The 55,507-nt window shown below is 69.3% G+C and carries 61 protein-coding genes and 1 pseudogene (1 of these 62 cut by a window edge); 26 read left to right on the forward strand and 36 right to left on the reverse strand.

Features of this window, described 5'->3' with window-relative positions; all coding sequences use genetic code 11:
* The 6 genes from ACSLTV_RS21795 to ACSLTV_RS21820 all read right to left on the reverse strand — a co-directional run.
* On the reverse strand, positions 1-426 hold a 426-nt coding region (locus ACSLTV_RS21795; RefSeq protein ID WP_435612689.1), incomplete at its 3' end, for an amidase family protein.
* Positions 423-1,631, reverse strand: coding sequence for an MAB_1171c family putative transporter (locus ACSLTV_RS21800; protein ID WP_435612690.1), 1,209 nt, complete (start codon positions 1,629-1,631; stop codon positions 423-425). The genes ACSLTV_RS21795 and ACSLTV_RS21800, both read right to left, overlap by 4 nt.
* Positions 1,628-2,140, reverse strand: coding sequence for a hypothetical protein (locus tag ACSLTV_RS21805; protein ID WP_435612691.1), 513 nt, complete (start codon positions 2,138-2,140; stop codon positions 1,628-1,630). The genes ACSLTV_RS21800 and ACSLTV_RS21805 overlap by 4 nt, the downstream gene beginning before the upstream one ends.
* Positions 2,141-2,174: 34 nt before the next feature.
* A complete protein-coding gene (locus ACSLTV_RS21810; RefSeq protein ID WP_229840011.1) occupies positions 2,175-2,645 on the reverse strand; it encodes an XRE family transcriptional regulator in 471 nt (156 codons plus the stop codon).
* Positions 2,646-2,768: 123 nt separating this feature from the next.
* On the reverse strand, positions 2,769-3,152 hold the full coding sequence (locus ACSLTV_RS21815; protein WP_435612692.1) for a DUF6879 family protein: 384 nt from the start codon (positions 3,150-3,152) through the stop codon (positions 2,769-2,771).
* Complete coding sequence (locus tag ACSLTV_RS21820; RefSeq protein WP_055493664.1) at positions 3,136-3,345, reverse strand: hypothetical protein; 210 nt, start codon at positions 3,343-3,345, stop codon at positions 3,136-3,138. The genes ACSLTV_RS21815 and ACSLTV_RS21820 overlap by 17 nt, the downstream gene beginning before the upstream one ends.
* Positions 3,346-3,598: 253 nt before the next feature.
* Here ACSLTV_RS21820 and ACSLTV_RS21825 point away from each other — a divergent pair, with 253 nt between their 5' ends.
* A complete protein-coding gene (locus tag ACSLTV_RS21825; protein WP_435612693.1) occupies positions 3,599-3,730 on the forward strand; it encodes a hypothetical protein in 132 nt (43 codons plus the stop codon).
* Here the strand turns inward: ACSLTV_RS21825 and ACSLTV_RS21830 are convergent.
* Positions 3,721-4,575, reverse strand: a complete 855-nt coding sequence (locus tag ACSLTV_RS21830; protein ID WP_435612694.1) for a hypothetical protein — start codon at positions 4,573-4,575, stop codon at positions 3,721-3,723. The genes ACSLTV_RS21825 and ACSLTV_RS21830 overlap by 10 nt on opposite strands.
* Before the next feature lie 737 nt (positions 4,576-5,312).
* Here ACSLTV_RS21830 and ACSLTV_RS21835 point away from each other — a divergent pair.
* Together ACSLTV_RS21835 and ACSLTV_RS21840 are read left to right on the forward strand one after the other, a co-directional pair.
* The gene (locus tag ACSLTV_RS21835) at positions 5,313-6,563 is read left to right on the forward strand and encodes a hypothetical protein (protein ID WP_234377037.1); all 1,251 of its coding nucleotides are present in this window, start codon (positions 5,313-5,315) and stop codon (positions 6,561-6,563) included.
* A gap of 155 nt (positions 6,564-6,718) precedes the next feature.
* On the forward strand, positions 6,719-7,132 hold the full coding sequence (locus tag ACSLTV_RS21840; RefSeq protein ID WP_435612695.1) for an NUDIX hydrolase: 414 nt from the start codon (positions 6,719-6,721) through the stop codon (positions 7,130-7,132).
* Positions 7,133-7,372: 240 nt separating this feature from the next.
* On the opposite strand, the gene ACSLTV_RS21845 is transcribed toward ACSLTV_RS21840, so the two are convergent.
* Both ACSLTV_RS21845 and aspS read right to left on the reverse strand, forming a co-directional pair.
* Positions 7,373-7,942 carry a nucleotidyltransferase domain-containing protein gene (locus tag ACSLTV_RS21845; RefSeq protein ID WP_435612696.1) on the reverse strand — a complete coding sequence of 190 codons (570 nt, stop codon included), beginning with the start codon at positions 7,940-7,942 and terminating at the stop codon, positions 7,373-7,375.
* Positions 7,943-8,071: 129 nt separating this feature from the next.
* Entirely contained in the window at positions 8,072-9,394 is a 1,323-nt protein-coding gene (gene aspS / locus ACSLTV_RS21850; RefSeq protein ID WP_435612697.1) for an aspartate--tRNA(Asn) ligase, read from the reverse strand.
* A gap of 520 nt (positions 9,395-9,914) precedes the next feature.
* Here aspS and ACSLTV_RS21855 point away from each other — a divergent pair.
* A complete protein-coding gene (locus tag ACSLTV_RS21855; protein WP_435612698.1) occupies positions 9,915-10,898 on the forward strand; it encodes a hypothetical protein in 984 nt (327 codons plus the stop codon).
* Positions 10,899-10,942: 44 nt separating this feature from the next.
* On the opposite strand, the gene serS is transcribed toward ACSLTV_RS21855, so the two are convergent.
* Positions 10,943-12,229, reverse strand: coding sequence for a serine--tRNA ligase (gene serS, locus ACSLTV_RS21860; RefSeq protein ID WP_435612699.1), 1,287 nt, complete (start codon positions 12,227-12,229; stop codon positions 10,943-10,945).
* A 419-nt stretch (positions 12,230-12,648) separates the two neighbouring features.
* Here serS and ACSLTV_RS21865 point away from each other — a divergent pair, with 419 nt between their 5' ends.
* On the forward strand, positions 12,649-13,218 hold the full coding sequence (locus ACSLTV_RS21865; RefSeq protein ID WP_435612700.1) for an HD domain-containing protein: 570 nt from the start codon (positions 12,649-12,651) through the stop codon (positions 13,216-13,218).
* 10 nt (positions 13,219-13,228) lie between these two features.
* On the opposite strand, the gene ACSLTV_RS21870 is transcribed toward ACSLTV_RS21865, so the two are convergent.
* The 5 genes from ACSLTV_RS21870 to ACSLTV_RS21890 form a co-directional block, all read right to left on the reverse strand.
* A complete protein-coding gene (locus tag ACSLTV_RS21870) occupies positions 13,229-13,696 on the reverse strand; it encodes an NUDIX hydrolase (RefSeq protein ID WP_435612701.1) in 468 nt (155 codons plus the stop codon).
* A gap of 7 nt (positions 13,697-13,703) precedes the next feature.
* Entirely contained in the window at positions 13,704-13,859 is a 156-nt protein-coding gene (locus ACSLTV_RS21875; RefSeq protein WP_435612702.1) for a hypothetical protein, read from the reverse strand.
* Between the two features lie 262 nt (positions 13,860-14,121).
* Positions 14,122-14,943, reverse strand: a complete 822-nt coding sequence (locus ACSLTV_RS21880; protein WP_006143135.1) for a DUF317 domain-containing protein — start codon at positions 14,941-14,943, stop codon at positions 14,122-14,124.
* Between the two features lie 16 nt (positions 14,944-14,959).
* Positions 14,960-15,250, reverse strand: coding sequence for a hypothetical protein (locus tag ACSLTV_RS21885; protein ID WP_435612703.1), 291 nt, complete (start codon positions 15,248-15,250; stop codon positions 14,960-14,962).
* A gap of 102 nt (positions 15,251-15,352) precedes the next feature.
* Positions 15,353-15,706: a DUF317 domain-containing protein gene (locus tag ACSLTV_RS21890; protein ID WP_435612704.1), complete on the reverse strand. Its 354-nt coding sequence runs from the start codon at positions 15,704-15,706 to the stop codon at positions 15,353-15,355.
* Positions 15,707-16,196: 490 nt separating this feature from the next.
* Here ACSLTV_RS21890 and ACSLTV_RS21895 point away from each other — a divergent pair, with 490 nt between their 5' ends.
* The gene (locus ACSLTV_RS21895; protein WP_435612705.1) at positions 16,197-18,767 is read left to right on the forward strand and encodes a GIY-YIG nuclease family protein; all 2,571 of its coding nucleotides are present in this window, start codon (positions 16,197-16,199) and stop codon (positions 18,765-18,767) included.
* Between the two features lie 145 nt (positions 18,768-18,912).
* Positions 18,913-20,436, forward strand: a complete 1,524-nt coding sequence (locus tag ACSLTV_RS21900; protein ID WP_365154796.1) for a gamma-glutamyltransferase — start codon at positions 18,913-18,915, stop codon at positions 20,434-20,436.
* Positions 20,437-21,071: 635 nt separating this feature from the next.
* Here the strand turns inward: ACSLTV_RS21900 and ACSLTV_RS21905 are convergent.
* From ACSLTV_RS21905 to ACSLTV_RS21995, 19 genes are all read right to left on the reverse strand, one after another.
* Complete coding sequence (locus ACSLTV_RS21905; protein WP_435612706.1) at positions 21,072-22,112, reverse strand: SpaA isopeptide-forming pilin-related protein; 1,041 nt, start codon at positions 22,110-22,112, stop codon at positions 21,072-21,074.
* Between the two features lie 53 nt (positions 22,113-22,165).
* Positions 22,166-22,654 (reverse strand): hypothetical protein, encoded by a 489-nt coding sequence (locus ACSLTV_RS21910; protein ID WP_435612707.1) that lies wholly within the window; start codon positions 22,652-22,654, stop codon positions 22,166-22,168.
* 30 nt (positions 22,655-22,684) lie between these two features.
* A complete protein-coding gene (locus ACSLTV_RS21915) occupies positions 22,685-23,551 on the reverse strand; it encodes a DUF317 domain-containing protein (protein WP_435612708.1) in 867 nt (288 codons plus the stop codon).
* Positions 23,552-23,582: 31 nt separating this feature from the next.
* A complete protein-coding gene (locus ACSLTV_RS21920; RefSeq protein ID WP_435612709.1) occupies positions 23,583-24,203 on the reverse strand; it encodes an HAD family hydrolase in 621 nt (206 codons plus the stop codon).
* Positions 24,200-25,345 (reverse strand): MFS transporter, encoded by a 1,146-nt coding sequence (locus ACSLTV_RS21925; RefSeq protein ID WP_435612710.1) that lies wholly within the window; start codon positions 25,343-25,345, stop codon positions 24,200-24,202. The genes ACSLTV_RS21920 and ACSLTV_RS21925 overlap by 4 nt, the downstream gene beginning before the upstream one ends.
* Positions 25,342-26,568 (reverse strand): ATP-grasp domain-containing protein, encoded by a 1,227-nt coding sequence (locus ACSLTV_RS21930; protein ID WP_435612759.1) that lies wholly within the window; start codon positions 26,566-26,568, stop codon positions 25,342-25,344. The genes ACSLTV_RS21925 and ACSLTV_RS21930 overlap by 4 nt, the downstream gene beginning before the upstream one ends.
* Positions 26,569-26,782: 214 nt before the next feature.
* Positions 26,783-27,085, reverse strand: coding sequence for a hypothetical protein (locus ACSLTV_RS21935; RefSeq protein WP_040896681.1), 303 nt, complete (start codon positions 27,083-27,085; stop codon positions 26,783-26,785).
* 32 nt (positions 27,086-27,117) lie between these two features.
* Positions 27,118-28,353, reverse strand: coding sequence for an MFS transporter (locus tag ACSLTV_RS21940; RefSeq protein WP_435612711.1), 1,236 nt, complete (start codon positions 28,351-28,353; stop codon positions 27,118-27,120).
* Positions 28,350-28,853, reverse strand: coding sequence for a regulator (locus ACSLTV_RS21945; RefSeq protein ID WP_435612712.1), 504 nt, complete (start codon positions 28,851-28,853; stop codon positions 28,350-28,352). The genes ACSLTV_RS21940 and ACSLTV_RS21945 overlap by 4 nt, the downstream gene beginning before the upstream one ends.
* On the reverse strand, positions 28,850-29,692 hold the full coding sequence (locus ACSLTV_RS21950; RefSeq protein ID WP_435612713.1) for a winged helix-turn-helix transcriptional regulator: 843 nt from the start codon (positions 29,690-29,692) through the stop codon (positions 28,850-28,852). Before ACSLTV_RS21950 ends, ACSLTV_RS21945 begins: the two co-directional genes overlap by 4 nt.
* Before the next feature lie 42 nt (positions 29,693-29,734).
* Entirely contained in the window at positions 29,735-30,148 is a 414-nt protein-coding gene (locus tag ACSLTV_RS21955; RefSeq protein WP_006143149.1) for a hypothetical protein, read from the reverse strand.
* Between the two features lie 10 nt (positions 30,149-30,158).
* Positions 30,159-30,602, reverse strand: coding sequence for a hypothetical protein (locus tag ACSLTV_RS21960; protein WP_435612714.1), 444 nt, complete (start codon positions 30,600-30,602; stop codon positions 30,159-30,161).
* On the reverse strand, positions 30,599-31,081 hold the full coding sequence (locus ACSLTV_RS21965) for a hypothetical protein (protein ID WP_435612715.1): 483 nt from the start codon (positions 31,079-31,081) through the stop codon (positions 30,599-30,601). Before ACSLTV_RS21965 ends, ACSLTV_RS21960 begins: the two co-directional genes overlap by 4 nt.
* Before the next feature lie 95 nt (positions 31,082-31,176).
* A complete protein-coding gene (locus ACSLTV_RS21970) occupies positions 31,177-31,503 on the reverse strand; it encodes an SH3 domain-containing protein (RefSeq protein ID WP_435612716.1) in 327 nt (108 codons plus the stop codon).
* 147 nt (positions 31,504-31,650) lie between these two features.
* Entirely contained in the window at positions 31,651-32,391 is a 741-nt protein-coding gene (locus ACSLTV_RS21975) for a hypothetical protein (RefSeq protein ID WP_145870817.1), read from the reverse strand.
* Between the two features lie 16 nt (positions 32,392-32,407).
* Positions 32,408-33,106, reverse strand: coding sequence for a hypothetical protein (locus ACSLTV_RS21980; protein WP_435612717.1), 699 nt, complete (start codon positions 33,104-33,106; stop codon positions 32,408-32,410).
* A gap of 18 nt (positions 33,107-33,124) precedes the next feature.
* Complete coding sequence (locus ACSLTV_RS21985) at positions 33,125-33,610, reverse strand: hypothetical protein (RefSeq protein WP_061915839.1); 486 nt, start codon at positions 33,608-33,610, stop codon at positions 33,125-33,127.
* Positions 33,607-34,149, reverse strand: coding sequence for a DUF4913 domain-containing protein (locus tag ACSLTV_RS21990; protein ID WP_061915836.1), 543 nt, complete (start codon positions 34,147-34,149; stop codon positions 33,607-33,609). Before ACSLTV_RS21990 ends, ACSLTV_RS21985 begins: the two co-directional genes overlap by 4 nt.
* A 253-nt stretch (positions 34,150-34,402) precedes the next feature.
* Entirely contained in the window at positions 34,403-35,158 is a 756-nt protein-coding gene (locus ACSLTV_RS21995) for a DNA-methyltransferase (protein WP_435612718.1), read from the reverse strand.
* A 515-nt stretch (positions 35,159-35,673) separates the two neighbouring features.
* On the opposite strand from ACSLTV_RS21995, the gene ACSLTV_RS22000 reads away from it, so the two are divergent.
* The 13 genes from ACSLTV_RS22000 (at position 35,674) to ACSLTV_RS22060 (ending at position 48,198) form a co-directional block, all read left to right on the forward strand.
* Positions 35,674-36,807 (forward strand): C40 family peptidase, encoded by a 1,134-nt coding sequence (locus ACSLTV_RS22000; RefSeq protein ID WP_435612719.1) that lies wholly within the window; start codon positions 35,674-35,676, stop codon positions 36,805-36,807.
* Between the two features lie 148 nt (positions 36,808-36,955).
* Entirely contained in the window at positions 36,956-37,270 is a 315-nt protein-coding gene (locus tag ACSLTV_RS22005) for a DUF6112 family protein (protein WP_006143162.1), read from the forward strand.
* Positions 37,270-37,965 carry a hypothetical protein gene (locus tag ACSLTV_RS22010; protein ID WP_435612720.1) on the forward strand — a complete coding sequence of 232 codons (696 nt, stop codon included), beginning with the start codon at positions 37,270-37,272 and terminating at the stop codon, positions 37,963-37,965. Before ACSLTV_RS22005 ends, ACSLTV_RS22010 begins: the two co-directional genes overlap by 1 nt.
* A 37-nt stretch (positions 37,966-38,002) precedes the next feature.
* On the forward strand, positions 38,003-39,385 hold the full coding sequence (locus tag ACSLTV_RS22015; RefSeq protein ID WP_435612721.1) for an SCO6881 family protein: 1,383 nt from the start codon (positions 38,003-38,005) through the stop codon (positions 39,383-39,385).
* Between the two features lie 81 nt (positions 39,386-39,466).
* On the forward strand, positions 39,467-40,939 hold the full coding sequence (locus ACSLTV_RS22020; protein ID WP_404733350.1) for an SCO6880 family protein: 1,473 nt from the start codon (positions 39,467-39,469) through the stop codon (positions 40,937-40,939).
* Positions 40,940-40,994: 55 nt separating this feature from the next.
* Positions 40,995-41,447, forward strand: a complete 453-nt coding sequence (locus ACSLTV_RS22025) for a DUF6238 family protein (protein WP_435612722.1) — start codon at positions 40,995-40,997, stop codon at positions 41,445-41,447.
* A gap of 28 nt (positions 41,448-41,475) precedes the next feature.
* Complete coding sequence (locus ACSLTV_RS22030; RefSeq protein WP_435612723.1) at positions 41,476-42,990, forward strand: ATP-binding protein; 1,515 nt, start codon at positions 41,476-41,478, stop codon at positions 42,988-42,990.
* 333 nt (positions 42,991-43,323) lie between these two features.
* Positions 43,324-43,584 (forward strand): hypothetical protein, encoded by a 261-nt coding sequence (locus tag ACSLTV_RS22035; protein WP_006143170.1) that lies wholly within the window; start codon positions 43,324-43,326, stop codon positions 43,582-43,584.
* A gap of 106 nt (positions 43,585-43,690) precedes the next feature.
* On the forward strand, positions 43,691-43,939 hold the full coding sequence (locus ACSLTV_RS22040; protein WP_435612724.1) for a hypothetical protein: 249 nt from the start codon (positions 43,691-43,693) through the stop codon (positions 43,937-43,939).
* Positions 43,929-44,855 (forward strand): hypothetical protein, encoded by a 927-nt coding sequence (locus tag ACSLTV_RS22045; protein WP_435612725.1) that lies wholly within the window; start codon positions 43,929-43,931, stop codon positions 44,853-44,855. Before ACSLTV_RS22040 ends, ACSLTV_RS22045 begins: the two co-directional genes overlap by 11 nt.
* Positions 44,856-44,885: 30 nt before the next feature.
* The gene (locus ACSLTV_RS22050) at positions 44,886-45,659 is read left to right on the forward strand and encodes a hypothetical protein (RefSeq protein ID WP_435612726.1); all 774 of its coding nucleotides are present in this window, start codon (positions 44,886-44,888) and stop codon (positions 45,657-45,659) included.
* A gap of 288 nt (positions 45,660-45,947) precedes the next feature.
* Positions 45,948-46,742 (forward strand): hypothetical protein, encoded by a 795-nt coding sequence (locus ACSLTV_RS22055; RefSeq protein WP_435612727.1) that lies wholly within the window; start codon positions 45,948-45,950, stop codon positions 46,740-46,742.
* A 706-nt stretch (positions 46,743-47,448) separates the two neighbouring features.
* A complete protein-coding gene (locus ACSLTV_RS22060; RefSeq protein WP_079088142.1) occupies positions 47,449-48,198 on the forward strand; it encodes a glycosyltransferase family 2 protein in 750 nt (249 codons plus the stop codon).
* Positions 48,199-48,249: 51 nt separating this feature from the next.
* Here the strand turns inward: ACSLTV_RS22060 and ACSLTV_RS22065 are convergent, their stop codons facing one another.
* Positions 48,250-48,609 (reverse strand): hypothetical protein, encoded by a 360-nt coding sequence (locus tag ACSLTV_RS22065; protein WP_058082628.1) that lies wholly within the window; start codon positions 48,607-48,609, stop codon positions 48,250-48,252.
* A gap of 278 nt (positions 48,610-48,887) precedes the next feature.
* Here ACSLTV_RS22065 and ACSLTV_RS22070 point away from each other — a divergent pair, with 278 nt between their 5' ends.
* The 3 genes and pseudogenes from ACSLTV_RS22070 (at position 48,888) to ACSLTV_RS22080 (ending at position 51,676) form a co-directional block, all read left to right on the forward strand.
* Entirely contained in the window at positions 48,888-49,994 is a 1,107-nt protein-coding gene (locus tag ACSLTV_RS22070; RefSeq protein WP_435612728.1) for a hypothetical protein, read from the forward strand.
* 36 nt (positions 49,995-50,030) lie between these two features.
* Positions 50,031-50,489 carry a hypothetical protein gene (locus ACSLTV_RS22075; RefSeq protein WP_360965057.1) on the forward strand — a complete coding sequence of 153 codons (459 nt, stop codon included), beginning with the start codon at positions 50,031-50,033 and terminating at the stop codon, positions 50,487-50,489.
* Positions 50,486-51,676, forward strand: a pseudogene (locus ACSLTV_RS22080) (hypothetical protein). Before ACSLTV_RS22075 ends, ACSLTV_RS22080 begins: the two are co-directional and overlap by 4 nt.
* A 37-nt stretch (positions 51,677-51,713) precedes the next feature.
* On the opposite strand, the gene ACSLTV_RS22085 reads toward ACSLTV_RS22080, so the two are convergent.
* Positions 51,714-52,538 carry an IS5 family transposase gene (locus ACSLTV_RS22085; protein ID WP_435612729.1) on the reverse strand — a complete coding sequence of 275 codons (825 nt, stop codon included), beginning with the start codon at positions 52,536-52,538 and terminating at the stop codon, positions 51,714-51,716.
* Positions 52,539-53,753: 1,215 nt separating this feature from the next.
* Between ACSLTV_RS22085 and ACSLTV_RS22090 the strand changes: the two genes are divergently transcribed.
* The 3 genes from ACSLTV_RS22090 to ACSLTV_RS22100 all read left to right on the forward strand — a co-directional run.
* Entirely contained in the window at positions 53,754-54,251 is a 498-nt protein-coding gene (locus tag ACSLTV_RS22090; RefSeq protein ID WP_435612730.1) for a hypothetical protein, read from the forward strand.
* Positions 54,252-54,312: 61 nt separating this feature from the next.
* Entirely contained in the window at positions 54,313-54,777 is a 465-nt protein-coding gene (locus tag ACSLTV_RS22095) for a hypothetical protein (RefSeq protein ID WP_435612731.1), read from the forward strand.
* On the forward strand, positions 54,774-55,507 hold the 5' portion of the coding sequence (locus tag ACSLTV_RS22100; protein ID WP_435612732.1) for a hypothetical protein. It continues 55 nt past the right edge of the window; 734 of the gene's 789 nt are visible here — the first part of the coding sequence; the start codon lies at positions 54,774-54,776; the stop codon falls past the right edge of the window. The genes ACSLTV_RS22095 and ACSLTV_RS22100 overlap by 4 nt, the downstream gene beginning before the upstream one ends.

Below are 55,507 nucleotides of genomic sequence, written 5' to 3' on the forward strand. Positions count from 1 at the left end.
AAGCGTGGGGCCGAACAGGACGTTGTCGGTGTGCAGGTCTTGGCAGTACGCCGGGGAATTGGTCTTGCCCATGATGACGGCGCCTTGGTGGCGGAGCCGGGCGACGGCGTCGGCGTCGTGTGCGGGAACGTGATCGGCGAGGTCCTCGGCACCGCTGGTGGTGCGCAGGCCGGCCGTCTCGAAGCTGTCCTTGATCGTGAGGGGAAGGCCGTCGAGGATGCCGGTGCTCTCGTTGCGGGCGCGGCGTTCGTCGGCTGCGTGTGCGACGGCTCGGGCCGTGCTGTCGTCGCGGGTGACGACGGCGTTGATCTGGCTGGCGTCGATCTGCGCCAGGTGGAGGTCGAGCAGTTCGCGGCTGGAGATCTCGCGGCGATCCAGGGCCTGGAGCTGGACGTGGGCGGGCTGGTGGGTGAGGTCGGTCGTCATGCGGAGACCTGCTCAAGGTGGGGGGCTCGTGCGGGCTGGCGGGGCAGGTGGCGCGCTACGTCGAGGAGAGCGTCGATGTCGTCCATGGGCCTGCTGGTCTGGCGTTCGGAGTCGGCGAACTCGGTGAGCTGGTCGGACTCCGGGCGGGTACCGGCGGCCCGGGCGGCGATTCCGGCGAGGATCTGGTCGGCGGTGACGGCCGCGGACAGCTCTTCTCCGTGAAGCCCTCGGGCCCGGTGGCGGGCTTCGCTGGCCTCGCGGACTGCGGCATCAAGGTACTGACGGATCACGAACCGTCCGTCTCTGATCTCGACTGCTCGGCGGTAGAGCCGGATCGAGATGCTACGGAAGCGGCGCCTCTGGGCCGGGTCAACTCGGTCGATCGGCAGTGCGATCTCGGGCGCCTCGCTGTAGAACGCCAGCCACAGGGGGCGTAGGCCGTAGTAGCTGCGGTATTGCTTGATCCGGTACTGGAGGCTCTGAGCCTGATCGTTGATGGTGGGCACTAGCCAGCCGATGAGCGTGAGCATGGCGCCGACATCGCCGCAGGTCCACGCGAAGCCCTCCCAGTCTGCGAGCGACGTGTTGAAGGCGCCGGCGATCACGTTGCCGATGCGGACAGCGCTGTATCCGAGCGTGACAGTGGCCCCTAGGGCGACGATGCGCAGGCCGACGCGGACGGACCCGCGTGTGCTGCGGTGGGCCAGGCGCCAGCATGCGCGGGCGAGGGACAGTTCACCGATGGTGTAGGCCGTGACGTACAGGGTGAGATACGCGGCGTACCAGCCATCATGCGCGTAGTACAGCGTGAAGTTGATCGGTCGCGGCGCGTTCGGCGTCAGCAGGACAAACAGCACCAGCAGCCCTGCGATCACAGCGAAGCAGGCGGCTAGCCACCCCCGTGCCCTCCTCCGGGCAACTTCGGGGGGTGATCCCCAGTAGGTGAGGACGATCTGCTGGCAGGCGAGCAGCGCGACCACGCACCCCATCGCCAGGGGTACGGACAGGTTCACCACACCCAGGACATGGTCGAGGTACTGCCACATCAGTGTGATGGAGAACAGGAACGACAGCCCTGACAGCAAGAAGACGGCGGCCAGCGCGGTGAAGGCGGGGTCTCGGCGGCGGGTCGGCACGTCCCGCAGCAAGCAGAGGAAGCCGAGCGTGGCGACGACGAGGCTGATCGGGTGGAGCAGGTCCTTCACGGCCGGGCCACCCGTCGGCGCAGCAGCGTGTGCGTGACCCGGTCCTGCACTTCGTCTCCGGAGGACTCGTCGCTTCGCAGCCACCGGTCGATGATCCGGCGCTGGATCAACGAGGCGAGGAGCTCGGTGTCCCGCTCCTCGTCCTCGTCGTACTTGGTACGGCCCAGCATCATCTCGACGGTGGCCGAGCCCACCCTGGTGAAGATGGTTGAGGAGAGCGCGGACGCCGGGCGGTTCTCATGGTGGCCGAGCAGCAGGTGGCTGAACTCGTGGGCGATGATGTGGTCCTGGTGCAGGGAGCTGGTCCGCGGGTCGTAGTACACGTGGAAGGCACTCTCCGTGACGGCGCATGCCCCGCACACGGAGGGCGCCTGCTCACGGGCCTCCAGGACCACCTTCCGTCCCGTGCGGCGTGAGACCTCGTCGCTGAGGTCGCGGATATTGGTGACATGCGGGAGCTGCAGCTCGGCCAAGAGGTCAGGCCGGCGCAGCCTACGTGCGGACCACATTGCTTTCCTTGATCACTTACTGAACGCGGCCGTTTTACGAGCCAGTTGAGGGCGGCAACCCCTCGGATTTTCGTACGCTCTCGACGATTCCCAGGACGGCATCCTTTCCGTCTGCGGAAACGTCAGACAGGCGAAGGAGAACGTTTTTGATCTTCGTGTCGCGAAGCAGTGCGAGCAACTCAAGTTCCTGCACGGTCTTTTCGGCGACGCCGTCGTCGAACCAGTACGCGGGGTCCACACCGAAAAACCCTGCTAGCGCTTCGAGGTGACGCTTCGTCGGGTTATCTCGCTGCCCAGTCCGCAGGAGCCAGAGGTACTGGGCCGACAGTTTGCCCAGTCCGCGCTTCTCCATGAGTTCGGCCACCTCGGCGTTACTGAAGGGGCCGCGGTCCGGCGGGTGCACTGTGTCGAACAGGCGGTTTAGGCGGTCCATGAGCCCCCTGGGGCTCACCTGGCCTTCGGTCGAGTCTTTCATGATCCTTTCCTGGGTGGACTTCGTCGTCACTTCAAGCACCCTACCCCGCGATAAACGTGAGTTGACGAGCTGATCCACTGTATGGAAAGTTCTTCCTCACCAGCACGTTTCCGTGTGACGCGTACCGCCTGTTTCAGGTCGGCCTGTCCGTTTCTACCGGCAGGAGTATGCCGGGTGGCGGCAGAAGTCCTGATCTGGAAGTCCCGGGTTCTCCCGGTCGGTGAGGTCGAGGATACGGATATCCTCGCCCGCCTTCACGTGGTGCCGGTAGTAGTACTCGAATTCGAACCGAAGGTAGTCCGAGAGCGGGCGGGTCACGACGTGCACCCTGCCGACTCTCTTTCCTTCCGAGGCCCACTGCCGGACCTCATCCATCCAGGCCGATGTGTAATCGTCCGGCGACTTCTCCCCGGCGAGGAATCGCTTCAACTTCTCCGCTTCCTGGGGCATGGTGTAGACGGGCAGCGTCTCCAGCCTCCACGCCTCACGCTCCATGGAATCGAAGCAGTCGTTCCAGGCGTCACCATCCAAGTGCACGGAACGCCTCCCTGAGAACCGCCTCCGGGATTTCCACAAGCCCTTCCCCGGCGGGCGGGGTGAAGGCGTCGGACACGTCACCCTGCACCACGAACGACCCCGCGGCCGTGCGGTACACGTTCGGGCAGTCCTTCTCTCCGCACTCGCCGTTGCCATTGCCCGTGAGCCGGGTGAGTGCCGAACGCTCGGACATGCCAAACCCCCTTGCTCTGGCCCCGATTGGGCCGCCCGCCCATGACGTTAGAGGGGGCGGGGCGCAGCGTCTATGCACGAACACGACTATGCGTGTCCTCGCATAAACCCGTGCGGCCGGAGGGGCGCAGCCGAAGGGGAGGAAGAGGAGCGGCAGGGTGCGGGGGCTGACTGAGGGACCCCGTCCTACCTGCTCCCGGCAGCAGGCCACCCCGGTGCAGGCTGCCTTCAGGGCCGCCTACCACCTCCCGCCCGTGAACGCGGTAGCGGTCGGCACGGACAACCCCGACCACCTGCGAGAGCTGACCAACGCCCAGAGCTTCGCGGTGGACGAGGAGGCCGTCCGCCACTACCGCAGCCTCGTGCGCAACCGCCGTCAGGAGTGAAGCTCGGCGATGAGCCGCGCCGCCTCCTTCCGGGCGGGCTCCAAGCGGGGATCCTGGGGATGGGCGTGCGGCCCTACGACCTTCGCACAGAAGAACAGGGCCATCAGCCGGCCAGACCTGCTCTCCAGGTCTGGCCGACGCTCCGCCCACACTCGTTGGGCCAGGGCGGGGACGGCAAGGGAGTTCCCCCAGAGGGTGGCCGCGTCCAGTCCGCGCGGCGCCATCCCCCAATCCTCCCAATCGAGGATGCAGAACTCGGGCCCGGTCACGTTCGCCCACGTCAGATCCGCATGTGCCGGCGTCCACTCATCCACGGTGGCGTCTACTTCGGGGAAGACTGCTCGGATCGTCCCAGTCACCAGTTCCTGGGTGGCCGTCTCGGTGTCCGGAGTGGCGATGCGGTGCGTGCGCTGCGCGGCGAGTGCGTCCAGCGAAGCATTGAGCGCCGCCCACCAGCCGTCCGACAGTTGAGGATCCTCGATCACCAGGGCGGCTTGCCCTACGGGCGGGGCGGTGACCAGCGCCATTTCGTCTGCCCGCCACATCACCGGTTCGCCCCGCTCGCGCCACGCCAGCCCCGCGTACCACTTCGGCATAGACACTCCATGCAAGACCGCTGCGGCCTCGGTGCCGTTCCAGCCCTGTGCTCCGATCCGGTCGAAGCTGCGCCGCTCAACCCTCACCCAGGTTCCGCGGTCCGTCTGCGCCCCAACCGAGCGCCGCTTGCACAGCACGGTGTCACGGAGCAATTGCATCTGAAGGGACCGCTCCACGTGTTCGAGAACGTCATCAACCGACTCAACGCGCAAGTCCACGGCCCGTGCACCAGGCGAAGAGAGCGTCATCTGGACTCCTTGGGCTCTCGCTGTGGGGTCCTGGCGACCTGCCGTCAGGTGAAAGCATCCGTAAGTTGATTAATGTAGTGGGTGATGTGCGGCATCCTGTGCGGCAGTTGATCGAGCGGGAAGAGGCGGAGCGCCTGGCATTCGCCAAGGACGAGGTCGGTTGCGGCAACTTCCCCCCTCTACGGAGCGAGGAACAGCTGCGGCGGGATGATCTGCGGCAGGAGGGACCGCGGCTGCCCGCGAGACGCTGGATTAGACGGGCGTGTGCTGTGCTGTACGGCGCGGTCTGGTTGAGCGGATCCATCCGGCGACGGGTGTCCACTGCGTGTACCTGGCAGGGGACGCAACGAACAATGATGCGGTTGAAGAGCGGCTTGGGTGGCGAAGAATGCGGCGGGCCTGTAGGTTCTCGATTTCAGTGTCAGGCGCCGACCCTGTGACCTGGATATTTCCCTTGAGTCTCACGTTGTGTCGGCAGGCGGCTGTCTCAGATCGGTGTCATTTCCTCAGGCTGTCCAGCAGGCTGCAACGCGGCCCGGGGCGTCACGAACCTGCATCGGCAACCATCCGTTCCACCCACTCACACACCTTCGTTGCACACGAACGTCCCGAGCGTCGTCGCTGACAAGCGCCTGCGGGACTACGGACGGGTTGATCAGCCCATAATTGGAGTCAGTGCCGAGCGACCCGGCGCATCGCACCCGCCCCGGGTGCACTCACCGCGATCGGAGAGCATCGTGAAGAACAGCGCGTTGTGGCGAGTGGTTGACAACGAGAGTGGTACCCAGTCCATCGTCAGCTCGCCCTCCGAGGCGGTCGCGTTCGTCAACAGCCGGTTCGACACCGATGACGACGACGAGCCGTTCAGCATCACCGAGGTCGGTCCTCTCCTTCCGAAGCCGCTCGGGGTCATCACTGCATGGGCTGCCGAGAAGGACGGCGAGCGAACCGACGGGCGTACTGCCCCGATCACCATCAGGCCGGTTGTGACGGACAACGCCAGCGAGTGCGATGACGTCGTGCTCTGGGGCGATGTGTACGTCTCCTGGGACCACGACATGTACACCGTCGAGGAGCCGGACAGCTCCGAGTACAGCGAGGCTTACAGCGCAGCCGAGTTGAGCGCGATCCTCGACGAGTACGCCGATGACTACGAGTACGCGCCTGAAGGGCCTGAAGGGCCCGACAGCCACAGGTGGCCGAAACCGGAAGAGTTGATCACCTACGGCGCCCAGGAGTGCGCCAAGCGGTTCGGGCACCTCGACGACGACGCCCTGCTGTGGCTCGCTGCCACCCGCATCACGCTCGCCGTGTGGCGCAACACACCCGTCGAGAACTGGCATGCCGGGAAGAGTCCGCTGCACGACGGCACAATGATGCGGATCAACGCGGCAACCACCCGACTCGTGCGCTCGATGCTGTCGTTCGACCATGTCGACTGGATCGGTCTCGGTCTCGCGATCGTCAACCCGTCCCGGGTTCTACCGACCGGGCAGTCTGTGCTCGAGCTCGGGCTGGCCTGCCACAACCCTGACGACCCGGCACACGAGGATGATCCGCGCGTAGAACTCGCGGAGATGGCACAGGTCGCGATCTCATGGGGGCGAAGGTACTGCCTTAGCGAGAAGGAGTTCGGTCTGCGAACCCTGGTCGAATCCTTGTGCGCGTTCGACAACGGCTGGTTCGGAGCACCGAGTTGGGGGCGCATCGTCGATCGGTTCCTTACGGCCGTCGACGACCGGGAGAATGCCCACTGGCGCATACACCGGGACAAGCCTTGGTTCGACGAGTGGTTCACCAACCGGCCGGCCGACATTGCGGACACCACGGAATTTCGTCGGCTGCTCCTTGCCGGGCCCGACCTGCTGTCCGAGGAGGCCGCCGAATGGTGCGTGGATGGCGCCATCGGCTACGTCTGTCAGGACGACCACGCAAACGGCTGCCCGCTGTGCGGTATCCCGCTGGCAACGGAGTCCTCAAACGAGTGACGGCAGTGGCCAGCGATTCTCAATCCCGTGTCAGTTCGGCCAGTCACATGACATCGCGACTGAGAAAATGACACGGGATCTGAGAACCTACAGGGCCGCTTCATGTCCGTCGACACGATCTACCCGCCGATGCTGGCAGCACTGGAGGAAGACGTATGACCGAGCAAACGGCACAAGAGCGACCGGGCATCGCAGCCGCGATCGTGGTCCAGGACGGCGCCGTGCTCATGGTTCGTCGCCGGGTCGCGGAAGGTCAACTGTCGTGGCAGTTCCCTGCGGGCGAGATCGAGGCGACGGAGACCCCTGAACAAGCAGCCGTGCGAGAGACGAGCGAAGAGGTCGGCATGGAGGTGACCGCTCTCAAGGTCCTCGGAGAACGGGTTCACCCCAAGACTGGCCGGAAGATGACCTACGTGGCCTGTGTCGTAGAGTCCGGCGCTCCTTACGTCGCGGACGAGGATGAACTGGCTGAGGTGGCATGGGTCCGGCATGCCCAGATTCCCGCGTACGTGCCATACGGCCTCTTCGACGCGGTGCAGGTATATCTCGACGCCGCACTGAGCCGGTAACACCTCGGTGCGTCCTGCGGACGGAGGACGAGGCAGCGTCGGGTAATCAGACCGCCCTCCCGACGAGCTAAAGAACTGGTCGTGGACACTGAAATCGGCCTGATCTGCCTGCGGTTGGTTAGCGTGGCGTCGCCATTGCCTCGTCGACCAAGTGTTCACTCATGGAGTGCCAGGGCTTCAGGTTGTACAACTCTCGTACCACCTTCGTGTCACCCCGGACCGCGCTCGGCGGCCGACGTCTCATCTGTGTGCGTCCGGTGGCGTAAGACGCTGCCGCCATGGGTGGTCCGGCACGGTTACCGCGATAGCGTTCGCCAACCAAATGCGTTGAGGTTCGCCGAGCAGCGGCAGTACCGCTTCGAAGTCTGTCTCATCCTTCTCCCGCGTCGCCTTCGCCTTGTAGTAGAGCTGCACCTCGGGCGCCAGGTAGGGGATGCCAGTCCCGCTTCTTCGTCCCAACCGCTCGATCGGAAGCCGGATCCGTGGGGTACGCCGAGAGACCCAATGGGTGCCCTCCGCCTCGTCCAGCATGAGCTGCACGGACCAGGGTGCCTCAGGCGTGCGTCGGCACCAGATGTCGTGGAGGGGCGGCTGAAGAGTCTCCCCAGAACGCCACGGGCGCAGCCGCCCCATGCCAGGTGGGTCCGCCACGTACAGGTCCCAGTCGGTCAAGAGACCGCGCACGCGAGCTTGGTCCCGTCGGAGGACGAGGACATCGAGATCGCCGTGCGGGCGTAGCTCACGGCCGACGGCGAGTTCGATCGCGTACCCGCCAGCGATCCACCACGGGAAGTCGGCCGCAGCGAACATGACAGCTATATCTTCGGGACGAGCCGGCACCCAGCGCCCCACTCCCTCAATACTCACCTGTCCATGCTCTCAGTGAACGCGACCCCTGAGGGGAAACCCGACGCTAGGCCAGCCATACACAGAGGCCAGCTATGGGGTGAGCCGGTTCGGTCCGCGGAAGAGGAAGGTGGCCTCGCGGATCGACTCCAGTCCGAGCAAGACCATGAGTACGCGTCCAAGGCCCATGCCCAGCCCGCCGTGCGGTGGGCACCCGTACCGGAACGCGTTCAGGTAGTCCTGCATCGGCTCCGGACTCACGCCCTTCTCGGCGGCTTGCTTCAGCAGCACGTCATAGCGGTGCTCGCGCTGGGCGCCGGTGGTGATCTCCAGCCCCTTCCACAGCAGGTCGAAGCTCAGGGTCACGCTCGGGTCGTCGGCCGGCCGCATGTGGTAGAAGGGCCGGATGCCTACGGGGTAGTGGGTGATGAACACGAATTCGTGGCCGGTGGCCTGTTGGATGTGGGCGCTGATGCTCCGCTCGCCTTCCGGGTCCAGGTCCTCCTTGGTTCCTTCCGAGTCCCAGCCGCCCTTGCGCAGGATGTCGTGCGCCTCGGCCATGGTGATGCGGGGGAAGGGCGTCGTGGGGACGGTGATCTCCACGCCGAACTGCTCCCGGACCGCATCGCCGTGTGCACCGACGACCTTGGCGATGGCGTGGGCGAGCATCTGCTCCTCGAACGCCATAACGTCCTCGACGCCGTCAATCCAGGCCAGCTCGACGTCGACGCCGGTGAACTCGGTGGCGTGCCGGGAGGTGAACGACGGCTCTGCACGGAAGACGGGGCCGATCTCGAAGACCTTCTCGATTCCGGCCGAGATCGCCATCTGCTTGTAGAACTGCGGCGACTGGGCTAGATAGGCGCTGCGATCGAAGTAGCCGAGTTCGAAGACCTCCGCGCCAGACTCCGAGGCGGTGCCCATGAGCTTGGGGGTGTGCATCTCCGTGGCGCCCTGGGCATAGGCGTACTCGCGCATCCCCTGCTCAAGGGTGGTCTGCACGGCGAACATCAGCTGAGCGGCGGAACGGCGGCGTACGTCCAAGAACCGCCAGTCCAGGCGGTGCTCCAGGCCCGTCTGCTCGTCGATGGGCAGCGGTGTCGCGGCCCGGTTCAGGACCTCGACCCGCTCCGGGATGATCTCCAGGCTGTGGAGCTTCACGATCGGGTTCTCGGCGACGCGGCCGGTGATCCGCACCGCGGACTCCGGCGTGAGCTGCTGCAGGGCGGCCTCGATGTCGTCGCCTGCGCCGCCGCGCCGGTGGGTGACCTGCACCATGCCTGTGTGGTCGCGTACGACGACGAACTGGACCTTACTCAGCAGGCGCAGAGTGTGCGCCCAGCCCGACACGGAAACGGTTCGACCCAAGTGCTCGCGCAGGTCGGATACCAGTACACGATCGGTCGTATGGATCATCGCAGCCCTCCAGGGCGTCATGGTGATCCCTTGGGGGCGCGGGCGAGAAGGGGACTCGCGGTTCCACCACGCCTTCACCACCACTCGACAGTGGCGGCCTCATTCGTGGCCGGTAACGGGGCCAGCCGGCGGGGCATAGGACCACATGGCCGTTCCTCCCCGCACTCAGGAGGGTCTTCGCCCTGGGGCGCGAGTCTGCCTTCCCAGCTGCCAGCAGCTCTCTCGGCTCGCGTGATCCCGGGCTACTCGTCTCCGTCATCGCGTTGCGACGGAGGATAGCGAGCCGGGCCTCGAGACGACAGCGAGATTTCTGCGTAGATCATGATCGTGCCAGTGGGCAGGTTCGGAAGCAGGTGCGGCCACCCGACGATCAACGGCGCCAGGAAGGAGGAGGTGCAGTCGCACTGATGATGACGCTACCCGGGGCGCAGCCTACGAGGCTCAGTCAGCGAATGCACGGACACGGATCCGCGTGACAATTTCGTGGCGCCGGGAAACACAGCTCCCCCATCCTGACGGAATGCCCGACATCATCACCTCGCGCCTTCAGTACAACGCCACAGCGGTACGCCCAGACTGGAAGGACCTCCCACAAGACGTTCGCCAGCTCATCACCCGACGCCTCGGAGGCTCGGTACATGCCGGGCGCAGCGCAGGGAGCGGATTTACCAGCGGCTTCGCCGCTGTACTCCGCGGGGCCTTCGGACCTCTGTTCGTCAAGGCGGTCAAGAGCCTGGACAACAGCGTGGTGGCCGACTCCTACCGCAGGGAAGCGTTGATCAACCAGGCGCTCCCGGCAGAGATTCCGGCGCCACGCCTGCAGTGGATTGAGGAGCACGACGGATGGGTCGTTCTCGGCATCGACGCTGTCCCCGGTGGCCGCATGCCCACCACACCGTGGAAGCCTGATGAGCTAACGGCCACTCTCGACGCGTACAGGATCACAGCAGAGGCACTCTCCACCCCACCCACAGCACTCCAGCATGTGGGCCTCAAGCCGGTGGGTGACGGCGGTGACTTCGCCGACTGGCGCAACCTCGCCCGCGGCGCCACGCCCACGAACGCCCTGCCTTCCTGGGTACCACTCGACCTACTGGACGTGCTGGCCAGCCTGGAAAGCGGATGGCGGGAGGCCGTCGCAGGCAATGCCGTCCTCCACCACGACCTACGACAGGACAACGTGCTGATCGATGCGTACGGCGCCGCGTGGATCTGCGACTGGAACTGGCCCTGCCTGGGTGCAAGCTGGTTCGACCTCGTCCTGCTCCTGGCCACCGCCTACGCCGACGGACACGACGCCACCGCCCTGTTCACCCAGCACCCCACCGCCCGCGGAGTCGCCGACGAACAACTCGATGCGGCGCTCGCCGCTCTCTCCGGTTTCTTCCTCACCTCCGGCGGACAGCCCGCAGCAGACTGGTCACCGCATCTTCGCCAGCACCAGACGTGGTGTGGAGAGGTCACACTGCGATGGCTGGCCAACCGGCGTGGTTGGGCACTCTGACCTGGGGCCCACCCGTTCAGTGTTCGACAGACAGCCCGCTCAGCTCAGGCCGAGGGCGGTGCTGTCAGGACGCCGCTCGGGATCCACTTGTGCAACACGTCGGGTACTTCCACCGTGCCGTCGGCCCGCTGGTGCTGCTCCAGTAGCGCGGGCACAAGCCTGCTCGTGGCCAGACCTGAGCCGTTCAGCGTGTGGACGAACGTCGACTTCCCCTGTTGGGGCCGGTAGCGGATGTTGCCACGCCTCGCCTGGTAATCGCGGGCATTCGACACCGAGCTGACCTCGACGTACGCCTCGATGCTCGGCAGCCACACCTCGACGTCGTACGTCTTGGCCATCGCTGCGCTGGTGTCGCCGGCCGCGAGTTGCGTGATCCGGTAGTGCAGGCCCAGTCCCTTTACCAAGTCCTCCGCTCTGCCGAGAAGCTCCTCGTGTGCGGCGTCCGAGGCGTCAGGGCGGGTGAACTCGAACAGCTCGACCTTGTTGAACTGGTGACCGCGCAGGGTCCCCCGCTCAGCCGTGCGATAGCCGCCGGCCTCCTTGCGATAGCACGGCGTGTACGCGACGTACTTCCGAGGCAGCTCCGACTCGGGCAGCGTCTCGTCCCGGTGCAGATTGACCAACGCTGTCTCCGCGGTCGGTAGCAGGAACCGCTCCGGACCGTGCTCCCCCTGCTCCAAGGCGAAGACCTCCTCCGCAAACTTGGGGAACTGGCCCGCCGTGTACCCGGCCGCGAAGGTCAGGATGTGCGGTGGCAACACGAACTCATAGCCGTCCCGCACATGAGCCTCCAGGAAGTGGTTCAGCAGCGCCCACTCCAGGAGCGCGCCGTCACCCCGGTAGATCCAGAAGCCGCTGCCGCCGAGCTTCGTGCCCCGCTCATAGTCGACCAAGCCCAGAGTTCGAGCGAGCTCCACATGGTCCCTGGGCGTGAAACCGAACTCCGGACGCTGGCCGGCTTCACGAATGACCTCGTTGTTCTCCTTGCCCCCGGCCAGCACGTCCGCGTCGGGTAGGTTCGGCAGCGGATCAAGGAAGACCTGACGCGCCTGCTCCAGTTCGATGAGCCGCGCCCCGACGGCGGTCAGCTGCTCGCCCACGGCCGATGCTTCACCGTGCAGACTTGCCACGCCCTCGCCAACCCACTGCCGTTTCGCGATCTCGCCCGAGATCCTCTTGCGCTCCCCACGGAGGCGTTCCATCTCAGCCCGCACCTGTCGGTAGTCGTCGTCCAGTCGAAGAAACTCGTCGAGGTCGACGTGGACCGCCCGCTTGGCTAGCGCCTGCTGGACACGGACTGGGTTCTGGCGAATCAGGGTGACATCGATCATCCTGCCGTGCTCCGTTCGATCAGTCATCATGACGTGATCCCTTGGGAGCGCGGGCGAGAAGGGGCAACTCGCGGTGCCACCGCGCCTTCGCCACCAGCAGATGGTGGCCTCATTCACGACCCGGTCACGGGGGTCAACCGGCGGGGCATTGGACCTTCCCTAAGGCCGTTCCTCCCCGCACTCGGGAGGGGATTCACCTGGGGCGCGAGGCTGCCTTCCCAGCTGCCAGCAGCTCTCTCGGCTCGCGTGATCCCTAGCTACTCGTCTCCGTCAACGCGTTGCCCGGAAGGATACGTACGCGGCGATCAGGTCCGCAATCGAGAATCGCTTCAGCGGCTCCCGCAGCGTCCAGGCTTCCCCTTTGCTCACGGCCACGGATGCCCAAGACCTCCTCGCCGTTGCTGCCATATCCTCCCCAGGTGGCAACGACCAAGGTTGACTGGGCGTACGAACTGGCTGGTGAGCTGCTGAGTCGCAGCCTCCCGCGCCGGTGGGCACACTCGCAGGGCGTTGTCGCTTGCGCCCAGACGCTGGCGCCGCTGGCCGGTAACAGCGCGGAGGTGCTGGAAGCGGCTGCGGTGCTGCATGACATCGGCTACGCGCCCCCGCTCGTCTCTACGGGATTCCATCCGCTGGACGGAGCACGGTATCTCCGGGACGTGCACGGGGCGGAGGGACGGGTTGTCCGCCTGGTCGCGAACCACTCGTATGCGCTGCTCGAAGCCGCGGAGCGTGGCCTCCGGACTGAGCTGGCCGACGAGTTCCCCCTCCTGGATGATCCGCTCCTCGTGAACGCGCTGGTCTACTGCGACATGACCACGACGCCGGACGGCCGACGGACGACGCCCCATGAGCGGCTGCAGGAGATCTTGGGCCGCTACGGCGAGGACAGCGTGGTCGGGCGTTTCATCCGCCAGGCCGCCCCGCACATCCACGCGAGTGCGGATCGGGTGCGGGCGGCTGCGGTCGAGGCCGGCGTGGAGCTGTAAGTCCGAGCAGTCAGCCGAGGTAGGGGTAAGCCCCGGTCAGGTAGTGGCCGATCTGCTCGTGCATGCTCGGGTGGATGTCGAGCTTGTCCAGGTCGTCCGGGTGAACCCAGCGCACGCCGTCGGCCTCCTCATTGACGGTGGGGTTCCCCCCTACGGGGCGGCCGATGTACACGGCCTCGTACTGCTGCCGGATCTCGCCGTCGGTGTACTCGATGATGTGCTCCGGGTTGGAGTAGACGCCGAGGAAGCCGGTGACCGCCGCGACGATGCCGGTCTCCTCCTCGCACTCGCGGACGGCGCACTGCGCCGGGCTCTCGCCGATGTCCTGGGCTCCTCCGGGCAGGGCCCACTGGCCGGTGTCGCGGCGTCGCTGGAGAAGGATGGCGCCTTCGTCGTTGACCACGAGCAGGTTGCTGGCGGGGATAAGGGTGTTGGCCTTGGGGGCCTTGGGGTCGTGGTAGTACTCGGTCCTGCCCACGGCAGTGCTACTCCTGTCTGTCGGGCGCCCAGGGGCGCGCGGATGCCCACACGGCCTCGAAGCTGTCGCCGTACCGCTGGAACCACTCCCCGCCGTCTATGTTGCGGAGCTGGAGTAGCGGGTTGGCGCTGGCCGGCTGGCCCCAGATGCGCGGGTTGACCATGAGGTGGTCGTCGTAAGGGTGAACATGGACGAACGATGGCACTCCGGTCTGACAATCGGGGCGAGATCGTGGAACGCATCGTCTGGGCAGGCAAGATGGCACTGCTGGTGGGGATTACGGGTTCTGTCGCCGCTGTCGTCACATACTGCCGTCACGGTCCGAACCCCTCAGCGCACCGGCAAACACAGCAGCATGAAGCCCGCCCTTCCCGAAATCGGGGAGGCCGGGCTTCATGCGTCGAATGAAGGACGGACACCGGCGTTCAGCCAGCCGGGGCGCGCAGGAGCCGGTCCCGCGTGCTCGCCGGCAGCACCCGGCGCAGGACCGGTGCGGTCGAGCTGAGCGAGGCGGCGAACGCGGCGACCAGGTCGTGCGGGACGCTGGCTGCGAAGGACGCCGCCCACAGGCACTGCGTGCCCAGCGCGGGCTCGGCCCATGCCTGCCATCCGGCCGGTCCCGCAGCGTCGGCCTCGGCGACCAGGGTGCGCGGGTCGGCGTCCTGGATGAGCGGCGGCACCTCGCCAAGGCTGATGTGCGAGGTGAACGTCGGGTCCGTCGCTGCCGCCTGGGGCTGGTCGATGTCGCGGAGCCAGCCGTGTGCGGCGACGGTGTCGAGGACCAGCTCGGGGCCGGCGAGCGGCAGGGCGGGCTGGTCGCGGGCGTCGAGCGCGACGAGGAAGTCGGTCACGGCCTCGCCGGGGACGTCGGGGGTGAAGTAGGCCGACCACTGGGCGAGCGGGTTGTTCGTGTCCGCACGGGCGGAGATCTGCCAGGCGATCGGCAAGTCGCCCAGGTGGAACGGCTCGTCCGCCAGGCTCCACTGCGCCCAGCAGCGCGCGTCGGGGCTGATGTGCAGGACGGTGCTGCGCAGGACCTGGCGGTCCTCGGGTGCTTCGTCCGGCTCGTGCCGTCCACGGACGATCGTCAGGCTCGTCCAGCCCAGGCCGGCGAGCGTGTCGGCGACGGTGTCGTAGAGGCGCCCATCGTCACCGGCCAGGTGCCGGGGGCCGACCCAGAACGCGAGCTGGCCGCCGCGTGGAGTGGACGGGTTGGGCGGGAATTCGGGGTACAGGGGCGCCTCCAAAGGGCTCGGTGCGGGTCTAGTTGCCGCCGGCACGGCGGCGGGGGCGGCGCGGCGGTGCCTGCGTGTCGCCCTGCCAGGTCAGAGCGACGGCGACCTCGGGCGGCAGATGGCCGAGCTGTGAGCCCTCGTCTCGGTCTTCGGCGAGGTAGACGACGGTTTGGCCGGTCTCGTCCACGGACTGCACGACTTGCGCCAAGCGGTGTGCCATCGGAAAGAACGGGTTCATGGCCTGGCGGACGGGAGCACTGCGGTCGCAACCAGACAGCAGGTCGATGAGATCGCCGACGGTCATCTCCGTGGACGTCATGAACGGCCTCCTTGGGTGAGGAAAACGGTGAGCGGTGGAATCAGCCGGCGGCCTGGCAGTCAGCCGGCCACCCTCCCAGCGAGGACTACGCGTGGGGCACTGTCATACGCGACGTGAGGTTTCCAGCACGCGCGCCACGGCGGCAGCGACGATGTCGGCCGGCGTCTCGGTGTCGAACGACAGCTGGTAGCCGGGTACGTTGGCCGTGCCGGTGACGGCGATCTTCCATCCCTCGCCGTCGGTGCCGGGACGACCGAGCGGGAACCAGCCGAGGTAGAACCGGCCGTCCTTGGAGCTGACGTGTACGTCCGCACGGTCGTCCACGATGAGGTTGAAGTCCTCCGCGGAGAACTGGTCCATGACGAGCGTGGGCTGGCCAGGACCCAGCTGCCACTCGCGCAGCCGCAGGGCTTCGACGGTGGTGGAGAATCCAGGGCCGGCGGGAGCCACGGTCACGGGTAATCACCTCTCTGACCTGGGGTTTCTTGCAAGGTCGTCTACGTTGACATGCTCCCGCGCAGGTTGGCCAGTCTTTCTGTGATCTTTCCTGTCTGCCCCCGGCGAACTGTCGTCCTTGGACAGTGAAGCCAGTCGCCCTGGCATCTGATCCAGGCGCTTGACAGCGAACCAAGTCGTGGGGGCTTCCCACACCGCCACGGGCCCGAGGAAGTCAGCGGGAACGTCGCGATGCGGGTCTCTTGTCAGCGGCACCTCCTACACTCCGCAGATGCGACAGCCCAGGATGATGAGCTGCCTGGCCGTGGCCCTCCAGGCCATCAGGGCTGATGGGCATGGCGTCTGCCAGGCGCCTGCATGTCCCACAGGTCGCCGACAGCACGCGCCGGCAGAGCTTTCACGAGGACGGTCTCCGGTGCGGATGTCGGAGAGGGTTCCATTACCGTCCTTGTCTAACAGGGGGATTAAAGCTGTGCCTTCCGCTACTGGCTTGACCGACCTGCGCGAGCAGTGGATCCAGAAGATCTGCGCGGGGATTGCCACCTCTGTCGGTCGCCACCACCCGTTGCTGGATCCGGCGCGGATCGTCGGTAACCCGAGTGACCTGGATCTATTGCGTGCCCTCCTGATCCTGCGGATCGCCGTCTTGGACGCGCGTGGCCGGTCCACCGCGCACATCACGGGACTGCTGGCAAAGCACCCGGTCTTCGCCGATCCCAAGCCTGACACGGATCAACTCACCAGCCTGGTCGAGCATGTCCGCCGGCACGTGGAGCGCGACGGCCTTGTCGGTTCCGTCCTGCTGTTCGGCCTCGGACTGCGCGCTGCGGATCCAGAGAGCACGTATGCCCTCCTCCTGGACCACTGGTCACGTCGGTCGTCCCGCGCGGCAACCGCCGCCCAAGTGGCCAGGGAACTGGCCCGGCACTGGGGCGTGGAGGCTCGCACCGGAGAGGCTCTGGTGCCTCTCTCAGTCATATCTCTTGATGCGTACTCCGACACCATCTGGTCCAGGCTGGAAGCGGAACGCGACGCTCATGTGCGGCATGCCGCCTCAGTTGCCTTGATCAGGAAGGGCAACGACGCTCATCGCCTGTGGCTGGCGCAGTTTCCCGCCGACGAGGCCAGGCACCTATGGAAGTTGGGCGCAGATGTGGCCTACTGCACCGCGGCCAAGGAGCACCTTCGAGAGGTAAGTCGACAGCTCCGGAAGAATCACGCTCTGCGGCCAGTGATCGCCCGAGCCTTGAAACTGGTCAACGAGCAGCTAGAGATGCTCGGCGAGGCGATCGGCTGCCTGAGCGACACAGAGCGCGACATGCTGCGGGCACGCACCCATCAGGAGCGCTTCCAGGACGCCTGCATTCAGACCTTCCTGAACCACTCCCTCGACTTCCGGCAGTCGTACCCAGGCAGTTCCTGTGTTCCTGATGCCGAAGCGGTACATGGCACCTTCGGCCCTCTGCCCTGGTGGAACATCATCGTCCGAACCGCAGCAGAGGCGGAGGCTGCCCTCGCCGCATTCACAGAGGGGGTGCTGCCCCTCGGTTTCGAGCGGGATCCCGAACATCGGAACCGCCTTCTACTCATCTGCCGTAAGCCCAGGACGGAGTCCCCGGGCATGCACGCCCACTTCGTCTTCGACCTGGACAACCCAGGCCACGCCTGCGAGCTGCTCCTCATCGCGAAGCGTGCCGGCGTCCCTATCGACCTCTATGCCCAAGCACACAACGAGTACGACGAAATCGAGTCCACCCACCTAGGCACTGTGTACGCACACATCGGTCCGGAGCTCGCCAGTCTGATCACGGAAGCCGCCACCAATGCACTGGCCCGATCCCTGCCAGACTTCCGTAACCGCAACTACGACGAACATGAGGGGATCGAACCGCTCGAAGAAGCGTTGCGCTGTCTGTCCCGCGCTGAGGTGGAGCACTTCTTCTCGGGACGCCGCATCACCGTCTCATCCCGTCACAACCTCGAAGGTGGGATCGAAGTACTGTCGTCCGACCCGCCAGTCACGCTCTCCGGATTCTCCAGGGGCACCAAGAGGCACCAGAAAACCGGCAGCTCACGGAAGACGGGCAACGGGACTCCTCTGCCCTCTCCTCGGACCACTGGGTTCGTGTACGTCCAGCGGAACCCTGCCTTCCCGGACATGCTCAAGATCGGCTACACAGACCTGCTCGCGGAGGACCGAGCCAAGAACCTGTCGGGCACATCGGTCCCCTTCCCCTTCGACGTGCTCTTCAGGGCCCACACATCCCGGCCCAAAGACGTCGAACAGGCTGTCCACCGCCTCCTCACCGCCCAACGCGTTAACGCAAGCAAGGAGTTTTTCCGCGTCTCCCTTGACACGGCCATCGAGGCGATCCGCCGGTGCCAGAGGGAGGTAACCGGTATCAACAGCTGGGAGCCGATCCCTGCGCTTCATCGCCTGCCCGCGAATGACCGAGTCGTCCTGCCACTGAGGGCAGGGCAGTTGTTCGTGCTCACCGCGTACCCCCATCTGCTCAGCTCGTCCGCTGAGGTTCTCGACATCTGGATGGCCCACGCGGACGGCGACCTCCTGGAGATCCACTCCACGCATGACCCCGGGCACGTGGCCGGAATCAGCGACAACGATCCCGGCGCTTACGAGGACCCCGTTCCCTTCCTCGACAGAGACGGAACCGTGCGGAACGGCATGCTCCATGGCAGGGAGCGCCTGGTAGCCGGCGACCGGCTGATCTGGTTCTCGGACGAGGAGGGGCCGACCGACGCCCGCGGCGTCGTCTTTGAAGCGAACGCGTCCTGCCAGGTCACCTACCGGACATCAGCCCCCCGACGGGGCCCGCTGGGTATTCCTCTCCTGCTGAACGATCCTGACCGGGACCTTCCTGATGCTATGGGGGCACTCGTCAAGGATGTCCTCGCACTGCGCCCACCGCGCACCTGGGCTCCCCGGAACCCTCAAGAAGAGGACGGCTGGGCGGTAGCAGCCACGGATCCGCAGCCGCCCGAGCACTGGCTCCCTCAACTCGAACGACGGCGAAACGACGTGCGCCGGGACCGACCCTGAGTACCGTGCGGTATGGGGGCCAGCTCGACGTGTCCATGTCCGGCGCCAAGACTGAATTACCAGCCGGATCGATTGCGCCGCGGCTCCGTAGACGGCTCGATACCCGGCTCCGGGAGCGGTCTGAGCACATGCCAGAGTGAACCGCATGATCCCCGCGCACATCCCCGACGAGCCGCCGCTGACCTACCCCGACAGCTTCGACATACCAGTCCTGTTCCGAAACGGACCCGCGAAGAAGCCTCGGCGGCAGTGGCGGACGGCCAAGCACAAGGCGTGGGCGGGATCGGACGGGTTCCCGGCGGCCGACGGCTGGTACGCCCCGACCACCACGTGGCGGGAGATCATCAAGGCTGCCACCGAAGTCGGCCGCGACGTCACCCCGCACCTGCAGAACCAGCCGCGCTACGCACACGGGGAACTGGTCGCTCGGGTCTCTCCGCTGTACGCCTACCTTGGCGCGCACGTCGTCGAGCCCCGTCACCCTGTGCCTGGGGCCAAGGGCCGGCGCCTGACCTGGAACCCGGTGTACGCGCACGGCACCGAGCGCAGCGCGAAGAACGCCGCCGGCTACCGGCTGGGCATGACGATGACCGAGTGGGCCTGCCGTTCGTTGCTGGGCCTCGGCCAGACCGAGCACCTCGAACTCGGCGGGCCCATCCCCGCTCTGTACGACACGTTCAAGGACCCGAAGAAGAAGCTGCCCGACCTGTGGGGGCGCCACGAGGCAGAGGAGAGGTACTGGCTGATCGAGGCCAAGGGTGGCGACGTCGGCCTGGGCACGCTCCGCAAAGGGTGGGCGCAGCTGGCGGCCGGCAGCAAGATCCTCGGCGCGTATGCGCACCGCACCGTCCTGGTCGGAGCGTCCGTACGTCCCGGTGACGATCTCTTCCTCACCATCGACCACGACCTACACCCTGGCCAGCCGCCCCTCAGCCCTGATGGGTCTGGCATCGACGAGGAGGCGGCGGGCGCGGGCAACCTGGAAGACCGCCTCGGCGACAGCGACGACGCGCTCATCGGCGCGGCCCGCGCCCAGATGCTCACCTACCTCGCCTTGCGCTCCGCTCCCGTCTCGCAACTGCGCACCGTGCCCGTGCCCGCAGACCGCACTTCTCGCCGTCGGCGCACCGGACTCACCACGCCCCTGGAGCACGACGGCCTCACCCTCGCCATGCGGGCCGATGCCCGCGGAGCAGCGCTCCAAGCCGAGCAGCACACCTTGCGCGCCGGTATCCGCTCCATAGGGCTCGACGACTTCCTCACCTGCCGCATCCCCGGAACCGAAGTGCACCTCGGCATGTCCCGGAAGCTCTTCGCCGCCTGCGAGCGCCTCCATGAGGAAGACCTCGCCATCGCCCGGCGCACTCCAGGACTGCGCGCCGAGGACGAGCCGAGCGGTGACCAAGAGCTCAGCGACGAAGCCCAGGAAGAACAGCGGCTCACCCAGCGGCGGATCTTCCGCGAGCAGCAGGAGGAAGCCCGCCCCCGGCTGCGCCTCCTGCTCCGCGACGCCTACGAGCGGGGTGCGACGAGCGACTGGAGCAGCCTGCTGCGCCGATCCCAGGAGCCGGCACTCGACCTGGAAGGCGACGAGAGCCTCCTCGAAGCGGCGACACCAGAGACCTACCTGGCGGTCAGCCGCTACGACCTGCCCCCGGCACGCGCCTAAATCTCCACATCAGCCGATACCAAGCGTTCGGGGGTGCGCCAAGGAGCGGCTCCCCTTGCCGGCATGACAGGCGGCAGCTGGCGCCTGGCGGTTGGAGCACCGAACGCACAGAGACGATTCGCTGATCTTGGGGCGCGGCCGACAGTCGTAGGCGGGAACTGATCACCGGCCGCTGGTCCTCATCGGCACCCCCAAGGGCGGTCCGAAGCGTCAAGGGCATCACGGGCCGCTGGTGTGGCGGGAAGTTCCCTACCGATTGTGCGTCCGTGAGCGCCGACTGAGCGTCAGCGTGCGTGGTGCTCAGGTGCTCACGCGCCCGCCCCTCAGTTTCCAAGGTGGATCACGACTGCGTGGCGGAACGGCAGTCTACAGAACCGCCGGCTGCACTCTGTTGGTCCTGGCGGACACACAACTCAAGCAGCGTCGCGAGGCGCAGATGGGGCCTCCTCCGGATGGCGCCGCCTCCCATCCGGGCGAAGGAAGTATCGCGTGCGCCGCCCGTCTCGCTCCCGTGTGAGGTAGCCGACTTGTTCCAGGTCCTCGATGATGCTCTGAACGGTGCGGTTCGGCGTCGATAGACGCAGCAGGCCCCCGGATTCGCTTCACGGGGGCCTGCGGCGGTGGTTGATGTTCGGCTAGTTGGTCTTGCTGTTGTCGTCGGGCTCGGACTCGGTCGTCGTACGACGGCGGACGGCGAGCAGGGTGACGACGCCCGCGATGACGAGGATCCCCGCGCCTGCGGCGATCCAAGGCGTGGCGTCGGCACCGGTGTGGGCGAGGGAGCCTGCCGGGGTCGGCGGCAAGGAGTCGCCGTCCGGGGCCATGGCTGCGGTGGACGAGGAGTCAGCATCCGCTGTGCCGGTGTCCGGCGCTGAGGGCTTGACCCCGCCGGTCCCGTCGCCCGGCGTGTCCGCAGGAGTCGGGGTGCCGGTGGGCTTGGACGTAGGCTTGTCCGAGGGGTGGGGCTTCGGGCTGGTGGCGGCTTTGGTGTTGGTAACGGTCACCGTCACCGGAGCGCCGGGGCCCGCGGTGAATGTCTTGGACGGCTTGTAGCGGTCGTATCCGGCGGGTGCCTTGACCTGCTTGACCCAGAACTCCATGTTGCGGCTCGACACCGGCAGCGCCCCTGAGGCCGTGCCCTTGTCCCCGGTCGTCAGGGTGAGCAGCGTCGATGTGCCGGTGCCGATGTTCACCGTTGCGCCGGGCAGGAGCTTGCCGGTCTTGTCGTCCTTGGCCTGCAGGAGAACCTTGGCGGCCTTGAATGGTTCGGTGATCGTCAGTCGCGTGGTGGCGCCAGGCGTGATGATGACGTCCTGGTCGGCGACAACCTCGTGGAGCGGGCTGTTGGAGGCGGTCTCCTTGAGTCGGTAGATGCCCGGGGCGAGGTCGGGGAAGGTCAGCTTGCCCTGCGCGTCGGTTGTCCCGTGTCCGGCCTCCTGGCCAGCTGAGTTGAGCAGCAGGAACGCGGCGCCGGGGAGCCCATCGCCGGCCGTGTCCCTGGTGGTGATCTCGACGCTGCCCGCGTCCGGGGCCGGTGTGTCGGCAACGGTGGCCGACGCGGAGGGGGTCGGTTCGGAGGGTTGGGCGTTCGCGGCCGGCGCCCAGGTGAGGGTGCCGGTCACTGCGGCGACGACTGCGGCGGATCGGACGGCGCCACGGACGAAATGAGCGTGCACGAGGAAGGGGGCTCCTTGATCGGTTGGTGGAAGGTCGGTCACCGCACGGGGATTCAGCGGGTGCGGGCTTGGCTGCGGGTGGCTGGCGGGGCGGGCGCCCGGTGCGCTGCGCGGCTCGCCGCGGGGCTTGGCGTGGTCGCGGCCCAGGCGCCGGGGAACCAGACGGTGGTGTACTGCTCGATGGCGTCGCGCAGCCCGGTGGTGACGGCTCCCTCCCAGGGGGGCCGACCGGGGCGGCGGTTGGTGCTGAACGTGCCGTACTGCTTGGTGTTCGGCCGGGTGTTGTGGGCTTCGTCGCGGCGGTGGAAGGTGCCGTGATCGAGGAAGCTGAGGGAGACCACGTCGATTTCACCGCGGTCCGGGTGGATGACCGCCACACGAAGTCCGCCGTAGGTGTCCGCGTGGATGGTGGCGGTGAAGTCGATCCGCAGCCGCAGCGGTGCGCCCGGGACCGGGGCGGCGAAGTAAGTGGCGCCCACGACGGCGTGGTCGTGGAAGGGGAGGCACAGTTCGGCGAAGAACTCGGCGGCGTGCAGGGACAAGGGGGATCTCCGGTCGGGGACGGGCCGGCGCTATCGGCGCGGGCCGGGCAGGGCCGGTCGGCTGTTGGTGCTCCACCGAGGGACACTCGCAGCCGGCAGCGCGGCCGGCCGGCGAGAGGCAGCCCGCTGCACGTCGAGCGGAGTTGGGGCCTGCGGCTGCGGTGGGATGATGGGGGTGAGCTGGGCCATGCCCTCGATGTAGCTGAGGGTGTCCTGGCGCCACCGGGGAAGCGGAGCCGGATCGGCGACGCACTGGGTGACTGCGGTGAGCAGGGCGACGGGGGTGTCGGTGCTGGCCGTCGCGTACCAGACGGGCCGGTCGATGGATCTTCCCGCCCACAGCTGCCAGCGAGCGTCACGGGTGGTCAGCTCGGCTTCCCGATCGAGGTCCCCGGTGGTGAACTCCAGACCGGCGAGGCCGTCCGGGGCCTGGACGGCGAACACGCCCCAGCGGGGACGGTCGATCTCCCAGCCTTGTTGCAGGAGAGGCACGACGGCGAGGAAGGGATCGTGCTCGTCGGTTCCCGAGACCGGTCTGGCGAGGTAGGCGTCCGGCCCCTGTTCGTAGGCGGTGGCGAGGGCGGTGGTGAACGCCTGGACGAACTCGGTGGGGACGCGGTCGTTGAAACAGACGCCCCATGTCGGCGGGCCAAACTGGTCCTTGTAGGCGTTGATGCGCCAGAGCCCGTCGTCCTCGCCTTCGGGCAGGTAGCCCAGGCGCATGCGCCGGTCGGGAGCGTTGACGTACACGTTGCCGAGGTCGTCGTGCTGGACGTCCCAGCCATGGTCGATGAGCGGGGTGAGGGCGGGGTCGCCGGTGTTGGTGCTGCTGGCGAGATGGCGCGGTGAGACGAAGACGTCTCCGTCAGGCGTGTGAGGGTCGTCGTGGAGGGACACGGGTTCCTGATTGGCGGCGTGGGCGGATGAGTCAGTCAGCGGGCAGCAAAGCTGCTCGTAGGGCGTCGGTCGAGCCGGTGTAGTGCAGCGTGCGAAGGCCCAAGCGGGCGGCGGCCTGGCAGTTGTCGGGGCGGTCGTCCACGAACAGGACACGTCGTGGATCACCGGCCCCGGTGGCCGCCAGCGCCTGCTGGTAGATAGCCGGGTCGGGCTTGCACAGCTGCAGGCGGGCCGAGTAGAGCGCCTGGGTCATCATTCGGCGCCAGTCGTAAGTGTCCAGCACCGTACTGAGGTGGGTGGGTGCGTTGGACAACAGCACCATCGGCAGTCCGGTGGCATGGGCGCAGCGCGGGACGGACAGGACGCCCTCGTCGGTCGCGGTCCACATGTCGGTGTCTGCGGCGAGGAGTTCGCGCAACAGGCGGGGGCCCGGATGGAAGCCGAGGACGCGGGCCCAGTACGCCAGGTCGCTGAGCTGGCCGGCGTCGTAGAGGTCGCGGGCGTTCCAGAAGACGCGCTGGAATGCTGCGAGATCGTCTTCGGGCCAGGAAGCGGTACGGGCCAGCCGTAGCCACTGGGCGCGGGTGGGCTGCAGGCCGAGGACGCCGTTGTAGTCAAGGATGACGGCGTCGGGGCCGGTGGGGCGGGTCAAGGGGCGGTGTTCTCCAGGGCTCGGCGGGTGAGGGCGGCGAGAGCGGCTGCGAGGAGCGCGGGCAGCAGCAGGGCCGTGGGCAAGGTGGTGGCGCTGGCGAGGGCGCCGATGACGGCGGGGCCGGCGAGGAGGCCGAGGTAGCCGGTGACGGAGACCGTGGCGACGGCCCTCGGGCCGTGTCTGCCGGCGGCGGTGATCAGGGAGGGGACGGTGCTGGACAGGCCGAGCCCGAAGACCGCCCAGCCGGCCAGCGCCGCAAGCACGCTGCCGACCAGGACGCCGGTGGTCAGTCCGCCGGCGGCGAGCGCAGCGCCGGTGCGGACCACGGCAGGAGCGCCGAAGCGGGTCGTGAGCCAGTCGCCGGTGAGCCGGCCGATCGCCATGCCCATGCTGTAGAGGGCAGACGCTGTCGCGCTGAGGGCGGATGTGGCGTGCAGCGTGTGCAGGTGCACTGCGGCCCAGTCGGCCGCCGCCCCCTCCCCCAGCAGGCTCGCAGCCGCCAGCGCACCCAACAGCCACACACCTCCCGCCCGGCCCTGACCGGCCCCCTGGGGCTCCGGCAGCTTGGGCTGGTCGGCGCCGCTCAGCGCGAGGGTGCGCGGCCCGGCGACGAGCACGGTCGCGGTCAGCGCGAGGCCGGTGGCCATAAACAAGGCGCTGTGGGCTGTGCGCGCAGTGGCAGCGGCCATGGCGGCACCGCCCAGGGCACCGATCGAGTACGCGGCGTGCAGGGAGGACATGACCGGCCGGCTGGCGGCGTTCTGGCAGCGAACCGCCGCGGTATTGGCGGCGACGTCCAGGACACCGTGCGCGGCACCGAAGGTGACAGCCGCCGCGAGTAGTGAGGTCAGCGTCCGGCACTGCCCCAGCACGGCGAGAGCCGCTCCCAGTGCGACAGCTCCGCCAATCAGAAGCAGGGGAAGTCGGTCGGGCCGGGCGAGTCGGCCGCCGGCCTGCAGTCCGGCAACCATGCCGACAGCGGCGGCGAGCAGGACGAGCGACAGGCCGGCGGTGGTGAGGTGAGCGGCGTGCTGGACGGCCGGCATCCGGGCGCCCCAGACCGCCATCACCACGCCCAGGCCGAGGAAGTAGCTGGTCAGCAGGACACGGCTGCGGCGCACGGAAGCGTCGGCGCGGGTCATGCGGGGCGGCCACCCGCAGCAGGCTCGTCGGCCGTGTGCGGCACCAGGGCGACCTGCAGATGGCGCACAGCCTGCTTGGCGCGGGCCTGTGCGAGGTCCGCGGTGGGCGCGGTGGTGATCAGGTAGCCGATACGGGCGGTGAACATGTTGCCGCCGTCGGCCGGGAGGAGCAGCTGGTCGCCGACCTGGTGCTGGAAGTGCACGCGTTCCAACCAGCGCGGGCTGACGCCGTCGAATCCGAGGCGGAGCAAGGTGCCGGAGGTGTCAGGGTAGAGCAGCAGCATCGCGGCGGCCGAGGACCGGGTCGGGGTGAGGTCGGGGGCACGGCCGCAGGCGATGTCGGCGGCGGTGCGCGGCAGGTCGATGCCGGTGGCGAGCTGGACGAGATGGCCGATCATGTCACCGGCGATCCGGCCGTTGACCTCGACCAGCCGCGGCCGGCCGTCGACCAGCCGCATCTCGACATGGGAGACGCCGTCGGTGATTCCCAGGGCGTGGATCGCGGCGCGTGCCGCCGGTGCGACCACGTCGAGCAGTGGGTCGGCGGCGTCGACCGAGTGGGCCAGTTCCTCGAAATACGGCGGGGCGCTGACCGTCTTGCGGGTGACGGCCACCACGGTGGTCTCACCGCCGTAGGTGACACACTCGGCCGACACCTCGGGTCCGTCGAGATACTCCTCCACCAGCACGCTGGTGGACTCGAGTCCCAGCCCGGCCGCCTGGTCGGCGAACGCGAAGGCGGCGGTGAGCTGTTCGGGGGTGTCGGCGCGGATCACCCCGATGCTGGCCGCGTGCGCGGCGGGCTTCAGCACGACCGGGTAGCCGATCCGCTCGGCCGCCACCTGGGCCTCGGCACGCGTGCGCACGCTCACCGAGGCTGCCGACGGAACCCCGTGCCGGGCGAACAACGTACGGGAGGTGGCTTTGTTGCGGCATGCCTGCATGGCTTCCGGGGCAGTGGTGGGCAGGCCGAGCTGGCGGGCGAGGCGGGCGACCGGGACGAGGTACCACTCGGTCCAGGTGAACACGCCGGCAAGGTCGTAGCGGTCGGCCAGGTCCCGGCCGGCGGCGGACAGCGCCGCCTGGTCGGTCGGATCGGACACGACCACGCAGTCCCGCAGGTACGGCGTCTCCCACGAGGGCTCTTCGCCGGTGATCAGGACGACGTCGTAGACGGCGGCCACGGACTGAAGGCAGTACCCGCGGTACGCCTCGGCCTCCATGTCGGATGCGGCGACGACCAGGACGACAGGACGGTCGGGCAAGAACAGGCTCCTCAGAATCTAAAGAGGGGGGCAGGGATATGTGGACGGCGGCCCTCGGCGGCGCAGGGCCGCTGAGTGTCCGGCGAGCAGCCGCCGCGAGCGGGGCCGGCGGAGCAGAGCGGCGAAGTCGGTGCCGGCCGAGGATGCTTAGGCGGGAGGAAACCGAGAGCTGTCAGTCGGCACGACGGCGGCGCAACTCGAACGCCGCAGCCCAGTGCGGGTTTTCGCTGATCAGCCGACGGGCGTAGAGGGCGGTGAAGTTGTTGTTCAGCCCGGCGACCCCGTACGGGAGTTGGCGGCGCAGGTCCTCGAAGAGGTCCTTCACGCCGACGCGTGTGGCGCCGGAGGCCAGACGGCGGGCGGCCATGCGTTCCAGGGCCCGGTAGACGTTCGGGTTGTGGGCGTCGAAGGCGTGGAACTGCTCGGTGATGGTGCGACCGGTCGCGCGGTGCGATCCGAGGGCGGCGATAGACATGAAGTTCTCCACAGGCTGAGGACGCAGCAGGGTCAGGTGCGCAGGACGGGATCGGTGCGAAGGCGGGCGAAGGAGCAGAACAGGCCGATGGCCTGCAGGGCGGCGCATGCGGTGATGACGTGTCCCAGTGCGTCGGGCGGGGCGAGCGCGGTGAGTACGCCGGCGACGGGGAAGGGCAGCAGGAGGATGAGGATGGTCGCCGACAGGGTGCTGCCGAACTTCTCCGGAGGGATCAGGCGGGAGCGCAGGGTGCGCAGGACGACCGTCATGCCTCCTTCGCCCGCCATGAGGACCGCGACTAGGACGAGGTAGGACCGGTAGTCGGGGGCCTGGGCGGCGGCGAGACAGCCGAGTGAGGCGAGGGCGGCGCAGGCGGCGCCGACCGGCCACAGACCGAGGCGGTCGATCGCAAACCGGCAGAATGTGACGCTGAGGAGCGTCGCTGCGGCAGCGGCGGACCAGACGAGGCCGACGGCGGTGGTGGACTGCCCGAAGTGCTTGACGACGATCACGGGGCCGGCCGCTTGGAGAAGGCCGGTGGCGAGGTTGGACAGGGTCAGCCCGGTCACGAGCCAGCCGAGCGCGGGCAGCGAGCGGATGGTGCGCCACCCGGTGAGCAGTCCGGCGCTGGACTGTCCCTTCGGCGCGCGGGCCGGTGCCACGGGCGAGGGCGGGGTGCGCAGGGCGAGCATGGCAGCCAGCAGCGAGAGCACGCTGATCATTGCGAGCATCGGCGGCGGCCCGGCGAGCAGGAGCACTGCGGCGAGCGCTGGCCCGGCCATGGTTGCGGTCTGGTCGATGCCGAGCAGGACGGCCTGGACGCGGTGGGCCCGCCGTCCTGCTCGCCGTCCGGCGGCGGCGCCCGCGGTCTCGGCGGCGATATAGCTGAACTCGGTGAGCACGCCGGTCGTCGCCGCCAGCACCATCACGGTCGCGCTCGCCACGGTGCCGGACGGGTGGAGGTGGAGCAGGACCGCGCCAGCGGCGAGGGCCAGCGCCCTCCCCAGGGAGGCAAGGTGGAAGACCACCGAGGCACCGCGCCGGTCAACGACCGAGCCGGCCCATCCGAACGCAGCCAGCCGCGGAATCCACTCCAGGGCGAAGGCGGCGCCCGTCAGCGCAGCGGATCGCGTCGTGGCTAGGACAAGCAGCGGGATGCCGTAGGTGGACATCGCGAACGCCAACGCGTCCGCCGTGCGCGGCAGGTAGATGCTGCGCATCAGCCCGCCGGTGTGGCGTGCGTGCCGCGGTGTGACCGCTGCGCTCACGCGACCGGCTCAGGCTCGGGCACCCTGGCCACCTGGGGGTTGTCGGCCAGCCACTGGATCAGGAGGGTGCGGGGACGGGCCAGCCCCGCCTCGGCACCGTCGCCGGTCAGCGGAGAGAGAGCGTCGGCGCGCTCGGTGGAGAGCGACGGTGCCAAAAGGTCGAGGACGTACCGGATACGGCGGCTGAACTCGCAGACTGGGGCCGGGACGGCGTGACGCCGGGCCCAGCGAGCCATCGCGTCGTACAGGTCGGTCAACTCCGCTCCTGCCTCGGTAAGTTCGAGACCGGAGCCGGGTGCGATCCGGACGAGGCCGTGGGCGCGGGCCGTGTCGGAGGCGCTTCGCAGTTGGTGCGTGGAGAGGTCGGGTAGGGTGCCGGCCAGCCGTCGCGGCGGTATGGCGCCGTTGTCGTCGATCTCGGTGACCAGGCGGATCAAGGAGCGCGAGGCGAGAAGTTCGACGGCGTGGCGTACTTCGGCAGGGGTGAAGGGGGTGCTCATCGGCGCGGGCCTCCCGCCGGGATGGCTGCCTTCGGGCGGGCGGTCGTAGCGTGCGAGAAGAGATCGCGGTGGTGCCACGCCGGAGAGGATGCGGTCGTGCGAGCGGGTGGGAGCGCCGCGGGGGTCGGCCGTGGCTGGCTGCTGAGCCACGGCCTCGGCGCGGGCTTCGCCTGCGGGTGTCCCCAGACCGGGTGTTGGGCCGCCTGGTCGAGGCTCTGCCCGGCGGACCAGGCGGACAGGGCGCCGAGCACGGGGCCAAGGCCGTCGCCGGCTGCGGACAGCCGGTAGGGCTGGCCGATGCCGTCGGTGTCGACCAGGCCGTCGGCGACGAGCTGCCGCAGCGGCGGATAAATGTTGGTCCAGTCGCTGCTGGGCATCACGATCCGGGCCAGAGCCCGGCCGCTGACCTCCTGTCGGGACTTGAGCACCCACAGGATGGCGGCGGCGTGGCGCCGGGTGAGCAGGGTGAGGCTGTCCTCGATCTGCTCGATCGCGGGCAGCGGACCGTCCGCCTTCTCCAGGTGTTCCTCGGCCCAGGTGACGATCACCGGCAGGACCGGCAGCAGGGCCGCGCCACGTTCGGTGTGGCGGTAGCTCACGTGCCGTGCGGTGTGTTCGGTGCGTTCGACGAGTCCGGCGTCGCACAGAGACTTGAGCTTGGGGTGGAGCTGGCCGTTCTGCAGCCAGGACACCTTGGCCGCCAGCTCGCTGTAGCGCAGCGGCGGGCCGGAGAGGGCCAGGAGGATCCTCACGTTCCAGCGTGGGGTGATCATGGCGAGGGCCTCGGTGACCCGGGCGATGTCGGCGTCGGTGTCAGGGGGCAGAGCGGTGATGGCCAAGGGAGGAACTCCTGGGTGAAGGAAAGAGAGAGATCGCCTGGGTCAGCGGCTGTGTGCCGGGCTCGGCACCGGTAGAGGCGGAGCTGGAACGGACGGCGAGGGAGCCGGCGGGGCAGGCGTCGGGGCCGGGACGCGGGCCAGGCTCTGCAGGACGGCGGCGACCGACTTGGCCTGGACGTCGCGGACGGCGACGGCTTCGGCGAGCCGGCGTGCACCGTCGAGGAGGTGGGAGACCTCGTGCGGGTCGATCTGCCGCTCGGGGTGGATGAGCCGGGCGAGGTGGTCGCGGTGGACGTCGATGCTGCGCTCGGCGAGGGCGAGGTCGTCGTGCATGCCGAGCAGGGCGGAGAGCATGCCGGGCGGCTGGTCCTGGGCGTGGGCTTCGAGGTCGGCGAGCGGCGCGCCGTACAAGTCCTCGATCCGTCCGGCTATGTCGGTGGACGTGAGGTGGGGCAAGCGTGGGCTTTCACGGTCGGCGGGCCCGGGCCGCCCCGGCACGCTGCGGTGCCGGGGCGGCAGACGGGGGCAGGGTTGCGGTGGCCCTGAGCTGAGCCGTTCGTACGGGCCGAGCCTGCTGGGCAGGCGGGGGCATGGTGCGCAGCAGTCCGCCGAGGGCGGCGCGGTAGCCTTCGCGGGCCTCCAGTGCGGCTTCCAGCCACTGCGCGTCGAAGCGGAGCTTGTCCGCCGACAGTTCGCCCATGTCGCGGTCCGGGTCCATGTCGGCGTGGACGCGGTCGCGGACGCGGGCGACCTGCTCCTCGGTGAGCGCCAGGAACGAACGCAGCTCCAGGGCACGGGCGAGCGCGGGCGAGGCACCTGGGCTGGCAGCCGTCTCGTACAGCTCGGGTAGCGGGTTGCCGAAGACCTTCTGCAGGTCGGCGTCCATGGTGCTGGCCTTGTCCCGGCTCATCGGGCGGTCCTTGCCGGCCGCCACGCCGATGCCGGTGCGGCTGTGCCGGCGGGCCGGTGGGGAGCGCTGGTCTGCACCGCCGGGCCGGTTCGGGGCCGGAGGCGGGCGAGGCGCTGGGCGGCGAGGTCCTTCTTCCCCGGGGCGTCCGGGTCGAGGAGCCAGCGCACGACCATGGCTCGGCCGTCGCGGGCGGTGACGGCCGCGTTCACCCGGTGGGCGAGGCCCATCGTCGGATCGTCGATCTCGCTGGGCTGGGTTTGCAGCGCAGCGAGGAGGTCGTCCTCCGCACGCTCCAGCACGGACTGGGCCTCGACGAGAAGGCCATGCCACTTGACGACGTCGCTGGCATCGGGATTCGCGGTCGGCGCGGCGGCGACCGCGGCCTTCAACTGGTTCATGCCCATGTCGAAGCGCGCTTCGATCCGTTCGGTGAGCACGCCCACGACATCCTCAGACTCATCGGATATGCTATCGGGCAAAGGGAAATCTCCTGTTCTGGAAAGGCCGATCCCTGGGGTGGGAGGGGCTGCCGTACCCGGTGGCTGAGCCGCTTACGGGCACCTGCTGGGCTCTGTCAGTCCAGGCACATTCGGACGTCGCGGTAGACGTACGTGCCGGAGACCCAGCCCTTGACCCCGGTGGTCTTGTCCGTGATGTAGAGCCAGTTGCCGCTCTTCCTGTGCACGGTGAACTTGTGGTTCTTGTAGAGCACGCCGAGCGCGGTGGACTTCGTGGTGGCCTTGGACCGGATGGTCACGGCCTTGGTGTGTACCTCGTACGGCAGCGGCGGCTGGGACGAGCAGCTGCTCGCGGGGGTCGCGCTGGCGGTGGTGGCGGACAGCACAGGCAGAGCGAGTGCGCCGAGCATGGCTGCGGATATGGCAATTCGGGTGGAGCGCATGCGGAAGAAACCTCCGTGAAGGCATAGGGATTGCGGGGAAGGTGCCGCGGGTGTTGTCCCGGCGGCTGTATAAGAGTCCGGATATTCGCCGGTTTGGCTAACCGGCGATCGTCGGCTATGTTGCGCCGCCCTGGTCGGCTTTGACGCTCAGCGTGAGCGGCCGGGCGGGCGCGGGGCAGGAGCCTTCGGCAAGCCGGCCGGGCGGCTAACTGCGGCTGCCGGGCGGACCGGCGGAAGAGGGCCGGCCTCGCCCGCGAGGCGGTCGTCGCACCACTGCAGTGCCTCGCCGAGCGTGTCGAAGCCGCCCTCGCGCAGGGTGTGCGTCCACGTCTCGGTGTCGACCTCTTCAACCACGACGCGGAACGGCGAGGGAGCTCGCTCGTCCAGGGCACGCAGGGCCACGACGATGACCATGTCGTCCGGGTCGTCGCTGGTGTAGGAGTAGCCCATGGCGTAGTGGTCGCCGTCGCCGGCGAGGCGCAACTCCAGCGCGCGCGTGGCCTCGTCCGCTGGCGGCGGGCCCAGTGGGGCGAGGGCGATGGCATCGGACGGACAGCCACGGTGGATGAGCCAGGACTGCGCCATCGCGGGCAGCGGCAGAGGGGCATGCTCGAAGCTGAACGTCCGCTTCTCGTGGTCCCGTTGCAGATGCACGGCGAGCACCTGCGGCATGCCGGGGTGTCCCCAGGTGGCGGTGCGGTCGAACAGGACGTAGTAGCTGTGCGGGCCGTCGTGGTGTTCGGCGAGGGGAACGAGCATGTCCTCGTGGACGGCGACCTTGCGGTAGAAGTCGAGGTACTTCTCCTCGTCGGCGTCGAGGTCGTCCAGATTGAAGTCGACTTGGGGGATGGACTTCCGGTCCGGCGCCGGGTCAGTGGGAGACAACAAGAGCCTTCCGGTGAAGTCAGCGCCGCTGCGCCGGGGTGGGCCGCGATGCGCCGGGGCGAGCCGAGACCTTCGGCGCCTGCACCGTGGGAGCCCGGCGGGCGGCGAACAGCGCGGCCCGTCCGGCGTCGGTGAGCGCGACCGGCTGGCCTGCGTGCACGGGGTGGCCGGTGTCCCGGACGACCAGGCCGGCGTCCTCCAACTGCTGCAGCTTGGCGTGGGGGATGCGGGTACCGGAGGCGGCTGTCACGGACATCCGGCCGGTCAGCAGGTGTTCGTAGAGCTTGGCGCCGCCGGCGATGGCGAGCAGCGCCGCCTGGTCATCCGTCGAGAGCTGCCGTGCGTCGGGCGCGGAAGCCGCCGCTGCGGCTTCGATGGGCTCCAGGGCGGCGAGCACCGCCCGGGCGGCGGCGTCCCGCGCGGCGGCGGCCTCCTCCAGCTGGTCCACGGTGCGGTCGATGCGCGTGAACAGGGCGCTGTCGACGTCGAACTCGCCGCTGGACAGGCGGTTGAGGAGCCGGAGGTAGAAGGTGACGCTGGTCTGGGCCTTGGCCAGTTCACGGTGCCGGTCGGCCAGGTGGGCGTGCTGCTCGTCGAGGACGCCGCGGTCGCGGTAGGCCCACAGGGTGTCGATGTCGTGCCCGGTGACGGCTTGGAGGCGGTGGTCGAGCGGGGAGACCGCGCGCCGACCTGGTGTCGGCGCGGGTGGAGGGGGCATAGGCGGACCTCGGTGCGTTCAGCGGGTGTGATGGTGCGCGGGGTTTGGGGCGGGACGGGGCAGCCCCGGCAGTGCGGTGGGCGGCGGACCGGGCCGGGGCACGGGAGCGCGGGTGGTCAGCTGCGGGGAACGCGAGCGTGCCGCGTGGGTGCGGGCGCTCAGCGGCCGGCGGGTCATCCCCAGGCGGCGGCCGACCTCGTCGTAGACGTCGTTGCCTGCTCGCGGCCGGATGGCGACGACGTGGATCTCCTTGGGATGCGCGGACTCCGCGGGTGCCGGGCGGACGCCGTAGACGACGCGCCAGTCCTTGCGCGAGTCCACGAACAGCTTCCGGAATCCCTCCAGGTCACCGTCGAGACGCAGACCGAAGCGCTGCGCGTTCACGACTTCCTGCAGGTAGGCGAGGGTGAGGTCGCGGATGTCGCTGGGGGCCTGGAGGAGATCGGTCAGCGCGCGGGGGTCGAAACTGAGTCCGAAGGCGGGCTGTCCCGCTCCCGCGGTCATGACGTCGGCTCGTCCGGTTCGGCGGCTTGTGTCGTGTTCGCCGTCTCCGTGCGCACGGACGGCGGCGGACCGGGCAGAAGGCGGTGCGCGGGCCGGTCGGGCGAGGTCATGCAGGCCGACAGCGGCCCACCCGGCGCGCGGATCGCCGCGACGGCGTGGGTGAGGAAGTCCCGGTGCCACACGAACAGGCCGGACAGCCCGGCTTCGGGATCCTTGTGCTGCTGGTAGGCGAGCCATAGGGCGTGGAGCCAGGCCACGACGTCGTCGTGCTCCTGCCACTGCAGGCACCAGGGTGCCGCGGTGGTGACCTCCGCCCCGTACACCGGGAGGAAGAAGTCATCCACCCAGTCGGACAGGGCGTCGAGTTCGTCCTCGCGTTCTTCTCCGTCGAGTTCCAGGATCGGGCGGGGCTCCGGTGGAGCGGCGGGAGGCGGCCCGCCGAGTCCTGGCATACCGAAGGCGGCGAACGGTGATCCGCTGGGCGGCGGGGCGGACGCGAGGTGGTCGAGCTGCTGAGCCTGTTGCGCCGACTGCTCCATGAGCCGCCGCACGCTCGCCTCGATTCCCTCCAGCTGTCGATCCGGAATACGAACCGGCTCCAACTCGCCATCGTCAGGCGACTTTGTTGATTCGGGCATTGAAAAGCTCGGCCTCCTACGAGACACGGGATGAGAAAAGGACGGAAGCGTCTGCGCGCGGCCCATCCGGCGAGCTGCACGGCCACTGCGGCGGTATTGCGCCGGCGGCTACGCTTGGGGAGCCGGTCGCCTTGGCAGCAGGCAAGGACGGGGCTCAGCCGGTAAGGTCCACGTCGTCCTGTTTGAGGGTTTCGCGGATCGTCTCGGTGAGCCGGTCGGCCGCGATCGACGCGTAGTGCTCGGTCTTCTCCACGCCGATGAAGTCCCGGCCTTCCAGCAGAGCGGCCACGCCCGTGGAGCCGGAGCCGGCGCAGAAGTCGAGGACCGTGCCGCCCTCGGGGCTGATCTTGACCAGCTCGCGCATCACCTCGACCGGCTTCTGCGTGATGTGCCGGCGCTGCGCGCCCGAGGGCTGCGACGCCGAGTACATGCCGGGCAGATAGACCGGGTTCCGGGAGCCGTCGATCGCCCCCTTCGACGCCCAGACGATGAATTCGCAGTTCTGGGTGAACCGGCCCTTCTGCGGCCTGGCCTGCGGCTTGTGCCAGGCCAGCACACCGCGCCACAGCCACCCGGCGGCCTGGATCGCGTCCGTCGTCGTCGGGAGCTGACGCCAGTCGGTGAACAGCAGCGCGGTCCCGCCGGTCTTCGTCAGACGGTGCGCTTCGGTCATGATCTGCGTCAGCCAGAACGCGTAGGACCTCTGGTCCATGTTCTCGCCGGTGAAGTCTGCGAGGTCGTTCTTGGCATCGGCGGAGGTGTACTTCTGCTTCGCGGAGCGGGTGGTGCGCTCCTTCGCGGTCCGGCCACCGCTGTTGTACGGCGGGTCGGTGATGACGGAGTCGACGCAGCCGTCCGGAAGGCCGGAGAGAACGGCAAGGGCGTCGCCCTGGTGAAGGGAAAAAGGCAAAGAGGGGCCCCTATTCGGGTGCGGATTCACGGTGGGAACTAGCCGCCTCGCACAGGAGTCCTCGCAGGCCGGAAGTGGGCGTGCAGAAGCCCAGGGCCGCAGACCGAGGAGGCGAGGGGAGTCCAAAAACTGTAGAGGCGAATCCGCCGACGACCAAGAAGTGCCGTGCGAGGGTGCCGGATTCCGGCACCTCGCGCCAGCTTTTTGGTCAACCGCCAATCCGCATCTACTGTTTTTGAACCGCCCGGCGCACACCGCCGCTGGCTACTCCCCCGCCACACCTCACGGAGGTACCCCCTTGCCCCGGCACACCTAGCTCACGGCCCGGCCAGCTGGGAGCGAGCGGCAACTCGCCCCACATCGGTCCGCCTTGATCGCCCACCCCGGCCGCCGCGCCCTTCCACCACGCCTCGCGCACGCGGCACGCCGGACACCGCACCCCCGAAGGACACGCTCATGACGTCTCGCTACCCACCCCTGCCCGACCTCGCTGACCCACGAGCGGTCCGCTCCGGTTGAAGGCGCTCGCCGCCGGCATCGGCGTCGTCTTCCTCTCCCCGCTTCTGCTCGCCGGCACCGGCATGATGATGGCGTCCTCCGCAAACGCCGTTCAAAGCAGCAGCAGCTTCCTCATCTGCCTGAACGACATCAACACCGGCAAGGTCGCCGAGCAGGTCACCAAGATCCTCGACGGGGCGTCCGGCAAGAACGTCCACGTCGAGGGCCTGGACCTGCCCGCCGAGCAGGTGCCCAATGCCCAGACGATCGTGGCCACCGGTATCAGCCTCGACGTCCCCAAGAAGGGCCAGGTCATCGCGCTCGCCACGGCGATGCAGGAGTCGAGGCTGCGCAACCTCAACTACGGCGACAGGGACAGCCTTGGGTTGTTCCAGCAGCGTCCCTCCCAGGGCTGGGGCACCGCCGAGCAGATCCGTGACCCGACGTACGCGAGCGAGCAGTTCTACAAGCACCTGCTCAAGGTGCACGGGTGGCAGCAGATGACCGTCACCCAGGCCGCCCAAGCCGTCCAGCAGTCCGGCTTGCCGGACGCCTACGCGCAGTGGGAGCACCTGGCCACCGCGCTGCAGGAAGCCATCGCCAAGACCTTCCCCGGCGCCGGCAACAACAAGGACGCCAAGGAGCCGAACCCAGGCAAGGACCCGGGAGCCGGCACTACCGGCTGCGCTCCAGGCCAGGACGGCTCCGGCTTCGGCCCGATCCCCGAGGGCAGCGTCCCGAAGGGATACAAGATCCCCAAGGACGCCGACCCGAAGGCACGCAACGCCATCGAGTGGGCGATGCACCAGCTCGGCACCCTCTACCAGTGGGGCGGATCCTGCACCAACGCCCACGGCCCCGACCCGATGGGCCGCTGCGACTGCAGCTCGCTGATGCAGCAGGCGTACGCACACGCCGGCGTCACCCTCTCCCGCACCACGTACACGCAGGTCAACGAGGGCAAGGCGGTCTCGCCCGCCCAACTCAAGCCCGGTGACCTCATCTTCAGCCGCGGCACCGCGAGCCGTCCCGAGCACGTCGGCATGTACATCGGCGAGGGCCTCGTGATCGAGGCACCGCGCACCACCAAGCCGGTCCGGATCACCCCGATCAAGGACTGGACGATTCTCGCCGCCCGCCGCGTCATCTGACGCCACCCGCCCGGACACCGCTCCGGACAGGCCGGCCGGTCACGGCGATCTTCCGCGCCCCGCGCGCATCTCCCCGCCCCCCCTTTGCTTCCCCTCTTCTCGCCGGCCCCTCGTCTGGCCCGCGTATGCAAGGAGCCCCGCCACACCTATGTCCCTCCCTCTCGCAGACCGCGTCATCCAGCTCGCCTACGACCCAGGGATCTCGCCCAAGGGCGGCGGCCTGCCCGGCCTGAGCGTGCTGAAGAACGTCGTCAACAGCATCAACATGTTCGGGATCATCGCCGTCGTCGGTGCCCTCGCGGTCTCGCTCGGCGTGTGGGCCTGGGGCCACCACACCGGTGGCCACCAGGCCGAGGCCAACGGCAAGAAGGGCGCCGTCGTCGCCGCGGGCGCCGCCCTCGGCCTCGGCGCCGCGAACGGAATCGTCGCGTTCTTCTCCACCCTCGGCTCGCAGGTTCACTGATGCGGAACCGATTGCCCACCCTCTCGCTGTCCTCTTACGGCGTCGGCTGGTCGGCCAACCGGCGCGTCGCCATCGTCGCTCTGGTCGTCACCGTCCTGCTCACCATCGCCGCAGCCGTCGCCTGGCTGTCCGGCAGCGGCAACGCCCACCGGGATCCGACCGCTGCCGGGCCGGCCGCGACGCACAGCCCGTCCTCCTCCGAGGCCCCCGCCCCGAAACCCGAGGCCGACTCCGGTTCCGTGCCCAAGCCTCCGCAGATCGCCGAGCCGGTCGCGTACGCCAAGGCAGCAGCCCAGATGCTGTGGTCCTACGACACCCGCGAGACCAGCCGCGACCAGCAGCTCGCCGGCATGCGCCCGTGGATGACCAAAGAGCCCGCCTACGCCGACTGGGCGTCCGTCTCCGGCCAGGTCCCTGATCCGTTGCTGTGGTCGCGGATGGCCGACCAGGACCAGCACGCCACCGCCCGCGTCACCGAAGGCCACTACCCGGGCGCGTTCAAGCAGGCCCTCGCCGAGGACCCCTCGGCGATCACCGAGGCGTACGTCTACGTCGTCACCGTCAACGGCACGCAGCAGATCGCCTGGAAAAAGGGCGGCGGCGGAGCCGAGGACCGCGCCGTGACCCTCGCCGTGCAGTGCCGCCCCGGCCACGACTGTGCCCTGGCCGCCATCGCTCCGAGCGTCACGCAGTGACCCGCGCCTGACACGATATAAGGAGGAGTAATTCCCCGTGGGTTTCTGTGATTACCCCCTGGCGGACAAGCTCTGTGCCGTCGGCGACGCGGTCGATTTCGCCTCGGACCCTGGCAAGGCCATCGGTGACTGGATGGCGAAGTCCGCAGGTGAGCTGGCTGCGGCAGCGGCCGACTTGGCCACCAAGGCGGTCAACACCACCACGAGGGTCGACCTGAACGCCGGATGGTTCCGCGACAACTACGAGATGCTGCTGCCGTTGGGCCTGGTCCTGCTGGTCGCCACCTTCTGCGCGCAGCTCGTCCGGGCCGCCGTCAGACGCGACGGACAAGCCCTCACCCAGGCGTTCACCGGCACCATGTCAGGGGTCCTGTTCGCGTTCTGCGCCATCGCCCTGACCACGGTCGCCGTCGAAGTCGTCGACGCCGTCAGCGACGGCCTGTTCAAGACCGCGCACCTGAGCATCGAGTCGGCCGTGCGCCGCATCGTGAAGGTCAGCCAGATCGGGTCCCTGGCCGGACTCGGCTGGCTCGTCCCGGTCGTCGTCGGTCTCGGCGCCGCCATCGGCGCCTTCCTCTACTGGTGCGTGATGATGGTCCGCAAGGTCGGCATCCTCGTCATGGTCACCCTGGCCGTCTTCGCGTCCGCCGGCGGCGGCTGGGAAGTCGCACGCCGCTGGCGCAAGGGCTGGATCGAAGCCACCGCCACCCTCGTCGTCAGCAAGCTGCTGATGACTGTGATCTTCGTGCTCGGCATCGCCGCCATGGGCAAGACCGACGCCACCGACGGCATCGCCGCCCTCGCCGACGTCATGTCCGGCATCGTGATCATGATCCTGGTGCTGCTGTGCCCCTATGCCGTCTTCAAGTTCGTGCACTGGGCGGCCGACGGCACCGACGGCGAGTCCATCCACCGCGCCGGCGGCGCAGGAGCGCAGATCGCCAAGGCCCACGCCGAGAACGTCGCCCGCAAGGCCGCGGCAGCAGCCGCCACCGCCGGAACCGGCGGCGCGGCAGCCGGAGCGGGTGTCGCCGCCGCGCAAGGCCCCGACGCCGCAGGCGGAGGCGGATTCCCCGGCGACATCGCCGCCAACCCGACCGGCGACAGCGGCGGCGGCAAGGACGCTTCGCAGGGTGGCGGAACGGGCGGCTCGCCCGGTGGCGGTGCCATGAAGTCCGGCCTGGAGAAGGCCGTCCAGCCCGCGCCGACGAGCGTGTCGGATGACACCAGCGGCCAGGTGGGCGGCAGCCCGGGGCCGGGTGGATCCGGCGTGAGCGCCGCGTCCGGCCAGCAAGGCGGCTGGCAGTCAGTGCCGCCGACCACGACCCCGCCGCCGCAGGGCGCACCGCCGTCCCCTGGGGCACAGAACGCCACGCCCAGCGGGACGGCCTCACCGCCGCCGCCTGCGACCGGCCTCTGATCCCCTGTCCGTCTACCGGGGGCGGGACGTGTACTGCACCCCCGCCCCCGGGTTTCCGCCCGCGTCTTCAGGACCCGCCCCTTGACTGATCTCTCCGTCGCTCCGGTCACGGTGAAGTTTCCGCACCGGTCCCGCCGCGGCATCCTCCTCGGCCTCTCCCTGCCGCAACTCGTCCTTGTTTCCTGCACGCTGGCGCTGCTGCTGATGACGGTGGTCTCCACCGGGCTGGTCGGCGCCGTCGCCCTGGCACCGCTGTGGGCGGCTTCCGGTGCGCTCGTGGTGATCCGTCGGCACGGACGCTCCCTGATCGACTGGGCGCCGATCGTCACCCGCTACGCACAGCGCCGACGCACCGGCCAGACGCTCTGGCTCGCCCGGCCCGTCACCCGGCCCCGGCAGGATGGCATCCTCCACCTGCCCGGCACGGCCGCCTCCCTCAAGGTGGTCACACCCGGCGACTCCGCCAACGGCGCCGCGGCCGTGCACGACCCGCACCGGCAGACCCTGACCGCCATCGCCCGGGTCAGCAGCCGCGCCTTCGCCCTCCTCGACCCCGCCACCCAGACCCACAATGTGGGCAGCTGGGGACGCGCGCTCGCGGGCATCGCCCGCACCGGGCACATCGCCACCGTGCAGGTGCTGGAACGCACCGTCCCCGACAGCGGCGACACCCTCTCCCGCCACTGGGCTCAGAACGGGCAGCCCCAGACACCGGTCGCCGGACAGATCTACTCCGAACTGGTCGCCTCGGCCGGTCCCGCCGCCGCACCTCATGAGACCTACCTCGCCATCTCCCTCGATCTGAAGGCCGCCCGGCGGCTGATCTCGCAGGCTGGCGGCGGGCTGCCCGGGGCGTTCACCGTCATGGAGCAGACCACCGCGTCCATCGCCCAGGCGGCCCGCAACGCCGGACTGATGGTCACCGGCTGGCTGACCGCGCGGGAGATCGCTGCCGTCATCCGCACCGCCTACGACCCGGGGGCCCTGGCCGCACTCCAGCAGTGGTCCGACACCGGCCGCGCCGAGGCCGATCCCGCAGCCTCAGGTCCCGTCGTCCAGGTCGAGGAGTACGACCGCCTCGCCACCGACAGCGCGCGACACGCCACGTACTGGGTGGAGAACTGGCCCCGCACCGAGACGAACGCCGGCTTCATGCACGGCCTCATGTTCACGGCCGGCGTGCGGCGCAGCCTGTCCCTCATCTACGTGCCGCAGGGGCTCGAGTCCGCGCTGCGGGACGTCCAGCGCAAGAAGGCCGCGATCATCGCCGACGCCAACGAGCGCGCACGCCGCGGGCAGGTCGACAGCGAGGAAGACTCCGTCGAGTACGCCGACGTCAAGCAGCGTGAGCGCCAGCTCATCGCCGGGCACGCGGACGTGGCCCTGACCGGCCTCGTCACCGTCACCGCCGAGACCGACGCCCTCCTGGACGCCGCCTGCGCCCAGATCGAGACCCACGCCGTCACCTCGGGCGTCGACCTGCGACGGCTGAACTACCAGCAGCCCGACGCGTTCGCCGTCGCCGCACTTCCCCTCGCCCGCACCACCCTGTAGCTGCCAGTTCGCCCCCGCACCCCGCTCCCGCCTCTTTGGCGGCAAGGACCTCCCATTGATCCCTCCCCGTCCCAGCGAGCCCGACGCGCACCCCTACCTTCGGGCCGCCACCGCAGGCGTCCGCCACCACGCTCGTGCCCTCAACCGTGCCGCGCCCCCGGATCGCGGCCACCTCGACACCCTCCACGCCCACCTCACCGAACTACACCGGCTCATCGACCAGTTGGCTGAGGTAACGCGGCCCCCGCATCCTGCAGCAGGCCGCCACCTCGCCACCGCGCACACCCGGTTGTGGCAGGCCACCACCGAGATCCACGCCGCCTTCCACCTGCTGCCCGGCAACCCAGCGCAGGCAGACACCGAGACGAGCGCGTGCCATCCGGAACGGCTGCCCGAAGGGCCGCCCGTGCTGACCATCTGCCAACGCCACCTCGCCGCCGGGCACAGCATCCGGCGCAAGACCACCCCCACCGACCTCCGCCCGCACACCACGTCCTGCGTGCGATGAGCACCACCCGCAGAATCGAGGGCCCCCGATGAGTCACCGGCCCGCTCGCCGCGCCCGCCGCGCCTCCGCCAGCCCGCTGTTCACCCCGCACGGCACCGACCGGGCCAGCCGCAAGGCAGCCCGCCGCCAGCTCGCCGAAGCCACCGCCAAGGCCCGCGCCGAAGCCAGCGCCCACCAGGCAGAGAGCACACCCGCCGAGCACGAGATGCCCGCTCCGCTCTACCCCCCGAGCGGACGCCCCGGGCCCGCCTCCGCCCGCAACAACCGGCTGAAGCTGCCCGCCCACCGCATGACCACCGCCGTGGCCGCCGGCGCCTACCCCTTCCTCGCCGAAGGCGGGCTCGGCGCCGAGGGCATCTACATCGGCCGCGACGTGCACGCCGAGGCATCGTTCGTCTTCGATCCGTTCGCGCTGTACGGCAAGGTCGAGGGCTTCACCAACCCCAACCTCCTGCTCGCTGGGGTGATCGGCCAGGGCAAGAGCGCGCTCGCCAAGTCCTTCGCGCTGCGTTCGGTGGCCTTCGGCTACCGCGTCTACGTCCCGTGCGATCCCAAGGGCGAGTGGACACCGGTGGCTCAAGCCCTCGGCGGCCGGTCCGTCGCTCTCGGCCCCGGACTGCCCGGACGCCTGAACCCCCTGGACGCGGCCCCGCGACCGGACAGCGTCACAGAGGCCGACTGGGTCGGCGAGATCCGCAAACGGCGCCTGCTCCTGCTCGGCTCCCTCGCCCGGACCGTCCTGGGCCGGGACCTGATGCCCATGGAGCACACCGCCCTCGACGTCGCCCTCGACGCCGTCGTCACCCGCGCCGCCGCCACCGGCCGCACCCCGCTCCTCGGCGACGTCGCCGCCACCCTCAACACCCCCAGTGCGCTCGACGAAGCCGCCGGCGTGATGTCCGGCCAGCTCGGCGACGCCGCCCGCGACCTGGCCCACGCGATGCGCCGCCTCGTCCACGGTGACCTGGCCGGCATGTTCGACGCCCCATCCACCGTCGCCTTCGACCCGCACGCGCCGATGCTCACCATCGACCTGTCCCGCCTCGGCGGATCCGGCGACGACACCGCCCTCGTCCTGGCCATGACCTGCGCAAGTGCCTGGATGGAGTCCGCCCTCTCCGACCTGAACGGCGGCCGGCGCTGGATCGTGTACGACGAGGCGTGGCGACTGATGCGGCACGTCGGCCTGCTGCAGCGGATGCAGGCCCAGTGGAAGCTCAGCCGCGGCCTCGGTATCGCCAACCTCATGGTGATCCACCGGCTGTCCGACCTGCTCACCGCCGGCGACGCCGGATCACAAGGCCGCGCCCTCGCCGAGGGCCTCCTCGCCGACTGCAGCACCCGGATCATCTACCGCCAGGAGACCGACCAACTCCACGCCGCCGCCGCCCTGCTCGGCCTGACCTCTGTGGAAATGGACGCCATCGCGCACCTCAACCGGGGCCGTGGTCTGTGGAAAGTCGCTGGCAGATCCTTCATCGTCCAGCACCTGCTGCATCCCAACGAGCTGGCGCTCTTCGACACCGACGCCCGAATGCATTGAAAAAGCGTCTAGTTCACGAATCCTGACAACACCCCATCGAAGGACTCTCGCATCTCCCCGCGTGACCCGGACTTCGACCTGTACGACAACGTCGGCCGCGACGCCGACCAGATCCACGCCGCCCGGTACAACCTCGCCACCCGCGGCGACCTGAAGCGGTGGGCGCGACGCGACGCGCAGCCCTTCCGCGACGCGCATCCGCTGCCGGACCAGCCGTGGCCCGCACCTGATCTCACCCCCTACCTGGACGCCCTCGCCGCGGCTCAGACTCCGGCAGAGATCGAAGCAGTCACCGACCACGTCCTGGACGCCGCCGAACCTGCACTGCGCGCCGTGAGCGACTACCTCGTCGCCGCCGCCCGGTGGCGGCGGGAGAACCGCGGTGCGGCCAAGGGATCTCCCTCAAACCTGCTGATGACGGCGGCCAGCCGGGCGCTGTCGGTCCTGGCCCTCGCCGACGAGGCCGGCCTGAGCAGGCTGCGCGCCGCCTACGACCCGGCTCCCACCCCCGCGACACCGACCGGCGGCCAGCCTGGGGCCAGCGCAGGCGTCCCGCCCGCTCCTCCGTCCCCCGGTACCGCACCCCGCCGATAGCTCTCTTTCTGCGGTTCCAGTCCCGCCCGACTCTCGCAAACGCGATCCCGAGGGACCACCACTGTTGATCGACACGGCACCGCCACCGCCTGCACACGGAGTCCTCTTGAAACGTCCCCCTCACCTGAACGCCACCGAATGGGCCGAATACCACCAACGCCGAGCCGAAGTCGACGACCTCATGGCACAGGTCGCCGACCAGGACGCCCAGATGGAACACGACCTGATCGCCACCCACGACGAGTACGAACTCGGCTTCAGTCAGGAGTCGCAGCCGGGAGTCACCCCCACTGGACGGACGCCTCCACCGCACCGATCTCCCGCCTCCTCCCGCGGGAGGAACCGTGGCCGCTGACGAAGCGAGCACCCCAGACTCCCGCCGCGTTGCCTCGCTCGCACCGCTTCCCGACCACCGCAACGTGGACACCCCGTGGTGGCAGGAGCTGTGGCGTCGCCACGCGCACATCACCACGCCGCTGCGGGCGCGCGGCCTGCAGTGCGACATCGAGTTCGGCCTCAGCGCCTACATCGTGCGCGTCTCTCTCCCCGACGACAGTTACCTGATCATCGGTCCGCCGCAGGAGCCGTCCTCCGAGCGCCCGCCCGGAGACCCCGAGGGCTGGATCGCGACGCGTGAGCACCCCGACGACCCGTCGCTGTTCGAGGTCCTCTACGACTCGGCCCCCTCCGACGACCCCGGCGCTCCTCAGCGGCCCGAAGCCCGCCACGGCGGCAGCGCCCAGCCCCTGATCGAGGCGATCAACCACCGCCTGGCCAAGCTCGGACTGCTGCCGCACCCCGTCCTGCCCGGCGAAAGCCCACACGTGCACTCAGCCCAGCCGACGCCCCCGCCCCAGGCCCAGGGCGTCCCCGGCACATCCGACGACGCTCCCATCTACGTCTACGGCGACGCGCTGCGCGCTCTGACCGACCGGCTCAACGGAGCGGAGTCGCATACGGATGCCGCTGCCCTGCTGCACCAGATCCTGGAGCCCACCGACGGACTGCTGGCGCAGCTCGGCGAGTTCTTCGAAGCAGCCGGGGAGAAGGCCAAGGAAGCGGAGGAGGACGACGGCTTCGACCTGTCGTACGACCTCGCCGACGCCGCCGCCGAGATCCGCAACCTCGGAGAGGTCCTGCACGTGGCCGAGGACAGGATGCGGGCCCTCACTCCGCTCGCGTCGGCACCGCGCCTGCCCTCCAGCCCGGCCCGTACACCGTCCCTGCCCCCGCGAGTGCTCCCGCCGGCACAGCCGCGGCACACGCGCTGACCCCGGACCACCGCTTCCCTCCCGGAACACATGACTTCACTCCGCACCGACCTGGCCGCCTTCGCCGCCGCCCTTTCCGCGCGCCTGCCCGGCACCTGGACCAGCCAGTACCAGCGCCACTCGCAGTACGCGGACCAGTTCCCCCGCACCGAACAGCTCTGGGACACCGGCCACGTCGACTACGTCGTCAGCCAGTACGTCCTCACCCACGACGCCGTGCTCCACGGGCCGGCCGACCAGAGGCTGTACGTGGCCGACCGCCCCCGCTTTCTGCACCAGTTCGTCGTCGCCCCGCTCGCACCCGACAGCACGCACATCAAGCCCCGCCACTTCGCCGGAGTCGAGGAACCCAACGGCATCGCCGTTCCCAAGGACCCCGCACGCGCGGCAGCACGAGTCGCCCGGCGGCTGCTGCCCCGCTACGAAGAAGCCCTGCAGGCCGTCCTCAACAACGCGGCGCACCAGCCCCAGCCACCGCACCGGCCCCAACCGCCACAGGTCGACCAGGTCCTCACGCTGACCCTCTACAGCGACGGCGCCCTCGGCGCGCCGTACGAGAGCGTGCCGGTCGATGCCCGCATGACGCTGTACGCCCACGGCTTCCAGTACCACCCGCACCAAGCAGCGTTCCTCCTGCCCACCGCCTACGGGGACACCGGTCGCGCCCTTCGCGTCCACGCCGTGGTCCAGCAACTCACCGCCCAGGGCATCGGCGTGAACCTGCGCCACTCGGCGCCCACCACCAGCGCCGCCCTTCCGCCGGCGTCAGCGAAGGCCGCGTCCCCGATCCGCCGTACGCGCTGACCCGCCCCGCCCCCAGACCTTGGAGTCTCCATCCGCATCACCCGCCGCACCCTGCCGCTGCTCGCCGGCGCCGCCTGCCTCGCCCTGGCCCTCACCGGCTGTGCCGACGACGAAACCGCTGTCGCCAAGCAGACGCCCAGCGCCAGCAGCGCGCCGCAGCCGGCACCTGCCCTCAGCGCCGCCCAGGCCCGCGCCGTCATCACCCACTACTCGCAGATCAACAACGAGGCCAACGCCGACCGCAACCGCGCCCTGCTCGACACCATCGAGGACGGCCCGCTGTATGCCATGTCCGTCTCGGACTACACCGAGACCGAGGGGCTGCCCGCGGCCGACCGCACGCCCTACAAGCCCTGGTCCTACGACACCGCCAGCGCCAAGCTGTACATCCCGCGCCTGGCCGCTGGACAGGACCGCTGGTTCGCCGCCGCGCTCTCAGACGACAAGGAAAAGGCCCCCTCGCGTCTGGCGGTGTTCGCGGAACGACCCCAGCACAAGCGCTGGGAGCTGGTCTCCGTCGTCGACCTCGACAGCCCGAAACTGCCGGACATCGCACTCGACCACGACGGGTACGCAACGGCCGTCGCCGCCGACGGCAACAAGCACCTCGCCGCCGACGTCGGCGTTTTGCGTGCCGCGGTGCTCGACAACTTCGCCACCGGCGGCACGCACACCGGGACGAAGGTCTTCACGCCGACCACGGCGAGCAAGCGGCAGATCGAGGTCCACGACAAGACCGGCACCCGTTTCGGGGACCAGGGCACCACCGTCTTCGCCGGCGCCGCCAACCGCTACACGGACGCCTACGCTCTCAAGACCGCCGACGGCGGCGCGCTGGTTCTCTTCTCCCACATGCACACGCAGACCGACGCCGTCGCGCACTCCGGCCTGCAGATCAACCCGGGCAAGGAGGACCGGGCCTGGCTCCACGACGTGTCCCGCACCTCCATCAGGTACACGTTCGTGTGCAACGACGCCGCCGCTGTCCCCGCGAAGGCCGCCCCGTCCCGGCTGATCGGCTACACGTGTGCCCGCACCGATGCCTCCGGCCCGCCGGTCTCGTCCTGGTCAGACCGCGTATAGACGCACCCGCGCGCTACCTGATGGCCGCCGAACATTTCCCGCCCCCTGCTTGCTGCGGAGAGCTCCCTGTCCACTCGCTCCTTCATCGCCCGCCCCACCGTCGGCACGGGCTACACCGGCATCCACGTCCAGCTCGACGGCGTGCCCAGCCACCACCTCCCCCTCCTCCTGGCCGCCTACCAGTACAAGTTCGGACGCGACATCGAGGCCATGTGCCGGCACCTCATCGACGACGTCGCCGTCGGCTGGGACGAACTCGGCACCGATCTCCTCGACGATGCCCCGCCCGCACTAGTGACCGCGCTGACCGGCGGCGAGCACTGGCCCAGCCGAACCCTCGACCACCTGGTCACCCCGGACGGCTCGCCGCCGGTACGCATGTCGGTCACCGACGAGACCGCCGACGACCAGGACATGCAGTGGGGGTACGTCCTGCACAAGGAGGGCGTCGAGGTGATCAGCCTCCTGCACGAGGACATCGGCCCCATCGTGAGCTGGTCCATCGACCCGCGCACCGCCTTCAGGCGACCACCCGGCGGCCTGGTCCTCCCTCGACTCCCCGCCCGCTATCCGGGCATCGCGCAGCACGCCGACTCCGAGCGCTCCTGCCGCAGCCCCGGCGAAGGCCAGCCCCTCTCGCCCCACCGCCCGCCGCTAGCTTTCCCTCGTCTTCCCGGAGCCTTCCCTGCCCCCGCACACCACGCCCCTGATCACCGTCGTCATCGCCAGCCGCCTGCGCGAAGACCGGCTCGACTACCTGACCGCCATGCACGCGAGCCTGACCCGGCAGTCCGTGCCGTGGGAGGCCGTGATCGCACTCGACGGTGCCTCGCCCGACCGCCTGCCGGCCCCGCTCGCACAGGATGCCCGCGTTCGCACCCTGTCGCTGCCCCGGCCGGTCGGCGCCGCCTGCGCCCGCAACCTGGCCCTGAACCACGTACGCACCCCGTACACCAACTGGGCGGATGACGATGACGAGTTCACCGACGATGCGATGGCCGTACGGCTGAACACCCTGGAGTCGACCGGGGTCGGCTGGTGTGCGGGCTGGAGCGAGGACCACTACCCCGACGGCTCGACCACCCTGTGGCGCTGTCCAACGCCGCCCGGCCGGCACGAGGCCGGCGACGTGTGGACGTACTGGAAGTCGCCGGCGGACACCATCCCCATCGGGCCGACCACGATCCTCGCCCGCACCGACCTCGTGCGCGCCGCGCCGATGGGCGGCCTCGTCCAGGGCGAGGACTACTGCGCAGCCCTCGGCGTCACCGCGCTCGCGCGCGGGATCCTGCTGCCAGTGCCCGTGTACAGGTACCGCAAGTGGAACGGGCAGATGACCGCCCAGGTCGGATACGACCAGCTGGAGGTGGCGGCCCGCGAGCACGCCTGGGCGTACGGCCGCAGCCTGCGCTCCGTCCTGCACGGCGAGGACCTTCTAGGATCCGCGAATTCGTGAGCATTTCCGCGTGATCATGAGCATTGGCAACGTTCAGTAGTTGTCACTTTCTCAAGCCCGGGTGTCAGCGCGGGCGCGGCCGACCTCCTCCTGGATGCGGTCGCGCAACCAGGGCGGCATGTCCACCGGGGCACCCTCTGCGTCAGCGAGATAGATGCAGAGTTGCCCACGCATCTCGTCCTGGCGCGGATGACCGAAAGCTTCGACGACCCGACGACCCACCTCATTGAGATCTTGGTGTGGAGCATCCACGTCCGACTGGTCATAGAACATGTGCAGGCCGGGAACACCGGGCAGGGGTCGAGTCACCTTCGGCCCCGCATCCCCGACAATCCGGCTCTCGGCGTCCCAGTACCGGATGAAGCGCAGGTTGTACGCGCTAACGACGGCCACCATCGCCAGGTCGCTCATAGCCAATCTCCTGCCTCGCAAGGGAGTTTGGACTCTAGCCGCCGCGCCGACCTGCTGGGCCGAGAGCGACCTGGTCCACCAGCGTCAAGGCCGACCCTGGTTACCGGAACCAACGTTCACCGCGGCCATTAGTACCTCACTCGCCGTTACCTATCCGAGCTAGGAGAACCACCGATTGCTCAATCTCCACCTACAGCGCCACTGCTCACTGCGTGCGGATTTCGATGTTTCTGCGGGAGCCCGTGCTCACGAAGTCGCGCTCCCTACAGACCTGGTCCATGGCTGAGGCGCAGATCATCCTGACGCACAGCCGAGAGTCCGGGATCGTCGCCATCGCCTCGGGCGAGCAGTACCCCTGGGCGCACACCGCCCTCGCGGAGAACGGCTTCCAGCGGGACGACGACGGCGTCTGGCACCTGCCCGCGGACGGCACCAAGACCACCGTGGTCGACCTGATCAGGTGCGCGAAGCGGCACCACACCAGCGTGCACACGAGCAGCCGCCGGTTCATCGGCGACGCCGCCCGCGACCTCACGCGCCTCCTGCCCGGCCAGTGGCGCGCCTCGTTCGAGATCTACTCGCACCCCGCCTGGCAGGAAGACCTCGTCCCCTGGATCTGGGACAGCGGCGAACTCGGCCGCGCCGTCCAGAGCGAGCGAATCCCCTACGCCGCGCTCCTCACCGACGCGGTGCAGGGCACCACGCTGCTGTTCATCGAACGCCCCGGCCGTCAACTCGACTACCTGGTAGGGGCCTTCTCGCCCGAGGGGCTAGAAGGGGGCTACGGCGATCCCCACGCCCCGCGCAGCATCGTCTTGCCGCCGTTTGCCGGACGGGCTGCCCAGGCCCTCACCGGCCGGTACCTCCCCGCCTACGAGCAGGCCGTCCACGCCCGCCAGACGGCGGCCATCGCCGCCGTGCTCGGGGACATCCGCTGCGAGCACGACACCTGGCAGGCCATGAACGCCTCCGGCCGCTACAGCGACGCCACCCCGCTGAGCGCCGCCGCTCTCGGCGCCGCGACGGGGTTGTTCCTCGACCACGCCTGGAGCCGTTTCCTGACCGTCGTCGACCACGCCCCGGCGCTGCTGGACCGGTGCCGACCCGCGAGCAGCCCGTGGCCCGACGACGCCGCGGCCCTCTCCCGTCTGGCCGACGCCGTGATCGATGCCGAGACCCTGGTCGACGAGATCGTCCACGGCGGTTTCGTGCCGGAGCAGGAGCGCCGAGCACGCGCGTGGCCGGCCATCGAGACCTGGCTCACTGACGGCGAAACGTTCTTGCGGCAGACCCGCATCAGCGCACCCCACCGCCGCCCGGCTCTGCCCGTCGCCGCGCCGGCCCGCCCCCTCACCGCGGCCCGGCCCGCGCACCGCGGCCCCTGACCTTTCCGCCCCCGCCCCGAGGAGAACACCGCCCCCTTGCAACCCGGCACCCACTTCGCCTTCGGCGACCACGAGGAACACGGCTTCGTGGCCTCCTTCACCGCCTCTATGCCCGCGCACCTCGCCCACTGGTACCTGGAGCGCGAGCAGTTCGAGCCCGTTCCCGGAGAACCCGGCCTGTACCGGCTCAGCGAGCCCGAGCGTGACGGAGTCCGCCGCACCCGCCAAGCCGTCCACGACCTGCGCCGCCACGGCTACACCGTGCAGGCCGACATCCGCCTTGACCCGTCCCTCTCGGCCGGCCCGGCACACCCCGCCCGGCCCCACGGACTCGAGGAGCGCCGCAGCCGTCTCGCCCAGGCCGCCGCCGGCCGGACGACGCAGCGCTCTACACCGCCCACCACCTCCCCGCCTTCGGCCCGGCCGATCCCGCCGAAGCCCATGTACGCTCCGACCGTCCATCTGACGGCCGCGACCGGCGGGCGGTCCCGATGACACCCGCGAGCAGTCCGACCCCCGACGGCCCCTTGCCGACCGCTCCCGAACTGGCCAACGCGGCACGCGACTTCCGTTTGCGGCTGGCGGTCATCGACCGCGAGACCGAGGCCGCGCTCGACATGACACGCGACCGCTACGGCCGTACCGTCCACGCGGGCGCCGCGGCAGCCGCACGAGCCCACCGCGACAAGGCCGCGGTGGAGGCGTACGCCGCCCACCTCGCCCCGCACGCCGAGGCTCTCCTCGATGCCGCCCGCCTGGCGCTCGATGAGCTGCCACCCGCTCGGCACCTGGCCGGGTGGCGGGCCGTCCTGGACGGCCTGGCCGTTTCGGCCGCCGAGATCCGCCGGGCGCTCGACCGGCCAGCCGCACCCGGTTCCCCGGCCGAGCGCGCTCAGCACGCGGCCTTGTGGCCGCACCTGGCCGCCTGGGCGGACCACGGCTCCATCGCCAGCAACCTCGCCGACCAGCAGGGCGGCCAGCACCACAAGGCTCCGCTGACCGACGAGGAACAGCAAATGTGGACCAAGAAGGCCCAGGCCGCGCAAAGGCGCGGCGAGCTGGAGCTGACCGAGTCGTGGTACTCCGCCGACGGGCAGCCGATCACCCTCGCCTATTTGGTCGAGGATGACGACTCGACGGTGGTCGCGCTGCGCGGCGATCCGGACGCACCGGGCTAGCAGGTGATCGGGCACTACGCCCACGAGTACGAGGCGGGCAAGGTGCTGCCCGCTCCGGTTCCGCCCGGCGTGCTGCGCGCGGACGTCTCCCGGTTCAACCGCCCGGCACCGGTCCCGGAGGTGTCCCTGCAGGACCTCATCCGCGATGTCGTCGAAGGCCACAGTGCCGGTGACGCCTCCAATGCGCTTCTCAGCGCTGTCCAGCGCGGCTATGACGCCGGACCGATGGTCCGCCTGCAGGAACTCCTGGAGACCAGCGGCCAGTTCGCCAGCGCCCTGGAGACCGTGCAGGGCCGCCAGATCGCCGCCCGCCTGGCAGCGCTGAGCCGGCAGATCGAGTTCCTCACCCGCGAAGCCGAAGAGGCGGCCGAGGACCTCGGCGCGACCGTCGCCGTCCTGCCCCCGCACCGCACCCCCGTGCTGCGCACCCGTCCGCGCCCCGCCGTGGACACCACACCGCCCAAGCCGCCACCCCGCGCCAGCACCACCGCCCGACACCGCTAAGTGAGCGTTTGATTCTCGGTTGTCTGTTTCATTTGGCTTAGCTGTCGCGCCAGTTGGGGGTGGCTTCGTGGGTGAGGCGGCGGGTCATGAGGTTGATGGCGGCGAGCTGGATCATGGCGGCTGAGCGGTGGGGGTGGGTTTCGTAGTCGCGGGCGAGGCGGCGGTGGTGCATGAGCCAGCCGAGGGTGCGTTCGATGACCCAGCGGCGGGGTTGGACGTGGAAGCCGCGGACGGTGGGGTCGCGTTGGACGATCTCGAGGTCGATGCCGAGGTGGGCGGCCTGTTCAACGGCTTTGGTCTTGTAGCCGTTGTCGGCCCAGGCCTTGGTGATGGTGGGGTGGCGTGCGGCGATGCCGGCGAGGAGTGGGGTGCCTGCGGCGGAGTCGTGAACGCTGGCGGCGGTGACCGTGACGGCCAGGAGGAGGCCGAGGGTGTCGGTGACGATGTGCCGCTTGCGTCCGATGATCTTCTTGGCGGGGTCGATGCCCTGGCTGGTCAGGGGGACGGTGGCGGAGGTTTTGATGCTCTGGCTGTCGATCAGGCAGGCGCTGGGCTCGCTGGTGCGGCCTTCGGCCTGACGGACTTTGCCGCGTAACAGGCCGGTGAGCTGGTCGAAGATGCCGTCGGCTTCCCAGCGGGCGAAGTAGCCGTAGACGCTCTGGTGGGGCGGGAAGTCGTGGGGTAGGTAGCGCCAGGGGATGCCGGTGCGGTCGACGTAGAGGATGGCGTTCATCAGGGTGCGCAGGTCGTGGGTGGGTTTGCGGATGCCGTTGCGGGCCTGGCGCCAGGCTTCGAGGGTGGGGCGGATGAGTTCCCAGCGGGCGTCGGACAGGTCGCTGGGGTAGGGCCGTGGAGTTTGCATAACGGATGCGTATGGGGCGGCAGCTGGTCTGGCCAGGGCGTGTGCGGGTTTGCCGGGTGCACCGGGGCGTGCGTTCTCGACACGGCGCGTACCGGTAGATTTCCAAATGAGACAGGAGCACTTACAAGGAAACCGGCGCACTACAGCTCTGCCGATTGCCGCAGAAGCGATGTTTCCGGCGAATCGCTTCGCTGAGCGCTCGATCCGGCTCCTGGAATTCCCCCTGAACCATCCAATACCAGAATCAAACGCTCACTAAGCCCATGTCCCACCTGGTCTTGACGAACACGAGCCCATGGAGCAGTACGCGATCAACCTTGCCCTCGCAAAATACGAGCACGATCGTGAGCTGTCTTGAGCGCTCACGGCCTAGGGGCGGCCATGCCAGCCGCCCCGGAGCAGCGACTACTGCTGACGCTTACTCACGTGTGACACGGCGGTCATGCCGGCGCCGTAGGTGAAGGCAAGGACCGCACCGCCAGAAGCGACGGCGGTGAGGGCAGGCTGCCCCAGAACAGCGGAGCCGATCCCCGCAACCAGCCCAGCGATGACGGATACCAGAGCAACGACGACAACGTGATACACGCGGTGGTCACAGGTAGAAGTGGTGGCAGACAAGTAGGGCCCTCCCATACTCCGTCGGAGCGCCGTCACCTGAATCAGGGCAGGGTGCAGCCTGCGCTGGATTCACGTCACAGCGTCGCCGCCCAGCGGGCGTCGCGATAGGGAAGCGCCGGCCAGGCGCGCCTATCGCTCCTCGGATGGAGCGCCGTAGCGGTTGGCCATCATCACCGATGCACCATGCCTTTCAAGGATCTCGTCAACCACGTCCATGGTAGCCAACCCCACTGACACCCAGGCAAGTTGGTAGCCGTTTCTTGGGGGCCCAAGCTGCAGCGACTCCCACTCACCTGGTCTTCACGCGCGAAGCCTCGTTGCAGGCACACCTCTCCTGGTGGCCGTGTTTCCTGGCCAAGCATCCCGCCCGCCGCGCCGCCCTCGCCGGACACCTCGCCAAGCAGCCGCTCGCCGGCCCGGCGCTCCCTGGCACCGGCGCGGCCTTCGCTCTCACCGTCCTTCTCGCCGCGCGCCGACATCTGGGCCCCGCGGGCAGGCGCGGTGCGGCTGGCGCCGGTGCCTGCTCCGTGGCCGGTACATGACGCCCTGATCAGGGCGCAACCCCACTACTTCCAACCCCTTTGAGGAGATCGAATTATGGCCGTGCGTACGCACTGGACCGTGGAGCACGCCTGCTCCCACCGAGTGGATCACGACCTGTCCAATCGCCCTGCCGACAAGCGGGCCAGCTTCGCCCGCTGGCTCGCGTCGAAGGACTGCACCGACTGCTGGAAGGCCGCACGCGACGCCGACTCCGAGTCCAAGGATGGGTGGCTCGCGGCCAAGCGGGCCGAGGAGCAGGAGGCAGCCCTCGCGTGGGCGAAGCAGTTCGACATGCCGCAGTTGGAGGGCCCGGCCAAGGCCCTGGACTGGGGTGAGCGCTCCCGCCACCAGCTGATGACATCCGCGCACACCGCACTCGTGGTCGAGGGCACGTGGGACGAGGCGGACTGGGCGGAGCTGGAGGAGAAGGCCCGCACCATCACCCGTGCCGGATGGTGGATCGACCAGCGCGACGCCGAAGGCACTGACCTGCTCGAACTCCTCGACGCAGCCGATGAGGCGGACCGCGGGACGGAGAACCCGTTCCGCTGACGGCGGGGCAACATAGCCGGAGAACGCCGGTTAGCCAAACCGGCGTTCCTCCGGACTATTGATGCTCCCACCCCGCCAGCATCTGCGTGGAAGGACCTCATGTCCCAGCCCCCGCCCCACCTCGGCGTTCGCACCGACGCCCGACCCGCTCACCCCCGATCGGGACATCACTCACGCCCACTTCCAGGCCGGTGACACCGTCGTCGTCCTGAAGGGGATGGCCGGCGGCGAACTGTGGGGCGATGCGATGCGCGTCGTGGCCCCGTCCTGGCACACCCCGACCGACGAGGACGGCTGGCGGCTGCGTGATGCGACCGGCGGCGCCCAGTCCTACGTCACCGCCCACCCCCGCTACCTCGTGCACCTCTCGCGCCGCTGCCCGGACTGCCTGATCTACCTGCGCGCCATGGAGGATGCCCTCTTTACGCGGTTCGCCGACCGCGACGAGCTGATCGACTGCGGCTGGTACACCACCACCGCCCTGGGCCAGCTCGTGCACATCGCGGACATCCGGAGTGGCCGATGACTTCCCCCACGCACCGTCCCGGCCGTTCCGCCGCGCTCGACAGAGCCAGGGCCCAAGCCACCGCATCTCCGGTCGATTCTTCCTGGCCGCTTCACCTGGCCGAAGACCTCCGCGACATCGAGGCCGACTGGAGAACTTCGGCCGAGGTGTGCGCGGATGCTGCCTGGGCGGCACGGTCGGCCGGCCACAGCGTCCTGACCCTGCTGTCCCCGCAGGACGTCACCGCAATGGGCCTTGACCCGATCACCGCCCGCACCTTGGCTCATCTGTACCTGAGCGCCCTGCGGTTCGACTTCCGCTGCCCCACCCTCCAACGCCTCGTCGAACAACTCGCGGAAACCGCGCGTCAGCCGCTGGACTGCTACACCCGGGCCTTGTACGCCTTCGCGCTGCTGGGCCAGTCCCGCCCGGAGGGCCTGGCGGTCATGGACGAGGTCCTCGCGGAGGCCGGGCAGCACACCAAGACCCTGCACGTCCTGCTGCACGGGCTGTGGCTCGGCCAGGACCTGGACCAGGACGCGGAGCGTCTCCTGGCCCTCAGCTCCCGACCGGCCCTCGCCACCGGCAGCGACCCGATCGTCCTCTTCCGCGTGGCGGGTGCCCTGCGCCGGCTGGGCCGGTACGACGAAGGGTTGGGCGCCATCGACAGGGCGATCGACTGTCTCCCGCCGGGGGACACCTCGGTGCACGCCGACCTGGTCCGCGAGCGCTCCCTGCTCTGCACAGCCCG

Source organism: Streptomyces sp. bgisy159, from assembly GCF_965341775.1.
Classification (GTDB): domain Bacteria; phylum Actinomycetota; class Actinomycetes; order Streptomycetales; family Streptomycetaceae; genus Streptomyces.

Bases quoted from the DNA above. Each gene is read 5' to 3' on its own strand.
- ACSLTV_RS21875 (WP_435612702.1), bottom strand. From the start codon at position 13,859: ATGGTCAACCCGCGCATCTGGGGCCAGCCGGCCAGCGCCAACCCGCTA.
- ACSLTV_RS21840 (WP_435612695.1), top strand. From the start codon at position 6,719: ATGACCGAGCAAACGGCACAAGAGCGACCGGGCATCGCAGCCGCGATC.
- ACSLTV_RS21805 (WP_435612691.1), bottom strand. From the start codon at position 2,140: ATGTGGTCCGCACGTAGGCTGCGCCGGCCTGACCTCTTGGCCGAGCTG.
- ACSLTV_RS21945 (WP_435612712.1), bottom strand. From the start codon at position 28,853: ATGAGCACCCCCTTCACCCCTGCCGAAGTACGCCACGCCGTCGAACTT.
- ACSLTV_RS21980 (WP_435612717.1), bottom strand. From the start codon at position 33,106: ATGCCCCCTCCACCCGCGCCGACACCAGGTCGGCGCGCGGTCTCCCCG.
- ACSLTV_RS21990 (WP_061915836.1), bottom strand. From the start codon at position 34,149: ATGGAGCAGTCGGCGCAACAGGCTCAGCAGCTCGACCACCTCGCGTCC.
- ACSLTV_RS22085 (WP_435612729.1), bottom strand. From the start codon at position 52,538: ATGCAAACTCCACGGCCCTACCCCAGCGACCTGTCCGACGCCCGCTGG.
- ACSLTV_RS21960 (WP_435612714.1), bottom strand. From the start codon at position 30,602: ATGAGCCGGGACAAGGCCAGCACCATGGACGCCGACCTGCAGAAGGTC.
- ACSLTV_RS22030 (WP_435612723.1), top strand. From the start codon at position 41,476: ATGAGTCACCGGCCCGCTCGCCGCGCCCGCCGCGCCTCCGCCAGCCCG.
- ACSLTV_RS22070 (WP_435612728.1), top strand. From the start codon at position 48,888: ATGGCTGAGGCGCAGATCATCCTGACGCACAGCCGAGAGTCCGGGATC.
- ACSLTV_RS21925 (WP_435612710.1), bottom strand. From the start codon at position 25,345: ATGACCCGCGCCGACGCTTCCGTGCGCCGCAGCCGTGTCCTGCTGACC.
- ACSLTV_RS22095 (WP_435612731.1), top strand. From the start codon at position 54,313: ATGCTCCCACCCCGCCAGCATCTGCGTGGAAGGACCTCATGTCCCAGC.
- aspS (WP_435612697.1), bottom strand. From the start codon at position 9,394: ATGATCCATACGACCGATCGTGTACTGGTATCCGACCTGCGCGAGCAC.
- ACSLTV_RS21900 (WP_365154796.1), top strand. From the start codon at position 18,913: ATGATCCCCGCGCACATCCCCGACGAGCCGCCGCTGACCTACCCCGAC.
- ACSLTV_RS22010 (WP_435612720.1), top strand. From the start codon at position 37,270: ATGCGGAACCGATTGCCCACCCTCTCGCTGTCCTCTTACGGCGTCGGC.
- ACSLTV_RS21970 (WP_435612716.1), bottom strand. From the start codon at position 31,503: ATGCGCTCCACCCGAATTGCCATATCCGCAGCCATGCTCGGCGCACTC.
- ACSLTV_RS21830 (WP_435612694.1), bottom strand. From the start codon at position 4,575: ATGACGCTCTCTTCGCCTGGTGCACGGGCCGTGGACTTGCGCGTTGAG.
- ACSLTV_RS22050 (WP_435612726.1), top strand. From the start codon at position 44,886: ATGACTTCACTCCGCACCGACCTGGCCGCCTTCGCCGCCGCCCTTTCC.
- ACSLTV_RS21935 (WP_040896681.1), bottom strand. From the start codon at position 27,085: ATGTCTATCGCCGCCCTCGGATCGCACCGCGCGACCGGTCGCACCATC.
- ACSLTV_RS21845 (WP_435612696.1), bottom strand. From the start codon at position 7,942: ATGTTCGCTGCGGCCGACTTCCCGTGGTGGATCGCTGGCGGGTACGCG.
- ACSLTV_RS22090 (WP_435612730.1), top strand. From the start codon at position 53,754: ATGGCCGTGCGTACGCACTGGACCGTGGAGCACGCCTGCTCCCACCGA.
- ACSLTV_RS21985 (WP_061915839.1), bottom strand. From the start codon at position 33,610: ATGACCGCGGGAGCGGGACAGCCCGCCTTCGGACTCAGTTTCGACCCC.
- ACSLTV_RS21885 (WP_435612703.1), bottom strand. From the start codon at position 15,250: ATGACGTCCACGGAGATGACCGTCGGCGATCTCATCGACCTGCTGTCT.
- ACSLTV_RS22065 (WP_058082628.1), bottom strand. From the start codon at position 48,609: ATGAGCGACCTGGCGATGGTGGCCGTCGTTAGCGCGTACAACCTGCGC.
- ACSLTV_RS22005 (WP_006143162.1), top strand. From the start codon at position 36,956: ATGTCCCTCCCTCTCGCAGACCGCGTCATCCAGCTCGCCTACGACCCA.
- ACSLTV_RS22055 (WP_435612727.1), top strand. From the start codon at position 45,948: ATGTCCGTCTCGGACTACACCGAGACCGAGGGGCTGCCCGCGGCCGAC.
- ACSLTV_RS21930 (WP_435612759.1), bottom strand. From the start codon at position 26,568: ATGGAGGCCGAGGCGTACCGCGGGTACTGCCTTCAGTCCGTGGCCGCC.
- serS (WP_435612699.1), bottom strand. From the start codon at position 12,229: ATGATCGATGTCACCCTGATTCGCCAGAACCCAGTCCGTGTCCAGCAG.
- ACSLTV_RS21855 (WP_435612698.1), top strand. From the start codon at position 9,915: ATGCCCGACATCATCACCTCGCGCCTTCAGTACAACGCCACAGCGGTA.
- ACSLTV_RS21820 (WP_055493664.1), bottom strand. From the start codon at position 3,345: ATGTCCGAGCGTTCGGCACTCACCCGGCTCACGGGCAATGGCAACGGC.